General features: G+C 68.0%; 36 protein-coding genes and 2 pseudogenes. 24 read left to right on the forward strand and 14 right to left on the reverse strand.

Annotated elements, in window-relative coordinates; all coding sequences use genetic code 11:
• Positions 1–481 precede the first annotated feature (481 nt).
• The 3 genes from DM816_RS13305 to DM816_RS42490 all read right to left on the reverse strand — a co-directional run bounded on the left by DM816_RS13305 (position 482) and on the right by DM816_RS42490 (position 1,788).
• Entirely contained in the window at positions 482–772 is a 291-nt protein-coding gene (locus DM816_RS13305) for a type II toxin-antitoxin system RelE family toxin (RefSeq protein ID WP_211588678.1), read from the reverse strand.
• On the reverse strand, positions 765–1,055 hold the full coding sequence (locus DM816_RS13310; RefSeq protein WP_117210531.1) for a type II toxin-antitoxin system Phd/YefM family antitoxin: 291 nt from the start codon (positions 1,053–1,055) through the stop codon (positions 765–767). The genes DM816_RS13305 and DM816_RS13310 overlap by 8 nt, the downstream gene beginning before the upstream one ends.
• A gap of 475 nt (positions 1,056–1,530) precedes the next feature.
• Positions 1,531–1,788, reverse strand: coding sequence for an Imm32 family immunity protein (locus DM816_RS42490; protein WP_162907414.1), 258 nt, complete (start codon positions 1,786–1,788; stop codon positions 1,531–1,533).
• Positions 1,789–1,808: 20 nt separating this feature from the next.
• Between DM816_RS42490 and DM816_RS13315 the strand changes: the two genes are divergently transcribed.
• Positions 1,809–2,297: a hypothetical protein gene (locus DM816_RS13315; protein WP_117210532.1), complete on the forward strand. Its 489-nt coding sequence runs from the start codon at positions 1,809–1,811 to the stop codon at positions 2,295–2,297.
• A 54-nt stretch (positions 2,298–2,351) separates the two neighbouring features.
• Here the strand turns inward: DM816_RS13315 and DM816_RS13320 are convergent, their stop codons facing one another.
• From DM816_RS13320 to DM816_RS13340, 5 genes are all read right to left on the reverse strand, one after another.
• Positions 2,352–2,822, reverse strand: coding sequence for a hypothetical protein (locus tag DM816_RS13320; protein ID WP_162907415.1), 471 nt, complete (start codon positions 2,820–2,822; stop codon positions 2,352–2,354).
• A gap of 15 nt (positions 2,823–2,837) precedes the next feature.
• Complete coding sequence (locus DM816_RS13325) at positions 2,838–4,082, reverse strand: urease accessory protein UreH domain-containing protein (protein WP_117210534.1); 1,245 nt, start codon at positions 4,080–4,082, stop codon at positions 2,838–2,840.
• A gap of 80 nt (positions 4,083–4,162) precedes the next feature.
• Positions 4,163–5,524, reverse strand: a complete 1,362-nt coding sequence (locus DM816_RS13330) for a golvesin C-terminal-like domain-containing protein (protein WP_211588679.1) — start codon at positions 5,522–5,524, stop codon at positions 4,163–4,165.
• Between the two features lie 840 nt (positions 5,525–6,364).
• Complete coding sequence (locus DM816_RS13335; protein WP_117210536.1) at positions 6,365–6,976, reverse strand: CGNR zinc finger domain-containing protein; 612 nt, start codon at positions 6,974–6,976, stop codon at positions 6,365–6,367.
• Positions 6,976–8,181, reverse strand: a complete 1,206-nt coding sequence (locus DM816_RS13340) for an MFS transporter (protein WP_117210537.1) — start codon at positions 8,179–8,181, stop codon at positions 6,976–6,978. The genes DM816_RS13335 and DM816_RS13340 overlap by 1 nt, the downstream gene beginning before the upstream one ends.
• Before the next feature lie 198 nt (positions 8,182–8,379).
• On the opposite strand from DM816_RS13340, the gene DM816_RS13345 reads away from it, so the two are divergent.
• Entirely contained in the window at positions 8,380–9,180 is an 801-nt protein-coding gene (locus tag DM816_RS13345; RefSeq protein WP_117210538.1) for a hypothetical protein, read from the forward strand.
• Here the strand turns inward: DM816_RS13345 and DM816_RS13350 are convergent.
• Positions 9,131–10,237: a hypothetical protein gene (locus DM816_RS13350; protein ID WP_162907417.1), complete on the reverse strand. Its 1,107-nt coding sequence runs from the start codon at positions 10,235–10,237 to the stop codon at positions 9,131–9,133. The two genes, DM816_RS13345 and DM816_RS13350, sit on opposite strands and share 50 nt — an antisense overlap.
• Positions 10,238–10,665: 428 nt before the next feature.
• Between DM816_RS13350 and DM816_RS13355 the strand changes: the two genes are divergently transcribed.
• The 17 genes and pseudogenes from DM816_RS13355 to DM816_RS13435 all read left to right on the forward strand — a co-directional run bounded on the left by DM816_RS13355 (position 10,666) and on the right by DM816_RS13435 (position 28,830).
• Positions 10,666–12,093: a hypothetical protein gene (locus DM816_RS13355; RefSeq protein ID WP_117210540.1), complete on the forward strand. Its 1,428-nt coding sequence runs from the start codon at positions 10,666–10,668 to the stop codon at positions 12,091–12,093.
• Positions 12,090–13,271, forward strand: a pseudogene (locus DM816_RS45780) (ARPP-2 domain-containing protein). Before DM816_RS13355 ends, DM816_RS45780 begins: the two are co-directional and overlap by 4 nt.
• A 78-nt stretch (positions 13,272–13,349) precedes the next feature.
• A complete protein-coding gene (locus DM816_RS13365) occupies positions 13,350–15,137 on the forward strand; it encodes an AfsR/SARP family transcriptional regulator (RefSeq protein ID WP_117210541.1) in 1,788 nt (595 codons plus the stop codon).
• Positions 15,138–15,173: 36 nt separating this feature from the next.
• The gene (locus DM816_RS13370; RefSeq protein WP_117210542.1) at positions 15,174–15,374 is read left to right on the forward strand and encodes a hypothetical protein; all 201 of its coding nucleotides are present in this window, start codon (positions 15,174–15,176) and stop codon (positions 15,372–15,374) included.
• A gap of 59 nt (positions 15,375–15,433) precedes the next feature.
• Positions 15,434–15,964: a hypothetical protein gene (locus DM816_RS13375; protein ID WP_117210543.1), complete on the forward strand. Its 531-nt coding sequence runs from the start codon at positions 15,434–15,436 to the stop codon at positions 15,962–15,964.
• Positions 15,964–17,835, forward strand: coding sequence for an ABC transporter ATP-binding protein (locus DM816_RS13380; protein WP_117210544.1), 1,872 nt, complete (start codon positions 15,964–15,966; stop codon positions 17,833–17,835). Before DM816_RS13375 ends, DM816_RS13380 begins: the two co-directional genes overlap by 1 nt.
• Entirely contained in the window at positions 17,832–18,245 is a 414-nt protein-coding gene (locus tag DM816_RS13385) for a S26 family signal peptidase (protein ID WP_117210545.1), read from the forward strand. Before DM816_RS13380 ends, DM816_RS13385 begins: the two co-directional genes overlap by 4 nt.
• 277 nt (positions 18,246–18,522) lie before the next feature.
• A complete protein-coding gene (locus DM816_RS13390) occupies positions 18,523–20,013 on the forward strand; it encodes an AMP-binding protein (RefSeq protein ID WP_162907418.1) in 1,491 nt (496 codons plus the stop codon).
• An 81-nt stretch (positions 20,014–20,094) separates the two neighbouring features.
• Positions 20,095–21,288: a condensation domain-containing protein gene (locus tag DM816_RS13395; RefSeq protein WP_117210547.1), complete on the forward strand. Its 1,194-nt coding sequence runs from the start codon at positions 20,095–20,097 to the stop codon at positions 21,286–21,288.
• Positions 21,288–21,539 (forward strand): phosphopantetheine-binding protein, encoded by a 252-nt coding sequence (locus DM816_RS13400; protein ID WP_117210548.1) that lies wholly within the window; start codon positions 21,288–21,290, stop codon positions 21,537–21,539. Before DM816_RS13395 ends, DM816_RS13400 begins: the two co-directional genes overlap by 1 nt.
• Entirely contained in the window at positions 21,536–22,747 is a 1,212-nt protein-coding gene (locus DM816_RS13405; protein WP_117210549.1) for a cytochrome P450, read from the forward strand. The genes DM816_RS13400 and DM816_RS13405 overlap by 4 nt, the downstream gene beginning before the upstream one ends.
• Positions 22,744–23,721, forward strand: coding sequence for an NAD-dependent epimerase/dehydratase family protein (locus DM816_RS13410; protein WP_117210550.1), 978 nt, complete (start codon positions 22,744–22,746; stop codon positions 23,719–23,721). The genes DM816_RS13405 and DM816_RS13410 overlap by 4 nt, the downstream gene beginning before the upstream one ends.
• Positions 23,718–25,247, forward strand: a complete 1,530-nt coding sequence (locus DM816_RS13415; RefSeq protein WP_117210565.1) for an AMP-binding protein — start codon at positions 23,718–23,720, stop codon at positions 25,245–25,247. Before DM816_RS13410 ends, DM816_RS13415 begins: the two co-directional genes overlap by 4 nt.
• Positions 25,244–25,501 (forward strand): acyl carrier protein, encoded by a 258-nt coding sequence (locus DM816_RS13420; protein WP_117210551.1) that lies wholly within the window; start codon positions 25,244–25,246, stop codon positions 25,499–25,501. The genes DM816_RS13415 and DM816_RS13420 overlap by 4 nt, the downstream gene beginning before the upstream one ends.
• On the forward strand, positions 25,498–26,451 hold the full coding sequence (locus DM816_RS13425; RefSeq protein ID WP_117210552.1) for a ferritin-like domain-containing protein: 954 nt from the start codon (positions 25,498–25,500) through the stop codon (positions 26,449–26,451). Before DM816_RS13420 ends, DM816_RS13425 begins: the two co-directional genes overlap by 4 nt.
• Positions 26,451–27,701, forward strand: a complete 1,251-nt coding sequence (locus DM816_RS13430) for a condensation domain-containing protein (RefSeq protein ID WP_117210553.1) — start codon at positions 26,451–26,453, stop codon at positions 27,699–27,701. The genes DM816_RS13425 and DM816_RS13430 overlap by 1 nt, the downstream gene beginning before the upstream one ends.
• A 106-nt stretch (positions 27,702–27,807) precedes the next feature.
• On the forward strand, positions 27,808–28,830 hold the full coding sequence (locus DM816_RS13435; RefSeq protein ID WP_117210554.1) for a hypothetical protein: 1,023 nt from the start codon (positions 27,808–27,810) through the stop codon (positions 28,828–28,830).
• Positions 28,831–28,838: 8 nt separating this feature from the next.
• On the opposite strand, the gene DM816_RS13440 is transcribed toward DM816_RS13435, so the two are convergent.
• On the reverse strand, positions 28,839–30,473 hold the full coding sequence (locus tag DM816_RS13440) for a PhpK family radical SAM P-methyltransferase (protein ID WP_162907419.1): 1,635 nt from the start codon (positions 30,471–30,473) through the stop codon (positions 28,839–28,841).
• 220 nt (positions 30,474–30,693) lie between these two features.
• Here DM816_RS13440 and DM816_RS44405 point away from each other — a divergent pair.
• A pseudogene (locus DM816_RS44405) lies at positions 30,694–30,834 on the forward strand (methyltransferase type 11); the annotation flags it as partial.
• A 50-nt stretch (positions 30,835–30,884) separates the two neighbouring features.
• Here DM816_RS44405 and DM816_RS13450 read toward each other — a convergent pair.
• On the reverse strand, positions 30,885–32,075 hold the full coding sequence (locus DM816_RS13450) for an MFS transporter (protein WP_162907420.1): 1,191 nt from the start codon (positions 32,073–32,075) through the stop codon (positions 30,885–30,887).
• 140 nt (positions 32,076–32,215) lie between these two features.
• Here DM816_RS13450 and DM816_RS13455 point away from each other — a divergent pair, with 140 nt between their 5' ends.
• On the forward strand, positions 32,216–32,821 hold the full coding sequence (locus tag DM816_RS13455; RefSeq protein WP_117210558.1) for a helix-turn-helix domain-containing protein: 606 nt from the start codon (positions 32,216–32,218) through the stop codon (positions 32,819–32,821).
• Positions 32,822–32,878: 57 nt separating this feature from the next.
• Here DM816_RS13455 and DM816_RS13460 read toward each other — a convergent pair whose 3' ends face one another.
• The gene (locus tag DM816_RS13460; protein ID WP_117210559.1) at positions 32,879–33,760 is read right to left on the reverse strand and encodes a hypothetical protein; all 882 of its coding nucleotides are present in this window, start codon (positions 33,758–33,760) and stop codon (positions 32,879–32,881) included.
• A gap of 188 nt (positions 33,761–33,948) precedes the next feature.
• Between DM816_RS13460 and DM816_RS13465 the strand changes: the two genes are divergently transcribed.
• The gene (locus tag DM816_RS13465; RefSeq protein WP_162907421.1) at positions 33,949–35,070 is read left to right on the forward strand and encodes a family 43 glycosylhydrolase; all 1,122 of its coding nucleotides are present in this window, start codon (positions 33,949–33,951) and stop codon (positions 35,068–35,070) included.
• A gap of 302 nt (positions 35,071–35,372) precedes the next feature.
• Here the strand turns inward: DM816_RS13465 and DM816_RS43745 are convergent, their stop codons facing one another.
• Entirely contained in the window at positions 35,373–35,732 is a 360-nt protein-coding gene (locus DM816_RS43745) for a nuclear transport factor 2 family protein (protein ID WP_211588682.1), read from the reverse strand.
• A gap of 81 nt (positions 35,733–35,813) precedes the next feature.
• Between DM816_RS43745 and DM816_RS13475 the strand changes: the two genes are divergently transcribed.
• Both DM816_RS13475 and DM816_RS13480 read left to right on the forward strand, forming a co-directional pair.
• Positions 35,814–36,587, forward strand: coding sequence for an SHOCT domain-containing protein (locus DM816_RS13475; protein ID WP_117210561.1), 774 nt, complete (start codon positions 35,814–35,816; stop codon positions 36,585–36,587).
• 85 nt (positions 36,588–36,672) lie between these two features.
• A complete protein-coding gene (locus DM816_RS13480) occupies positions 36,673–36,972 on the forward strand; it encodes a hypothetical protein (protein WP_117210562.1) in 300 nt (99 codons plus the stop codon).
• A 181-nt stretch (positions 36,973–37,153) separates the two neighbouring features.
• On the opposite strand, the gene DM816_RS13485 is transcribed toward DM816_RS13480, so the two are convergent.
• Positions 37,154–42,880 carry an RHS repeat-associated core domain-containing protein gene (locus DM816_RS13485; protein ID WP_211588683.1) on the reverse strand — a complete coding sequence of 1,909 codons (5,727 nt, stop codon included), beginning with the start codon at positions 42,878–42,880 and terminating at the stop codon, positions 37,154–37,156.
• Between the last annotated feature and the right edge of the window lie 114 nt (positions 42,881–42,994).

Consider the following 42,994-nt stretch of genomic DNA (forward strand, 5'->3'; position numbering starts at 1 on the left):
ATGCAGCGACTACGCTGCATTCTGCGGCCGCCGCAGTTGATATTGAATTGTCCACAACTTTCGATGATCGAGCGGCGGCCGTCCATCATCTGGCTGGGCTTCATTCCGCCAGCTCACACGGCATGTCGTGACTGCCGTACTAGTCGGCGCTTTAGCCTTTCGGTTTCGGGTTCGGCATTCCGCGACCGCGAGGAAAATGCCATCCTTTCTTCCCTACCGGCTTTCCGTCCATGCCTATCGGTTGCCCGTGCTCGTTGTATACCACGACGTAACCAGTGGGATATTTAGCGTTTGGTTCCATAATCCGAATCGGATGGGCATTCGGGTAGTCTTCCCCCGATCGCGCTCGCCTGCTGCCACACGATGCCCCGTCCATTGTCGGCAAGGCGCGCCTTCCAGCCGGATGGGATCTTATCCGGCGAACAACGCCGGTGACGGCCGCCATAGTAGCTACGTTCGCCGATGTCGCCACTTGGTGCGGCTACGAGTGGTACACATCGGCGCGGTGGTCGATGCGTACGACGTGCACGGTGTGCGTCTTGTCGTCAATGCGGTACACGACGCGGTAGGCGCCACGCCGGGCCGAGTGGTACGCGGCCAGCTCGTTGGTCAACGGTTTGCCCACGACGTAGGGTCGCGCCAGCAGCGGTCCGGTGATGAACTCGCCCACAGCGGCGGCCACCGCCATGGGTAGGCCGATCGGCGGCCCTTCGGTCAGGGCTCGGCGGGCGGCCGGCGCGAGCGACAGTTTGTAGGGTTCCTCCTCAGCCACGCTGCTCCCGCTTTGCGCGGGCGGCGAGCTGGCGATGCAGCTCGGCGGCGTCGATCGCCTCACCGGCGGCGATGTCGGCCTCGGCCTGGCGGATCTGCTCCAGCGCGCCAGGCTTGGAGAGCAGGTCGAGGGTCTCCTCCAGTGCCTGCAGGTCTGACACGGCCATCAGCACCGCCTCTGGCCGCCCGTTGCGGGTGATCACCACCCGTTCGTGGGTGTCGCGGACCTCGTCGAGGACGGCGGACAGTCGCGCCTTCGCATCAGCCAACGGAATCGTCGTCATGACCAGGATTCTAGTCACATCGCTGCACTCCGGCAACCCCGTGCGACATCGACCGAGATCCGAAGTTGGCTCAAAACATCTATACAGAAGTATTCAAGAGTGCGCCCGGCTACGCCGGGCGCACGCGCGCGCTATACCTTCGGCTCGCGCGCACGCACCCACGCAACAAGATCGGCCTGGACCTGGCGAAGCAGCAGAAACCCGGGCATACCAGGCCGTGACGATCCCCTCCCCGGCCAGCGTCATCAGTGCTTCCGGGGATCGACGCCATGCGCTACGCGACGTGCCACCGGACGACCCTGCCGACCGTCGCGATCGGACATTCTACATCCACCAATTCGCATACGTACTCGCGCGTGACAGCAACGCTGACGGCAACCGGGGCGGACAACCACGACCACCAGCGCACAACGGAGTGGCACCAATGCGCACAGTAGTTGCCGCACCACCGCCACAGTTTCGACGGCTACCGATGTCAATTGCCCCTGTCGAGTTCGATACGAATCGCCGCAGAGCCCTCTTCAAGCCAGCCGCAATAGGTATCGAACTCTAGGTGTCGGCCATCCGGCACATCACCCTGAGCAAGCGTTAGCAAATGCCTTGCTAGAGAACTAAGACCAGCCGCATTCCCAGAAATTACAATGGTTTTCTCCGGTGACTCCCAGACCTCAGCCCTTAGCAGGGTGTCTTCATCCCACCACGTCCCAACCCCGAGCGCAGCGTCGTAGGTCATGACGTCGACAGTTACCTGAGATGTCGGACGATTTGGCTGCTCACCAGCATCTACGGCAGGTGCCATCCGGGCTCCTCGGGAAGATAGATATGAATGTTGCTGACCGGGCCACCGCTCCGAACACCTGGACCGATTGGCTGGCTATAGGTCTCAAAATTGATGTGCGGATTTTGCCGTGGGTGGGCAAGGTCCGCATCCGTCATTCGCACTTGCCGAAGACCGTCGCGACTAAGGAAGCGGCCACCGCCTATATCGCGATATCCCGGCCCAAGGAAGTCTACCGCTGTATCGAGCGCATCATTCGTCGTCATATGCGCGCCGTCGCGGAGATTCTTGACACCACCAGGCACCAAACAGCCGGGGCCTGTGTTGTGTACCAGCACAGGAGTTTTCCCGGCGGGGAGTGTCAGAGGATCTTCGTGTTCGCGTTTCACCCGAGCGCCGGAAGCTGCGGGAACGCTTGGCAGGGCGCGGCGCTTACACCAGTGCGCCGATGGGCCCCTCGATGACGGCAAAGGCACGTGCTGGACGATTGGGGCGGCGATAGCCTACTCCGGGACCGGTCAGGGGCAGGCGGCCATCACGGCGTGCTCCGCGCTGCGCAGTGAAGGTAGGTCGATGGCGGCCGCGAGCTTCGTCTTGTCGCCGTCGGCGCCCTCGACCACGACGATGGCCTCCTCTATGGACAGTTGATAGGCGGATAGCTTTTCCTTCAGCTGTGTGTCGCCGACGTGTTCGGCTGCGCCGGCCACGTCTGAGTGCATGGCAGTGAAAGCGGTCTTCAGGTCATCGGTGGCTTTGGCGATGTCGGCGGCGGAGGGCTTGTCTCGGGCGAGGGCAGACGACACCGGCGCGAGCGCGTCGAGGGCTGTCTTGCGAGCCTCCATCACGGTGTCGCACACGGCCTTTGGATCGCCCGCTGCAATGGACGCGGATGTGGTCGGGTTGGGTGCCGGCTCGCCGCATGCCGATGCTGTCGCGAGCATCAGGCAGGCGAGAGCGGTGACGGGCAAACGTCCTAACTCGAATCGCACACGAACTCCCGTGGCTCAGAGGGCGAGCGCCGCTCGGGCGGCCAGGCCGAATCCCAGCACGATGATGACAGACCCGGTGGCTTCCGCGGGCACGGCGAGGCGGCCGAGCCATGCCCAGCGGTCGCGCACGCGCAGCAGCAACAGTCCGGCGGCGGTCAGCGTCGCCGCCATGCCCAAGCCATACACGACGATCAGGACGACGCCGAGCCAGAGGCGGCCCAGTGCCGCCGCGCCGAGAAGGACGACAAGCGCGGTTGGGCTGGGTACCAGACCACCGGCGATGCCAAGGGCGGTAAGGCTTTTGCGGCCGTCATGGTGGTGGTCGTGATGATGATGATGGTGATGGCCGCCGTGATGGTGGTGATCATAATGGTGGTGGTGATGATGGGCGTGCCGGTGGCGTAGGCCGTTGATGAGGATGCCGGCGCCGACGAGCGTGATGAGTACGCCGCTGGCCAGGCCCAGCCATTTGAGCGCGGACTCGGTGGCCAGGCCCGCGAACGCGGTGGTGGCCAGGCCCAGGATCAGCACGCTGGCGGTGTGGGTGAGGGTGACGGTGCCTCCGACGATGACCGCGTCGCGTCGCCGCCCCTGCCGCCCGGCCATGTACAGAGCCATCACGGTCTTGCCGTGCCCGGGGAGTGCCGCGTGCGCCGCGCCCAGAAGCGCCGACAGGAGCACCGCGAGCAACAAAACCAGCGGAGTCGCGTCTCCGAGGGCACGGGCAAGCCAGTCCTCGCCGCGTTGAAGCCAACCGCGCTCCACGGTGTCGGCGGCGACGGTGCCGGTCGTGACGGCAGCAGCAGCACCCGGCTGTACGGAGAAGTCGGCGGACCGGAAGAACGCGGGCAGGTCGGCCGTTGGCGAAACCTCGTTGCCGTTCACCACGATCTGTTGCATGCCGGTGCGATCGGGCAGGTACTGGTTGGCCACCGCGATGGTCGCCGGCGCGCCCAGTGCGGCGGGCGCCGACAGTTTGCACGTGAGCCGGCTGGTCTCCAGGCCGGCGGGCCCTTGCCGTTCCAGCAGTTGTGATTGGACTGTCCATTGCAGAGCCGTGCCTCCGACGCGCGTGTCAAGCTGCGAGGCGAACGCGGCGCAGTCGGGCGTGAGCTGCTTTGTCGGTACCTCGGCGAGGTCGATCACGGCGGCGACCTCGGCTCGATCCTGGTGCAGCGTGAGCTCGACAAGCTGGTCGACGGAGAGCGGGTCAAGCGGGTGGGCGGCGATCGCCGCCGTGAGCAGGATCGTGGCGATCACGAGACACACTCCAAGGCGTGGCGATGGCTTTGGTGGTGGAGGCACGGCGGCCGACCGCACCTTCACCAGGTCTTGCGGTGTCAGCCTGTGCGGGTGATCCGTACCGCGTCGGCGATGACATAGCCGGTGCCGGAGGTCCAGCGGCTGATGCCGACCTTGTTGGCGTCACCCGCGGCCAAGGTGAATCTGCCGAGCGTCACCCATCGGCCACCGTTGGCGCGCTGGTTCACGCGCACGGTCTGGTTGCCGGTCGGCGTCGCAATCATGAACGGGGTCGAATCGTTGTAGCCGGGGTCGTCCGCGTACCAGACAGAGACTTGATAGTTTCCGGTCTCCGGGATGTTCACCTTGTACCAGGCGACATCGCTGGCGGTGGTGTTCGGTGGGGCGTAACGATAATCAGCGCCGTACCGCTGGCTCGAATACATGGATGTTCCCCAGTTCGCGCTCGCGGTGAACCGGCCCGCCGTCGCGTTGTCGACGATGGTGCTCCACGCCGGGCGGACGGGGTTGATGTTGCTGAGGACGAACTGGTTTTTCGCGTCGGTCATGTAGCGGTTCAGGTAAGGCGAATATGTCTTGATGTCCAACGCGTCGGTGGTGGGGTTGTACGTCATGACGCGCAGGTAGCTGTTGGGGTCGCGCTGGGAACTGTTCTGGTAGTCGGCCTGGATCTGGTGCACGGTGTTGCCGTTGACGCCCTGTTGGGTGATGACACCTGCGTTGACGTAGTGCCCGGAGAACGTGAACCGGAAGTTCGCGTGCTTGCTGACCAGATTGGTCCACAGCTTGTTCCCGTTGGTGTCCTTGGTGGTGCCGTTCTGGTAGGCGTGGGTGACCAGAATCGCGTTGTGGTACGGATGCGCGGTCACCACCTGGTTGGCCCAGGCGATCTCGGCGTCGCTTGGCGCGTACTTCATCGCCACCACCAACCAGTCGACGCCACCCGCGGTGAAGGTGTGGTAGGCGTTGTCGTTGGCACTGGCGGGGTAGGTGCCGCCGAACGAGGGCAGCCCGGTGAAGGTGGCTCGTGGATAATGCGTGTTGTACCGTGTCGCCGCCCGGGTGGTGGTCGAGTCCAGGTCGTGGTTGCCGGGGCCGATGATGTACGGGACATCATCGGTGGGCAGGCCCATCGCACTCTTGCTGTTGTTCCACTGGAACAGCTGGTCGGAGTTGTCGACCACGTCACCGACATGCAGCACGTACCGAATGTTTTGGGCGGCCTGCTGGTTGTCGACCCATTGCATCTGTGCCCGGAACACCTCGGGCCAATACTCCGAGGCGTATTGGGTGTCCGGCAGCATCACGAGGGTGAAGTTCTCTGCGGCCAGTGCCTGAGCCTGTGCCTGTGGCACTTGGCCGTAGGAGGCCGACGCCACCAGGGTTGCCGTGACTGTCACAGCGACGCAGAGGGTACGGGCAAACTTGGTGATCCTCATCCTTCCTTCCATCCTCTGTCAGTAGAGCCAAACCGCGACACGTCATCGCATCGGATGCGGCGGTTGTCTTATGAGCGCGCCCCATCGGGGCCCGGAGTGAGGAACGGCCGCCCGCTATACACAGCGCCCGTGTTGGAAAGTTTCACGCATACGAGCTGCTAGCGCAAGAGTTTTTCAGTCATTAATTGACATTCGTTATACTGGCGCAGCGCGACGGCGGTGGCTAACTATGCTCGGCGGTATGACGCTCACGCCGCTGGGAACCGTAACCACCGCGGCGGTGCTCGGCGGTCAGCCCTTGGGCGAGCCAGATAAGTCGTCAGTCCCGCCGTCCGGTGCCCTGCTGACCCGGTGGACCACCGGTGCGGCCTTGACCGAGCTGCTTAGCGGTCCCGTCCATCCGGAGCTGCCCGACTGCTATCAACCGATCACCGCGAGCTGGGTAGCGCTGTGGCACGTCCAGGCCAGAGCTGTCGGACCTGAGATTCGTGTAGGGGCTGGCCGAGCTCGGGCCGGTCGCCGGTGGCTGGGACAGCGGTGAAGGGTTGGCGGCACTGACACTCCAGACCCCGGAGACAGTCCTCACGCTCGGTGGCTCAGACGTGGACGAGCTGGCCGTCTTCGCTGAGCAGGGAATTGGGGTATCGCGCCGCTGGACCGGCGATCTACGGCTTTCCGAAGCGGGCGAGCATCCCGATGTCGGCGTGGTGCGTTCGGGGCAAGGTGAGCTGACGTGGCGGCTGCCCGGGATGCGGCCCGGTGAGACAGTAGAACCGCAACCGCGGTCGACGGGAAGGTGCGGTTCCAGCCCAGCGCCTGAGGCATGCGCCCGCGGTCCCGTCATCGGCCGGCGCGGCGGGCAACGAATCGGCGGATCTTTTCGCTCGTGCCGCAGTCTTCCATGCTGCACCACCGGCGGCTACGGTTCTTACTTTCGTCGATGAAGAGGAACCGGCAGCCGCCGCAACCCTTGACCCGGGCGAGCCGACCGGCCGTGAGCAGGTCGACCGCGGCGTGCACGACCAACCGGACGGGCCTGGAGAGGCTCCGGTCGCGACGCCAGCTCCACTCATACGGCCCGCTGCCCTCGAACTGGGCGTTGCTCAACGCCTCCACCTCGGCGTCGCGAAGCGAGGTCAGCCCTCGGCGGCTCGGGCTTTCGCCCGCGGCGATCGCCCGGAAGATCTCGTCCAGACATTCGCGCATCCGCAAGGCGTCGGCGAACGCTTCGTCGGCGGCACCGGGATCGTCGCGGGCAAGCCGGCGCAGGCTCGCCGCCTCCACCTCGGTCGCCAAGCCCACATAGCGGCTCCACGCAACCACATCCAGGTATCCGGTCAGCACGTCGTCGTCGGGCGGACCGTCGGGCGGGCCGCTGCGGCTGTTGACGAAGTCGAGGGCGACGTTGCCGCCCACGAGCCGCATTCGGGTGACGTCGCTCAGTGCTTCCATCAGCTATGCCCCCTCGCATCCCGCGCGGCTGGCAGGCGGGTCACGAGCACGGTGATGCCCAGCAGCGGGACGAGCAAAGCGAGCGTCCACTGTAGACCGATGCCCTGCGCGACCAGGCCGATGGCAGCCGGTCCGAGCAGGATCCCCGCGTAGGCGAACGTGGTGAACCGCGCCACGAACGCGGCGGCGCCCGGCCCGGAGCCTCCGGCATGGCCGGCCGCGCTGAACGCGATGGGGATCAGCAGGGCGGTCCCCACGCCGACGACGGCGAAGCCCGCGACCCCGCCCACCGGATGCGGACTGGCCACCACTAGAGCGAATCCGGCCGCGCCCACCAGACCGCCGAGACGGAAGAGCCGGGCGGGGCCGAACCGTTGCGTCAACCGGTCTCCGACGAGGCGGGCCAGGGTCTGGCAGCCGCTGAACGCGACCAGCGCCATCGACGCCAATGTCAGCGATGCGCCGCGCTCCTCGTGCAGCAACACCCCGCTCCACGTCAGGGCCGCGCCCTCACAGACCATGAGCACCGTGCCCGTGAGTCCCAACATGACCACGGCCCGGCTCCAGCGGGCACGCCACCCCGGGCGATGCGCCGCGGCGGCCGCAGTGGCCGACCTGTCGACCCGATCGGCTGACGCCGAGAGCAGCCCTGGCCAGAGGGCAAGCCCACCGACGACGACCACGGCGGCCACCGCCGCGAAGTGGCCGGCAACGCCGAGCCCCGAGCTGATTATGGTGGCCCCGCCGGCCGCGGCGGCCACGGCGCTGATGCTCCAGGCGGCGTGGCAGCGACTCATGACCGCACGACCGAGCTCCCGCTCGACTGCCACCGCATGAGCGTTCATCGAAACGTCGAGGCTGCCGTGCACCGCGCCGAAGAAGACCGAGGCCACGGCCAAGCCGGCGAAGCTGTCGGTGAAGCTGAAACCGGCCAGCACCAACGGCATCGCCAGCAATCCGAACCGGATGAGCCAGGCACTGCCGTAACGAGCCACCAGGCCGCCGACGAATTGCATGGCGACCACCGCACACGCGCCGAACAACGTCGACGCGAGGCCGACCTGGAAGCTGGACAGCTGCAGATCGGCCTTTAACGACGGCAGCCGCACGACATAGGAGGCGATCATGAGGCCGTTGAGGAAGAACACGGCCGTGACGGCCGCACGGGCACGCCGTGACACACGCGGCGAGTCGAGGATGGTCATGTCGCTGCCTTATCCGTGGGCTGTTACCACCATACAACATTTTGATGGTAACAGATGAGGGGCGTGCGGTTCAGCGCCGTCAACAATTTGTCGGCATTCCGGCGACACCGGTGGTCGAGACTTGGAGCCAAGTGTTCGAAGAAATGGACATCGATCACTACGAAGTTCGTCGGGATACGGCCACCGGACAGCTCCGGGGTGCCGCGAGAACTGGTCGGCCTGTTTGCGTTCGCCCGCTGCACGCCAGGGGCACACGCCACCGCCCGCCACGTCAGCTCCTCCACCACGGGCACGTGGCCGCGCGCCTGGCGGCAAACGGGTAGCGACATCTACAGCGAGGGTCGCTTCGGCGAGCACGGCGGCACCCACCTGAGCGTGTTGGGTGGAGCGCTGCGCCTGGGTGAGTTGCGGCCCGGCGGCGGGCGCATCCGGCACGCACTGAAAATCATTGTGCCGCACCGCATCCAGTGGCACGCGCCGCCGGGCGTGAACAACTGGGTCTGGCCCGCCTTCAACGGGGACAACAACGGCAACCGCGGATCAGACCCGCACGTGGTCCAGGGTGCGCTGTATGCACTGCCGCCCTGGATCGGCCTGAACGCGCTCGGCCTGGAGACCGAGCCCGCCCGGCAGATCGCCTGGACCCTGCAGAACTACGGCGCGTACAACGTCGACAGCACACCCGCGCAAACCTGCGCCATCGGTGTCGAGATCGGACCGGCCGGCGACTTCCGCAACCAGTTCCGTGCCGACTGGGGCTTTCCCATGGTGCGCGAGTCATATACAAACCCGAACATCGCCCGGCTGCGGCAGGACTACACCGGCTGGAGCGACGGCGCCAACACCGGACCGTGGATCCGGGACCTGGACCGCATCTTCGGCAACCTGCACGTGATCACCAACAACGGACCGGACTCCATCGGGGCGGTGGCACACCACGGCAGCCGCTCTAGCGCCAGACGATCGCGCTGTGGGCGATCGAGGTGGAGGTCGGTCTGACCGCGTGGCCAAGGACCCATCCCTGTGGTCCCACGGCGGCAGCCCCTGCGCTGTCGTGGCCGGCCGGGAGCGCCAACGTCTGCGGCTGCGCACCGGGACCGCTCCACAACAGTGCTCGGGTGGTGAGGGTGTCGACCGAGGCCGTGCCGACTATGGTTCCGGCATCGTTGATCGAAACCGCAACGTAGGACCGGACATTGGGTTGGTCGATGGGCAGTTGCCGTATCGTGCCGGCTTGCCAGACCCACCCGGCGTTGCGCCCGTCGGCGGTGCCCGCCTCGCCGACCACCTGCCCTAGGTTGTTGATGGCGTAGGGGAAGGTGTTCGGTCCGCCAAGGGTTCCCAGATCGCGAGCGGTGCCGTTGTGCCAGAGGAAGGGCCGGCTGGTGATGTCGTATGTCGGCGTGATGGTGTACCGGTAGACGCCCACAATCTGTTCGGCGTCGTTGATGGCGAACGGGATGACACCGGGTTCCAGGTTGATGGTGGAGATCGTGCTGCCCCGCCGGATGAAGCCGCGGCTGCCCTGGAACTGGGCCGGGAAGCCCTGACCGACCGTGTAGCGACCCACGATCGTGCCGGTGTTGTTGATGTCGCGGGCCTCCGCCCACGGCCCGTCACCGAGCGCCCCGAGGTCGGTAATCTTCCACGAGCTGGTCGGCGGCTTGCGGCCCTGCGGGTCGCGGGTAATCACCTCCTGCCACATGACGGCGTGGTAGCGATTGTCGGGGGCCAGGCTCTGCCCGACGATGCGGCCCTGGTCGTCGATGTCGTATGCCTCGCTTGACCCGCTGCCGAGCGTGCCCAGGTCTTCGGCCCGCCCATTACGCCAGACCACGGCATGAAACGCGCCGTCAGCGGTGGTGCTGGTTCCGACGATCACGCCGGCACTGTTGATCCCGTCGGCGAAGGCCGTGTCGCCGCCGAGCGTTGGCAACACGTACGGCCGCAAGGCGGCGACCGTGGCCGGGTTGGCCGTGGCCGGAGAGGCAGTTGTCCCTAGCACCGCCACCACAATCAGCGCCGCCAGCAGGCGCGGCGTGGACTTGCGTTCCATGACTGCACCCCTTTCTGTCATTCACCCCCGACGATATGAGAACCGCGACCCCATAATCCTTATCACTTCATTACGTTGACCTGGCATACGCCGTTGACCTTGCGTATTCAGAACCGCAGGGCGGAAACTCCAATGTGGACAAGCGATCGACTCAACGCGGGTGCAGGCGCACCTTTCCCGTGATTGTGCTCCGGCTGGCCCCGGACGCGGCGTCGCCATCCATGTCGGCCGACACCACCAGTGCCGCTCGCGGCTGCTGCGCTGATTTCTCGTCGCGCCGTGGTGTCGTGACGGGTATCGTGTCCGAGCCGGCCGCGGGACTTCGGTGCGACTTCCGAAAACCCGCCTCTGAAGCGATGCTTCGCAGTTCGTGCCCCTATTCCCCGGCCGGCGCCCAAGTCGTTCGATGGAGAGGTCGGGCCCTGGTCATGTCGCGTGCGGAGCGGGTCGCGTGCGAAGACGTGGTCATGTTCGTCAACGCCGCGATCGCGTCGACGGCTCAGCGGGAGTTCCATTCCGGAGCCGCCGCGCAGCGCATGTCGTTGGGGTTCCTGCATGAGTATGTTTTGGGCAATTATCGCGAGCTGTATGCGGCGACCCTGGCCCTGGACGTCAACCAGCTCAACGCCGCCATGGTCGTGACCAACCTGCTGCGCACCGCGCGGGAGGCAAGTCCCGAGCAGCGCGCGCTGGAAGGGCGGCTGATCGCGGTGCGGCTGCGATCGCTGCCGCCACAACGGGTCTACGGCGTGCTCCGCGAGCTGCGCCGGTTGGGGGTCAACAACAGGCGCACCCGAGCCATTGTGCGCGACTGGGTGGCGGCCCGGCCCGACGCGGCGTTCGACGCGGTCAAGTATCGCCGGTCGTTGGCGGTTGCCGCCCGCCACGCCCACCTGCCGCTGCCCGGCGAGGTGGGCATGGCGCTGTTCAATTGGCGCCGCCCCAAGCGATATCAGACGCCCATCCTGGAGGCGTGGCGGCGCGCCCACTACGAGCAGCAGGCCCTGTACGAGTTGCCGTACACGGTCGCCGAGGGACTGGCCGCCAAGCACGGCATCGACCGGTCTCGCTTCCTGTCTGGGATAGCGCCCAAGCTCACCGCCGGCGAACGGCTGCGCCTGCAGGCCACCGCCGCGCGGCACAATGTGGACGGTCTCACCCTTGACCTCGCCACCGCTCCCCTGACCCGCCTCGCGATCTATGCGCTGTCGCTGCCCCGCCCCGAGCGCGCCCAGCGCCGCGACGAGCTGACCACAGCGCTGCGCGCTGCCGCCGCCCGGGCCGCGGGGCGGCAGGCGGGCACCTGGGGCCAGGTGGTGGCCGTGCTCGACGACAGCTATTCCGCCGCCGGGTCCGGCGTGAAGCGTCACCGGCCGCTTGCCGTCGCCCTGGCCACGCACTACCTGCTGGAGACCCTCGCAGCCGACTACACCGGGCTGTGGCTGCACCACCGCGGCGACCCGTTGCTCGTGCATCCCATCGGCGCCACCGGGCTGGGCGAGCGCATCCTCGACGGTCTCGAACAGCGCCCCGACCGGCTGGTCATCGTCTCCGACGGCTGGGACAACGCCCCACCCGGGCAGGCCGGTGAGGTGTTGCGCATCTGGCGCACCCGGCTCGACCCCCGCCAGGCCACAACTGTCGTGCACCTCAATCCCGTTTACGACGCCGACACCTTTGACGTGCGGCGCCTCGCGCCGGGCGTGGCCACCGTCGGCATTCGCGATGCCGAGGATGCCGTCGCCCTCGTCGAGCTGGCCCGCTTCGCCACCGGCGGCGCCGACTTCGCCGAGCTGCGCCGCCACCTCGCCAACCAGGTCGAGCGATATCTCAACGCCCAGGAGACAGCGTCGTGACGACCACCGTTGACGGGATCGACCTGACCGGCCTTACCGTCGGCCCCGCACAGACGTGGGGCGCGATCCGGCTCGTCCCGCTGCTGCGGCCGACTCCCATTATCGGTCTGCGCCTGCACGACCGCCTCCACACCCCCGCCCACCTGTCGATCGTCCACACTGGAGGGCGCAGGTCGTACGTGTCCTATATCCCGCACGCGTTCGTCGCCACCTGGACCACCGACGCCACCCCTGCCGCCGCCTACGGAACACAGCTGTCCGATCCCACCGACATCGTCGACCTTGACTGCGTCCGGCTGGCGTTCCACCGCCGGATGGCCCGCCGCGAAGACAAACAGCGGCTGCGGTTCCTGCCGCTGCACCTGGCCATGGAGGGATACCTCGCGCTGCAGTTCGGCGGCCCCACCATCGCCTGGCAGGAATGGACCCGCCACGCCGTCAATCGCGGCCTGTCCCCCCGCGCCGAGGACAGTTACACCGGCGCCGCCATCGCCGGCCTCGACGACGCACTGCGCATCTTCGAAATTTAACCCGACCAATGCGGCATGATGCTGTACGTCGCCGACGCCCTCGCCGCCGCGTTCGTCGTCCCGCACCCCGACGACTACCGGGCCCTGCACCCCACCCTCCTGCTGGACCTCTATGGCGAGGTGCTCTACCACTACGCGTACCTCTACCCGGCCGTGCCCGACTTCACCGCCCGCCTCGACGACACCCGCATCGCCGGCGTCGCCGACCTGCGCGCCCAACTCGCTCAGGTCCGCACCGACTGGACGGCCTTCCACACCCTCATGGCCGGCGGACTGCTCACCGCCGGGCCCTTCACCGTCACGCCCGTGCAGCGCATGGGCCGCTTCACCCTGTCCCGTTTCCTGCCCGCGTTCCATCCCGACACCGAAAACCACATCGGTGAAACCATCACCGACCGGGATGGCCAGCTGGCCTACCTCAAGACGTTCCGGCTGTCGGCCGCCCAAACCCGCCGCGGACACCTGCTATCCCAACTCGCCGCGCACGACTGGAACCTCGACACCACCGCCACCGCCCTCCATACCGACCGGCAAGGACTCGTGCTGCGCCTCGACCGCGCCGGCTTCGGCCACCTGCTCCGTCCCGAAATCATCGACGCCTGCCGCAATCGCGCCAGACAGATGAGCAACCAATCGACGAAAGCCTGAGGCGAGAGCAGCGACAAGCCTGCCCTACTACGTCAACTGCGCACCCACCAATTCGAATATGTAGTTACGATCTGCGACGTGCCCGCCACCGAAGTCGCGCCAAAGGCCCTTTCCATCCGAGTGTTAGGCCCGGTCGAGCTGCTCACGGATGGCCGGCTGATCCAGTTGAACTCGCAGGAGCGCGGGGTGCTGGCCACACTGGCAGCGCAGTCGGGCCGGCTCATCGCGGCCGACGGGCTCATCGACGCGCTGTGGACGCAATCGCCACCGAAGTCCGTGCGCAACCGCATCCACGCTCTCATCTCGACCCTGCGGCGCCACATGGGCGCCTATGCCATCGCCAGCCGATCGGGCGGATATCTGTTGCGCCTCAATGAGGGCGACCACCTTGACGCGATCGCGTTCGAGCGGCTCGTCGCCGACGCCCGTAACCACCTTGCCGCCGCGGACAACACCGCTGCGGTCGGCCTCTACCGCCATGCGTTGGATCTGTGGCGGGGCAAGGCTTATGGCGATGTCGCCCTTTCTCATCTGGTACCGGAGGCGACGCGCCTGGACGAGCTGCACCGCAATGCGCGGGCCGAATACTTCGACGCACGCCTGCGCCTGGGCGCACACGCCGAGGTCATCGGCGAGCTGACGGCATTGGTGGCGCAGGAGCCGCTGGAGGAGCAACTGCGCGGTCAGCTGATGTTGGCGCTGTACCGCTGCGGGCGGCAGGTGGAGGCGCTGCAGATCTTCGAGAGCGGTGCCCGTGTCCTTGCCGAGGAGCTCGGCCTGGATCCGTGTCAGCGGCTGCGGACTCTACGCCACGCCATCCTGTGCGAGGATCCGTCGCTGGCGGCGCCGCGCCAGCGTGCCGTCACCGGTCGCGTGCCCAAGCAACTGCCGGCCGGCATCGCGGACTTCGTCGGGCGGGCACAGGAACTGACGGCGATCCGCACCCGGTTGGGCCAGGCCGACTCCGCGCACGCCGCTTCGATCGTGTCCATCGTCGGCATGCCCGGTGTGGGCAAGACGGCCATCGCGATCCGGGCGGCGCATGAGGCGCAGGCGTCCTATCCGGATGGGAGCCTGTTCGTGCGGCTGCGGGACAGGGGGCCGCTCGACGCGCTCGGGCAGTTCCTGCGGGCGCTGGGGCAGGACCCGGCACGGCTGCCCATCGACCTGGACGAGCGCGCGGCCATGTTCCGGTCCATGCTGTGCCATCGGCGGGTCCTGATCGTGCTCGACGATGTGCTCTCTGAGCACCAGGTCCGCCCGCTGCTGCCCAGTGCCGGCAGCGCGGTGATCATCACCAGCCGCAACGAGCTGGCCGGGCTGGAATCGGCGCGGCCGGTCAGGGTACCGCCAATGTCTTTATTGGACAGTATGACGATGCTGTCGCAGCTCACCGGCGGGGAACGCGTCGCCGCCTGTCCCGACGCGGCGGCCCGGGTGGCGGAACTGTGCGGGCGGCTGCCGCTGGCGCTGCGTGCCGTCGGTGCCCGCCTGGCCCGGCGACCGGAGCTGGCGATGAGCACCGTCGCCGGGCAGCTCGCGCCCGAGCACGACCGCCTCGACCTGTTGACGGCGGGCGATCTGGACGTGCGGAGCACGATGTGGTCCTGCCTCGACGGGCTGGACCCGGATCTGGCGCACCTCCTGCGGGAGCTGGCCGATCACCACACGATCGTGGCCTCGTCCTGCCGCCGGGCACAGCTGGAGCGGCTGGCGGCGGCGGGCCTGGTGGACACGGCCGACGGCAAGGTCTACCGGGCTCACGTGCTGATCCGGCTCGCCGCGCGGGAACGGCTGCCCACCGAGGAACAGAGGTTTCGAAGAATATTCAAAGATGTCGGCGGCACGCTCTGGCAACGGGCCTGAACCCAGGTCTGACCAGTCCGGAAAGGAGAGTGCGCGATGACCAAGATCATGCGCGGCGCAGGCGATCGCCTGCTCGGCATGTTCCTGCCGTCGGCGACCGCCGGTGCCTGCATCCCCGAGCACGGGCAACCGTGCTCGAGCTGCACCTGCATCAACGACGGCGGGATCATCCGCTGTTACCGCAACAAGTTCAACTGCTACGGCCGGTGCGTCCGGTCCACCAGCTGCTGCTGCTAAGCGACCCAAAATGGCGCCGCCCTCGGGTGGCGCCATTCCCCGGACAGATCGGAGGACAAGTGGTTCCCGCGCTCACCGCCGCGGTGGTCATCCTCGCCATCGCCGTCATCGTCAACATGCTTCTCACGTTTGCCATGATCCGCCGGCTCAGGGCCAGCGAGCTGGCCGCCAAGCAGGACGCCGAGGCGTTCCGGCCCAGCGTCGGCTCCCCGGTCGGCGAGTTTTCCGCCACCGCGACCGACGGGTCCGCATGGGACAGTCGCGCCCTCGGCATCGGGACCCACACCGTGGCGTTCCTCCTGCCGAACTGCGGCGGCTGCACCAGCCTGGTCAACCGGCTCACCCCCGCACACCAACCGGACCGCTCGATCGTCGTCGTGGTCAGCGGGAGCGCCGACGACCCCGCCACGGTCGCGGTCGTCCAGGCGATCCCGGGCGACCTCAAGGTGGTCATCGCCCAGCTCGGCGGCGACGTCGGCCAGGCGTTCAAGGTGGCCACGTTCCCGACCATCGTCCAGGTGGTCGAGGGCAGGATCGCCGCGGTCGGCGAGACCTTCGACGAGCTGCCGGTCGCCGTCGGGGTCGGCTGATGCGCAGCCATTCGCGCCTGGCGTGGGAGGCGCTGCGCCTCGGCCGCCAGGCCGCCGGTGGGACCGCTGCGGCAACCCTGTTGATCACGCTGCTGCTCAGCGTGGCGCCGGCGCTGGCCGCCTATCTCACCAAGCTGGTGATAGACGAACTCACCGGCGCGGCGGCCGACCCGGGGCGCGCGGTGCTGCTGACGGGAGCCGCGGCGGCGGCCACAGGTGCCGCCGCCGTCCTGGGCTACGCCAGCGGCTTCCTCAGCATGCGCATGCAGAACGAGATCGTCGTGCACGTCCAGAAGCGACTCTACGAGCGGGTCAACCGCTTTCTCGGGCTGCGCTACTTCGAGGACCCCAACTTCGCCGACCGGCTGCGCCTGGCCGAGGACGCCGCCAAGGACGCGCCGAGCGTGCTCGGCTCGTTCGCGATGACGCTCGTGCGCTCGGCGGTGACCGCCGGGGCGTTCATCGGTGTGCTTATCGCGATCTGGGCGCCGATGGCCGTGCTCCTGCTCCTGGTGACTGCGGCGGCGCTGTTCGCCCAGCTCGCGCTGGCCCGGCGGGAGGCGGCCGTGGCCCACGCCACCACCGCCGTGCAGCGTCGCCAGCTGCTGTACCAGCAACTGCTCACGGATTTGCGCTCCGCCAAGGAAATCCGGCTCTTCGGGCTGGGCGGGCTGTTCCAGCACCGCATGATCGACTCGTTGCGCCACGCCACCGACACCGAGCTCGGCGTGCAGCGCCGCTCCTCGATCATCCAAAGTGGACTGGCGTTGCTGGGCGCGCTGGTCGCCGCGCTCGGCGCGATGGTGGTGGTCCACCGGGCGGCGGCCGGCCCGCTCACCGCGGGCGACTTCACGCTCTTCGTGGCGGCCGTCGCGGCCCTGCAGGGCGCCGCGTTCGCCACGATCAGCCAGCTGCAGGTCGCCTCGCGCAGCACCCGCCTGTTCGCCAACTTCGTCGAGGTCATGAACGCGCCGCAGGATCTCGTCGACGGCGAGGGCGATCCCGGGCCGCTGCGCGACGCCATCGAGCTGCAGGACGTGTGGTTCCGCTACCACGAGTCCGGCCCGTGGGTGCTGCGCGGCGTGACCATGGCCATCCCCGCCGGGCATGCCGTCGGCCTCGTCGGCTACAACGGCGCGGGCAAGAGCACACTGGTCAAACTGCTGTGCCGGTTCTACGATCCCGAGCGCGGCCGGATCACGTGGGACGGCAAGGACATCCGCTCCTTCTCGGTCGCCGCGCTGCGCCGCCGCCTCGGCGCCACGTTCCAGGACTTCCAGGTCTACGATCTGCCCGCCGCCGAAAACATCGGCATCGGCGACCTGGACCGGTTCGACGATCGGGAGGCGATCCGCCGCGCCGCCCGCCTGTGCGACCTGGACGACACGCTGCAGAGCCTGCCCAAGGGCTACGACACCCTGCTGAGCCGGGTGTTCTTCGCCGACGAGGGCATGGAAAACGGGGTGGCGCTGTCGGGTGGGCAGAATCAGCGGCTCGCGCTGGCGCGGGCGCTGCTGCGCGACCGGGCCGACGTGCTGATCCTCGACGAGCCGAGCTCGGGACTGGACGCACACGCCGAGCATCAGCTCCACCAGGTGCTCTATGAGCACAGCGCCGAACGCACGTGCCTGCTCATCTCGCACCGGCTGGGCGCCATGCGGGCGGCCGACGCGATCGCGGTGCTCGCCGACGGGGTGATCGTCGAGCTGGGCAGCCACGACGAGCTGATGAGCCGCGACGGGGCCTACGCCGAGTTGTTCACTCTGCAGGCGGCGTCCTATCAGGACGATCGACTGGGCGGTGATCAGGAACCGGTCGAGTTCACCATCTCGGTACCGATCGGATCAAGCTTCCCGGGCGGACCCGCATGATGTGGGTCCTCGCCGGGAGCGCCGGCCTGGTGGTGGCCATGGTCGTGCTGCTGCTGCGGCAGCGCGCACTGATCATCACGGTGGAGGGACACAGCATGGCGCCGACCTACGCCAGCGGCGATCGGCTGCTCGTGCGGCGCGGCAAGACCTGCTGCACCGGCGATGTCGTGGTGTTCCGCGTGGAACAGCCCCTGCCCGACTCTCCGCCGATGCTCGTCAAGCGGGTCGCGGCGGTCGCGGGCGATCCCGTGCCGGAGGCCGTCCGGCCGGCCGTGGCCGCCGATGTGGTACCGGACGGGAACTTCGTGGTGCTGGGCGACAACAGCCGCAGCCTGGACTCGCGCAAGCTGGGCCTGATCCCGGTCGATGCCCTCGTCGGCACGGTCACGCGGCAGGTTCGCCGCCGCTGAGCGCGACCACCCCCTCCCGCCCCGATCTCGCCACCAGCGAACGCAACCGCCCCCTTCCGCCACCACTTCGCCGCCGCCAAACGCGACCACCCCTCCGCCTCGATCCCGCCGCCGCCGAACGCGGCGGCCCCCTTCCGCCTCGATCGTGAAGTTAGGGTCGCGACACGCCGTCGAACATGGACGTAAGTTCATGATCGACGCAAAAGGGGGAGGGGTCGTACAGGGTCGGACGGGGTGGGGCGTTGACTTGGGGTGGTGGGGAACGAGACTGGTGGCCATGATGGCCGGATCGGATTGGACGGCACAGCTTGTCGGGGTGCCGGTAGTGGCGCCGGGGAACGTCCTGGAGCTCATCGCGCCGCACTTCGAGGGCAGGCCGCAAGCTCCGGCGATCACCGATCCGGACGGTGAGTTGAGCTACGCTGAGCTGGACCAGCTGTCCGGCGGTGTCGCAGCGGCGTTGAGCGGGCGAGGTGTCGGTGAGGGCGAGCCGGTCGTGGTGTACAGCACGACCTCGCGCTGGGCGATCGTCGCGATGCTCGGCGCGCTGCGCGCGGGCGCGTGTTACGTACCAATAGATTTGGCTTTTCCTCCGGAGCGCCGGCAACGCATGGTCAAAGCAGCGGGCGCGCGTGTGGCGCTTGTCGAGCCGTCGGCACCGGCCGGTGAGCTCGGGTCCATGGAAGTCATCAGCTTGCCAGTGTCGGGTTTGGACACCGCACCGGTGCCCGAGACCGATCCGCGCACGGCCGCCTACCTTTACTTCACGTCGGGATCGACCGGGCATCCCAAGGGCGTGACCATCCCGACCGCGGCGCTGGCCTACTCGATCGCCGCGCGCCTGAGCTACTACGAGCGGCCGGTGGAGGGCTTCCTGCTCGCCTCGTCCATCTCGTTCGACAGCTCGGTCGCCGGGATCTACTGGACGCTCGCCTGTGGTGGTCGTGTGATCATATCCGGCCGGCACGTCAGTGATCTGGTCGCGCTCAGTCGCGCGGCCGGCCGGTATGCGCCCTCGCATCTGCTTCTGCTGCCCTCGCTTTATGGGCTGCTGCTGCGCGATCGCCTCGCCGAAAGCCTGCGCGGTCTGCACACCGTGATCGTTGCCGGCGAGCCGTGCCCGCCGGAGCTGGTGCGCCGGCACCTGGACCGGCTGGAGCACACCACGCTTTACAACGAGTGGGGCGTGACCGAGTGCGCCGTGTGGAGCACCGTGCACCGGTGCACGCGCGCCGACGCCGAAGCCGGGTCGGTGCCGATCGGTGGACCCATACCCGGCACGAGACTCTATGTTGACCAGCGGGGTGAGCTTTGGGTGGGCGGGCCCGGGGTCGGCGCACCGCACACGGGCGGCGACGGCGATGCTTTCCGCGTGCTGGCCGGGGATCGGGTCTATCGCACCGGTGACCTGGTCGGCCTGCGCGCCGATGGCGAGCTGGATTTCCTTGGCCGGGCCGACGATCAGCTCAAGCTCGGCGGGGTGCGGATCAGTCTCACGGAACTGGAGGACGCACTGCTCGCCGACGACTCGGTGGCCGGGGCCGCGATCGGGTTCGCCGGCGCCGAGCTTGTCGGCTATGTGGTGCCGGCCAACGCCACCGTCGACGTGCGGGCATTGCGGCGGCGCTTGCTGCAGCGACTGCCCGCGGTCGCCGTGCCGCCCACCGTCGAGGTCGTCGAGCGACTGCCGACGCACCCCAACGGCAAGGTCGATCGATCCCGCCTGAACCGGCTCGCCGAGGGCCGTTCGAACCCTGTACGGGGCTGAGGTCGAACAAGTTCGTACAGGTGAGAGTCTTGTCCGGGCAACAGGCGGCGGCCGAGTCTTGGTGCGACCGCTGGAGGCCTGATGTCTTTGCCCGCACCGGTGACGGCCGCGCCGCTGTCGTTCACCCAGGAACTGTTGCTGCGCACCGAGCGCAGCCACCACGGGACGGCGCTCGGGCCGCACGTGCTGGCCCGCTCCGCGTTCGCGCTTCCCGAGCGGATCGACGTCGGTCGCTTGCGCGCGGCGCTCGACGAGGTGGTGGCCGGGCACGAGGCGCTGCGCACCGTGCTCACCCCGGACGGCCCGATCGTCGCACCGCCGCGCCCGGTACCGTTGACGGTCTTCGACTCCGATGTGGACATCCCCGACTGCCTGGCGCAGCCGATCCCCATCGACGACCCGCCGCTGCTGCGCGCGTTCGCCGGGCCGGACCTGTTGCTGCTCACCGCCCATCACAGCGTCGCCGACCCGTGGTCGCTCGACCTCGTGGCACGCGGTCTGCAGCGGGCCGCCGCCCCGCGAAGCGGCCAGGCCGCCACCCCCCGAACCGATGCGGCACTGCCCTACTGGGAAAGGGTTTTGGCTGACCTGCCACCCGCGCCGCTGCCCATGGTCGACGAGCAGCCGGGCACCCCACCGATCGCGTGGCCGCTCGAACTCGGCTCGCTGAACCTCGGGCACCTGCGGCGGGCCGCACGGGCGGCGGGCACCACCCCGTTTCTTGCCGGCCTGACCGCGTACCAAATCGCCCTTAAAGAAATCACGGGAACAACGGAGTTCGCGGTCACGGTGCTCACCTCGGGCAGGAGCCGGGCGGACTGGGCGACCGTCGGGTTCTTCATGAACGCCGTCGTGATCCGCAGCAGTTTCGCGGGGCGGCCCACCGCAGCCGAGGCGAGCCGACGGGTGCGGGTGGCCTTCGCCGAGGCGTGCGCGCACGAACTGCCGGTGATGGAGTTGATAAACCGGTTGCCCGCGGCCGACCGCCTCTTCCGCCAGCCCGGCACGATATCGGTCCAATTCGAACTGATCGAGGTCCCTGGATCTCCGGCATGGCGTGGGTTGGCGTTGCGCCCGCCGATCCCACCGGTTCGTCCGCTGCTGCCGTTCACCGGGATGCAGTGGGCGCTGGAGGTGGATCCGGCCGACGAGAGCCTGTACGGATCGGCGTTCACCTGGGGCATCGCGCTTGAGCCCGGGTTCCTCGCCGAGCTGACCACACGCTATGTCGCCCTGCTCACCGGATTCGGCGAAACACTGGAGGAACGCCTCTGATGGAGCTGTCAACGCACATGGACCGCGACCGGCTGCAGGCCCTCCTGGTCGAGCTGTGGCAGGAGAAGCTTGGCCTGGACACCGTCGGGGTCAACGACGACTTCTTCGAGCTCGGCGGGCACTCCCTGCTCGCCGCCGATCTCATGCTCGACATCTACGAACGCGTTGGCGTGGAGGTCTCCGCGTGGACGCTCTTCCTGCGGCCCACGATCGCCGAGCTGGCCCAGGAGATCACCGGGGAGTCGGATTGAGCGCCACCATTGACGTCGACCTGAGCGATCCCGCGCGCTATCTGCGCGGCGAGCCGCATGACGTCTGGCGCGTGCTGCGCGAGCAGGCCCCGGTGCACTGGCAGGCGGGCGACGGCAGGCAACCCGGGTACTGGTCGGTCACGACATACCGTGCTGTGGAGCGGGTTTTGAAGGACCCCGCGGTGTTCAGCTCCGAGGGCGGCACAATCCTCGGCATGCGCGGCCGGCCCGAACCCGCTGCGGGCCATCAGTTCGTGACCACCGACCCGCCTCGGCACACCGAGCTGCGCCGGCCCGTGCAGCAGTTGCTGACCAACGCGATGATCGGCGGGAGAGGTGACGGGTACCGGCAGGAGATCGACCGTCTACTTCGGACAATGCCAGCGGGTGTGCCGTTCGACCTGACCACGGTCACCGCGCACCTGCCGCGGATCGCGCTCGGGCCGCTGCTCGGGATACCCGAAGCCGACTGGCCGCGGCTCGAACGGTTGATGTGCATGGTGAAGGCCGAGACCGAACCGGAATACATGCTGCCCGGCGGCCCACAGGCCACATTGGACCGTGCGCATCGGGAGTTGTTCGCGTACCTGCTCGATCTGGTTGCCCGGCAACGCCGCGACCCTCAGCCTGGCACCCTCGTCGCCGCCCTGCTCGGCCTGGCCGTCGGTGGGCGGCCGCTCGGCGCCGGTGCCGTGGTGGCCAACTGCTATGACCTGTTGAGCGGCGCGGTCGCGGTGCTGGGCGAGGTCCCCAACGTCACCATCGCGCATCTCGCGGGCAACGGTGGTTACGCCGCTTGGGCAGGCCGGCCCGAACTGTTGCGCAGCGGTGTGGAGGAGGCGCTGCGCTGGGCCTGCCCGGCCCGCCACCTGATGCGTCGCGCGACCGAGCCGGTCAGCCTTGAGGGCGTCCGCATCGACGCGGGCGATGCCGTCGTGGCGTGGCTCGGTTCGGCCAATCGCGACGAGAACCGGTTCGCCCGGCCCGACGTTTTCGACCCGGCGCGGTCACCCAACCGCCATCTCAGCTTCGGGGCAGGGCCACACACCTGCATCGGCGCGGCGCTGGCACGTGCGGTCCTGCAGGCGTTCTTCGCCGCGCTGTTCGATCGCTTCGCCGATGTTCAAATCTCTGATGAGGTACGCCGCGTGCGCTCCAACTGGCTGGCCGGGATCAGCAAACTCGTGGTGCGCGGGACGCCGCGATGACCGCATACGACTGGCTGCTCGTGGGGCCCACCGGTCAGGTGGGCCGGTGCGTCCTGCGCCGGCTCGCGGGCACGGGGCGATTGGCGGTGCTCATGCGGCGCACGTCCACCGCGCAGGCCTCCGCGGAACTCCGGGCCATGCTGGGTGAGCGGCAGCCGCTGCCCGACATCGTGCTCGGCGACGTGCACACGGCCGACTTGCCGGTCTGCGACAGCATCATCCACGCCGGTGGGCACAGCCTGCTTGTCGGCTCGCACGAGGCGTACTTCACCGGAAATGTGCTGACCACCGTGCGTCTGGCCGAGCGGGCGCGGGAGACAGGCGCGCACCTGCATCTGCTGAGCAGCGTCATGGTGGCGATGACCAGTGATCGCCCGGTCCGCGAGACCGACCCGGCGCTGCCACATCCCGGCCAAACCCGCTATGCACTGTCCAAATGCCTCAGTGAGCTGGCCGCCGAGCGGATCGTCCCGCCGGACGCGCTGAGCATCTACCGCACGGCCGACACCGTTCCGGATCCGCGCTACCTGGCCGCCGACACCCGCGCGAACCATTGGCTCACGCTGCTTCTGGGCGCGGGCGCGGCGGGCGAATGCCGATCGGGCCCGCAGCGGCGGATCTGGGCCGTGCCGGGTGACGAGTTGGGACAGGCGCTGCGCGGGCTCATCCGCTCCCGCAACCCCGGCCGCTTCCACCTGGTGGGCGCCTCGTATCCGATGCCGACAATCCGCGAGGCGGGCAATGGCGTGACCGGTGGCGGGCTCTCCCGCCTTGGGCGCAGGCTCGCCGCGCTCGCCGACGGTTTCCCGGTGCCGTGCCTCGACGACACCCACACCCGGCAGGTGCTTGCCTCGCTCGGGGTGACGTGGCGGACGCTGGATGACGATTATTGGCGTTGCTACGCCGAAGAAGCCGCACGCGCGGTGGCGGCCCGCCCCGCAGGCATTGGCGGCACTATGTGGTGGGGCTCATGACAGGGGTACTCGGTTGGATGGACCGTGCCTCGCAGCAGCGGGGCATTCGGTTCGCCGCTCCCGACGGGCAGTGGCGATTCTGGTCCTATGCGCGGCTGGCGGAGGAGACCGCGCGGGTGGCCGGTGGGCTGTGCGCGGCGGGTGTCCAACCCGGACAGACGGTAAGCATCGTGCAGCGCTCCGGGCCCGGATTCGTGGTCAGTCTGTTCGGTGCGATGCTTGCCGGTGCCGTGCCATCGCCCGTCGCGCCGTCCGGCGGGATCGGCGGTGCCGCCGCATTCAAGGAACACCTGTCCTGGGTGCTGAGCGTCGCCAAACCGGCTGCCGTGCTCGCCGATGAGGACTTTGCCGATTTGGTACCCGCTGCGGTGCACACCGTGGCGCAAATCCGCGCGAACCCCGTGGACGCCACGCCGACCGACACGGCCCTGCTGCAGTTCACCTCCGGATCCACCGGCCGGTGCCGCGGAGTGCGCATCTCACACCAAGCGTTAGCCGCCAACGTCGCCGCGATCCGCTCGTGGATAGGCCTTGACGGCAGCGGCACCACCGTTTCCTGGCTCCCGGTCCACCACGACATGGGTTTGACCGGCTGCCTCATCACGCCCATGGTGGACGGCAGCGACATCTGGCTGCTCTCACCGGAGGAGTTCATCCGGCGCCCGCTGCGCTACCTGCGGTGTTTCGGTGAGGAGGGCGCGCAGTACTCGGCCATGCCCCGCTTCGCGCTCGAACACGTCGTGCGGCGCGTGCCTCCGCAATCGCTTGCGGGCATGGACTTCTCCGCACTGCGAGCGCTCGTCGTCGGCGCGGAGCGGATCGACGCAAGCGTCCTGGAGCAGTTCACCGATCTGTTGTCCGGGCACGGGTTCACGGCCGGTGCGCTGCGACCCGCCTACGGCCTGGCCGAGGCCACCCTCGCGGTGACCGGGCTGCCGCGAGGCGAGACCTGGCGGGCCGTGGAGCGCGACGGCGTCCGGGTCGTGGGGTGTGGCCCGCCGCTGCCCGGTGTGAGTCTGTCCATTCAGGACGAGCAGGGTCGTCCGCTGCCCGACGGATGTGTCGGCGAGATCGTGGTGAGCGGTGCTTCGATCGCCGATGACTACACGGGCACGCTGCGCACGGGCGACGCAGGATGGCTTGAAGCGGGTGAGCTTTACGTGCTCGGACGGCTCGGTGACGGCATCAAGGTGCGGGGCCGCCATGTGTTCGCCGAAGACCTGGAGGCCACGCTCGTCGGTCTCGGTGCGTCATCGCGGCACCTCGCGGTACTGCTCGGAAACCACGGCGGGCGCGACACCGCGGTGGCCGTGGTGGAGGAAAAAGGCGAGCCCGGCTGGCTGCACGACGCGGCCAAGGCGCTGCGTGTCCGCGTCGACGGCGCGGCGGTGGTAGTGGTCGCGGCTCCCCCACGCACGATCCCACGCACGACAAGCGGCAAGCCCCGGCGCCGCGAGCTGTGGCAGCGATTCGCCGCGGGGCAGCTGCCGGGCCGGGTACTGGTCGAGGAGGAAGGTCGGTCATGACTATCGATACCGAAGTGGGCCAACGGGTGCGGCAGGTGGTCGAGGCGCTTGCACCGATGCAGGACCAGTCGGCCGACGACTCGGCCCGGCTTGTCGAGGATCTCGGCTACCACTCACTGCTCCTGCTTGAGCTGGCGTTCACCGTGGAGGAGGAGTTCGGGCTCGAACCACTGGACGAGTCGCGCGCCGGTTCCATCGTCGTGGTCGGCGATCTCGTCGCCTACGTCGAGGCCGCCGTCCGGGAGCGACAGTGACCGCGTGGCGGCTGCCCGTCCAGCTGGAGACCGTGCTCACGTGGGACTATGCGCCCAGCGCACCACGCCTGCGGGATCTGTACGAGCGGGCCAAGCAGGCTCAGTGGAACGCCAGCACGGACATCACGTGGTCGCTGCCGGTGCCGTTCGGTTCGCCCCTGCCCGATGACTCGTCGTTCGCCATGGCGTCGTTCGCGGTGTCGCCGTTGGCACGTCGCGGGCGGAGCGAGTGGGACCGGTTTCGCTGGGAGCTGCAGGCCTGGATGGTCAGCCAGGTGCTGCATGGCGAGCAGGGTGGTCTGGTGGTCGCCGCACGATTGGTCGAGGCCGTGCCGGACTTGGACAGCAAGTACTACGCCGCGAGCCAGACCGCTGACGAGGCCAGGCACGTCGAGGTGTTCCAGCGTTACCTGAACGAGCACGTTGCGGACCCCTACCCGGTCAACGAGTCGCTGCGGGCGCTGATCGGCGACGTCATCACCGAGTCTCGCTGGGACATGGCCGCGCTCGGCATGCAAATCATGGTGGAGGCGTTGGCGATGGCCGTCTTCCGGCTCGCTCAGCAGACTTTCCACGACGACCTCATCAAAGAAATCACCCGGTTGGTCGCCCGAGACGAAGCGCGCCATGTGACGTTCGGGGTGCTCTCCTTGAGTGGGGTGTACCCGCAGCTGACCGCCGGGGAGCTGGCCGAGCGCGAGGAGCTGGTGCTGGAGGCGGCCGCGCTGATGCGTCGCCGGTTCCTGCTGGAGGACGTGTGGGAGCGCCTCGACGTGCCGCGCGCCGAGGGCGTCGACTACGCGGCACACGACGCGCTGATGGTCAAGTATCGGCAGGCCATCTTCGCCAAGGTGATCGCGGCGCTGCGCCAGATCGGACTGCTCACTCCGCGAGTGCGGGACGGGTTGGCGGCGCTCGACCTGCTCGATTTCGGTCCGGGGCGCCTGTAGTGCGAGCCGTTCTGTCGTATGGCATGCGGCTGCTGCAAGTGATGGACGCGTTGGAGCCGGGCAGTGTGCTCGGACCGGCGTTCACCGCCGCGGCCGCATACCGGCTAGCTGGACCGATCTCACCGCCCATCCTGCAAGCGGCGCTCGATGATCTCGTGTGCCGGCACGCGGCCCTGCGCACCGAAATCGTCGCACGGCCGCCGCACCAACGGATCGCGCCCGTGCGTCCGGCCATGCTCACGGTCACGGAACTGGGCTCCGCTTCGGTCGCCGCGTTCGTCGCCGATCGGCCCGCGGGTGGGCCGCCGGAGCCACCGCTGCCTCCACTTTGGGCACACCTCGGGATCATCGACGCGCAGGACGCGATTCTGTTGTTGGGCGCGCATCACGCCACGGCCGACGCGTGGTCGCTTGAGTTGCTGATGCGGGACCTGCATGCGGCGTATCGGGCGCGCACCGGCGACGCGGTGTGGCCGGAGTCCGACGCGCCGACCTACGCCGAGCTCGCGGCGCAGGCACGGTCACCGCGGGCCGAGGCGCGCATCCGCGACGCGCTCGGCTATTGGCGGGAACGGCTTTCCGGGCTGCCGCCGGTCGTGAACGGTCAGTGGAGCGCGGCGCGCAGCGCAACGCGTGGGCGGTACAGCTGGATCACGGACATCGACGCGTTGACGACCGCCAGCCGCTCCGCGCGCACCACGCCGTTCGTCGTCCTGATGGCGGCGCTCGCGGTGGCGCTGCATCGCCGTTACGGCGTCGACGACCTGGTGATCCCGGTGCTGACCGCAGGCCGGGGGCCGCGCGAGTGGTCGACCGTCGGCTGGTTTTTGAACCTCGTCCCCATCCGGATCCACCCGCAACGGGGGTGCTCCGTCGGTGAGATCGTCGGTCAGGTGCACCGCGACTTCGCCGCCGCGTGCCGGCACGAGGTGCCGGCCACTCGCGTGATCGAGGCGGTGCCGGCGCTCGGCCGGCTGCTCACCGCCGCGTCGCCGACCACTCCGGTGTTCCAGGCGATCCAGCTGCCGCCCGTCGTGGCACCGGCTGCGGGCATGGGGTTCACCTATCGTCGCGTCGAAACCCCGCCGGAGGTACCGACGTCCGGCCCCGGCCCGTGGGATCAGGTCTGGACGATCCGGGTGGCGGACCGGGCGCGCGGATGGGTCACCCACGACACCGGCCTGCTCCCGGTGGACACGGTAGAAGCCTTGGTCACGACGGTGGGCGGGATGATCCAGCGCGAGCTGTGACTGTTCGAGATCGTCCGGAATCGTCCGGCGGCGTTGCCGAGCGCGGATCACGTGGGCAAGCATCGTACCGACAGGGCATCTTCCGAAACTGTTGGGGCGGAACAGGATGAACCAGTCGGTCGACCCATGCCAAGCGCAGAACGCCATCGAATACGTCGCGGCGTTGCGGGAAGTCAAGGACAGCTCCGGGTTGACCTATCGCCGCATTCAACGGCGTGCTGCGGCGGCCGGTGCCTGGCTGCCCGCCAGCACGCTGGGCACCGCACTCAACCGGGAGACGCTGCCACGCCCGGAGCTGGTCGACGCCTTCCTCACCGCCTGCGATCTGGATCGCGAGCAGATCAAGCATTGGCTGGACGCGCGCTCGCGGCTGGAATCACGGGCACGCCGACCGGAACCGGCAGTCGGCCCGCAATCGCCCGCCGCGCCGGACGAGTGGCACCGCCGACCGGAACCGGCAGTCGTCACGCCATCGTCGGCGCCTGTCCGCCTCGCACCGAACAACCGGCGCCGCCGGCTGCTCGCAGCGGTCCTCGGCGTGGTCACGTCGTTGTGCCTCGCCGCCGCGCAACCGCACGGGTCAAGCGCCGCACCCGTGCCGGGCGGCGCTGTGCCTCCGCCCGGTCCGTATCACATTCGGGTCGCCCTCTCCGGTATGTGCCTGTCCGCACTGCCGGGCGACGACAGCGGGTTCATCTTCCAGGCCGACTGTGGCCGGGCGTCTGCTCCCATGGCTCTGCTGGCGGGAGACCAAAGCGCGTATCGGATCCGTACGGAACGCGGATGCCTGGGCGTCGTCGCGTCCGGCAGCAGGGCGGGCGGGATACTGGCGGAAGGCCCGACGGCCTGGCGGACGCAAGTGCAACAGGAGGCCCCGCGGCCTGGCAGCCAGCCGCGGTGGGCGGAAGGCGCAGGCGAGACGTCCGCGGCCTTGTGGCACTGCGCGGAATTCCAGCTTGAGCCGGTAACCTCACCACTGCGCGGATATCGCATCCGCGTGCTACCTGACGATCTGTGCCTGGGAGTCCCGGCCGACGCGGCGGGCGACTGGCTCCCGGTGCTACGAAACCATTGCGACACAACATCCCTCGGCCAAATCTTCCGCTTCTCGCACTTCTCCCGGCACTAACTTCATGATCAACTCGCGAGGGAAATCGGTGCCTCGTCGAATTGGCAGCTGCTGATCAGGCGGTCGAGGAGCGCCGGATGGATCTCGGCGCGGTCGGGGTGGCGGATCTGCTCACGCACGACCGCGTTGAACGCGCGCAGGAAGTCCTTGATCCCCTCCATCGACATCCCGCGCCGCAGCAGGTAGAAGACGCTCCACTGCTCGAATCCGTACTGTGGCATCCAAATTGGACTGTCGATGGATCCGAAGATGCGCTCGATGTGCGCGCACGCCTCGGCGGCGTCCATGGTGTCGTGCCGCCAGGTGAAGCCGCGCCCGGCGATGCCGAACTCCTTGCGGCGCTGCCAGATCGGGGTCACCGGATCGCAGTACCACAGCTGGGCCCGGAAGAAGTCGGGCTGGCCCTGCACCAAGAGACTTTCCGTCTCGGCAACGGTCTCAGCCGTTTCGCCGGGAAACCCGACGATCAGCGAGGCGTAGGTGGAGATGCCGGCGCGGCGAAACTCGCGCAGGGCGGACAGGTAGTCGGCGCGGCGAGCCGTCTTGTTCATCCGGGACAGCTGCTCGTCGCTGCCCGACTCGATGCCGAGGAACACGCCTTCGCAGCCGGCCTGGCGCATCATGTCGATGGTGCGGGCGTCACCGTGGTCGCTGCGATAGTAGGAATTCCACCGGAAACGGTACCGCTTGTCGATCATCAACTGAAGGATCTCCCGGAAACGCACCTTGGGCACGTTGAACGTGTCGTCGATGAACGTGACCGCGCTGATGCCCGGCAGCGCCGCGATGTTGTCGAGCTCCCGTTCCACATCGGCGAGCTCCAGATAGGTGTACTTTCCGGCGCGTTGCGGGAAGCCGCAGAAGGAGCAGGAGAACGGGCACGACTTCGCGGTCCGGGTGGTGACGAACTCGGTGAAGGCGGAGGGTGGGAAAAGCTTGTAGTCCACCATGTTCTCCGACAGCGAGTTGGACTCGGGAGCCTGCCTGGTGTAGACCCAGCCGGATCCTTGCCGGAAGACCAGATTGTCCACGGCATGAAGTTCGCGCCCGTCGCGCAGCGCGGCCAGGGTCCGGCTCAGCGCGAGCTCGCCCTCCCTGCCCACCACATAGATGTCGGCACCGAGGTTGGACAGGGCCGCCTCAAGCCCCGGCCCGTGCGCGGCGGCCATGAGGTTGGCGATATAGGGCCCGCCCACGATGATCGTGACGTCGGGCGCACGGTCGCGGACGAAGCCGACGATTTCCTGGATCGGGTGCGGCGAGACATAAAGCGTCGTGGTGATGGCCACGGTCCGCACCCGGCCCGAGCGCAGCACATCGGCCAGGCGCTCCTTCTCCTCCTGGAAGAGGTTGACGTAGTCAAAGGTGAAGCCGTGGCGCGCGAGGAACGTCCCCAGGTAGGTGATGACCGGCCAGAGGAAGTCGGCATTGTGGAAGCGGCGGGTGGCAACGGGTTGGTGGTACCTGCTGAGCACATCGAGCGCCCGCAGCGGTTGACCGTCGATGTCGACATAGGACAGTCGGACGTCCTGGAACGCGCCCGCGTGACGGCCCGTGGCCGCCACGGATTGCACATACTCGGGGAAGTCGAAGTCGTTGAACCCGATGAGCACGCAGTCGACGGCACCCGCTCCCGCTCGCATGACTTCGATCCTGCACATCGATTGTCATGTACGGGAAGCGGATCGGACAGGCTCGTACAGGTTCGAACAGTCCGACGGCTCGTTAGATACGACACATCGCGCTTATTGAACATGACTATCATTTTCTTATGAGCCCATCACCGCCACCCCGCTTGACGCGCGCTTTGCGGCGTACCTGACCAGCAACCGCGACTTCGTCGACGCCGCCATAGCGCAGGCCGTGGCGGCGCTCCAAATCCCCGAGGGCGGCCAAGTACTCGACCTGGGCACGGGCGCCGGCGGCGCGCTGCCACATCTGGCACGCAGCGTCGGACCCTCGGGCCGGGTGCTCGCCGTCGACCTCAACCCCGCCGTCGCGGCCGTCGCCGCCGCCCACGCCATGGACACCGGCGATGAAGATGCGCATACCCATCACGTAGCACGCCTTGGCCGATCGAGAAAGATGAGCGGGATGGTAATCAGCGCCAGGATGGCGCCGATCCAGGATACCGAGGTGATCGGGGCGTCCAGTTCGAATGCCGCGGCAGCGAAGACCGGTGTGAGGCTGATGCCGAGTTGGAACGCCGAGACGGTGGTGGCACCGGCGATGGTGGGCGCATCTGCGGCGATGGTGAACACCCGTCCGTAGATGGCGGGGTTGAGCACGAAGGCCGCGATGCCGAGCAGGAACACGATCGGCACGACGGCCGTGGGATGTCCGGCGAATCCGGCCAGGAGAGCGGACAGAAGCGCGATGCCGACCGCTCCGATGAGGAGCGCGTAGTGGGGACGCCGGTCGGAAATCCGTCCGCCGATGGACAGCCCGACAAACGCGCCGATCCCGAAGAGGGCGAGGATGGCCGGGATCCACACCTGCGGGATGCGGGCGACATCGGAGAGGACCGCCGCCAGGTAGTTGAACGAGATCATGTATGCGGCGGTGCTCAGGATCGTGATGGCGAAGGCACCCCATAGGCGTGGCGACCGCATCGTGGCGAACTCCCGCGGGAGGCTCGGCTTGGTCGCGGATTTCGTTACCGGCAAGCCGAGCGCGCAGGCAATCGTGCCGGCGACGGTGAGGACGGCCACGCCCCAGAAACCACCCCGCCAATCCGTCAGGTGGCTCAGCAGCGTGCCTGCGGGTCCACCGGCCACCATCGCCACGCTGAGGCCGCTGACGACCACGCCCGAGGCGCGGGCGGTGCGGTCGGGTGTGACCAGGCTGATCGCCGTCACCGCGGCAACGGCGAAGAACCCGGCGTAGGCCAGACCGGAGACGAATCTGGTGATCAGCAGGACCCAGTGGTCGGTGAGCAGCCCGACCACGACGGCGGCGGCGAAGACGAGCTGGGTCGCCAGCAGCGCGGTGCGGCGCGGCCAGTGCAGGCTGAGCACGGCGAACGGTGGGCCCCCGAGCACCACGCCCAGCGCGAACGCGGTGATCAGCCAACCGGCCGAGGCAAGGGGAATATCCAGGTCGGTGGCGACCGCGGGCAGGACGCCCGCCATCAGGAACTCGGCACTGCCCATCGCGAACAGGCTGAAGGCGAGCAGATACACCCCGATCGGCAACCGGTTGGAACGCATGGTGTGTGGCTGGCCAGTGGTCGTGACGGTGCTCATCGGCCGGCACCTCCGGCCACAATGACCGCGTACGTTGAGAAATTCATTGGTCATCACCTCCGGCGGCAAGCATCCGGATCACCGGTTGGATCCAGCAAACTTCGTTGCCGAAACCGGGATGAGGTGATGGACTGGGCGTCGTGGAGGACCAGCCGGCCGTCGCCGCGGCGATCGATCAGATCGCGCCCCGGCTGCGCCGTGCCCGGGAGAAGAAGGGGGTGACGCTGGCCGAGCTCAGCCGCGCCACCGGCATCTCCACCAGCACCCTGTCCCGGCTGGAGTCCGGGCAGCGCCGGCCAAGCCTTGAGTTGCTGCTGCCGGTCACCGCCGCCCTCGGGCTGGGCCTCGACGACATCGTGTCGGCTCCCCGGGTGCTGGACCCTCGCGTGCCGCAAAGCTCGGCGCGAGTGGACGGCAGGGTCCTGATCCCGCTCACCCGTCAACAGAGCGAGCCTCGCGCCTATAAGATGACGATCCCGGCCCGGGACAGCGAGCCCTACCTACGGACGCACGCCGGATATGAGTGGCTCTATGTGCTGCGGGGCCGGCTTCGGGTCGTCCTCGGCGACCAAGACGTGGTGCTGGGTCCGGGCGAGGCCGCCGAGTTCGACTGCCAGACGCCGCACTGGTTCGGTTCCACCGGGCGCGGGAGCGTCGAGGTGCTCAGTCTCTTCGGCAAGCAGGGCGAACGGATCCACGTCCGGGCGCGCGCCGGGCGCCGTAGGCCTGGCGACCGTCCGAATTAGACCATCGCCGACCCCGCACATGGCCCCCAGGTTCGCCGGGCTCGCAGGTGCTTGCTACTACCGCTGCTGGAACTGCAACGTCACCCAGTGGGCCTCGTGGGAGTCGATGCCGATCCACCACTCCCCCTGCTTGAAACTGCCGTCCGCGTATCGGATCTTGTCGACCTGCCAACCCTGCCGCGGGATCGCGATGATGTGGTCGACTCCGCCGTCCTTCACCTGATGGGCATCCGGGTGGACCGAGGCGGGAGTCCATCCGCCGGCAACCTTCCGGCGATTGAAGTCGCCGGTGACAACCACGTTGTAGCCGGCGTTGTGCTCCCTGGCCACCTGGTCCTTCAGGCTCTCCCAGTGTGCCTTCCAACGGTCGAGCCGTTCGGCGCACCTGTTGTCGCAGTCGCCGAACGCACCGGCGATGAAGTGGGTATTGATGAACGAGATGTTCTGGTTGTCGAAGCGCGTGATGGTGATCCAGCGGGTCGGGCTGGCCGACTCCAGGCCGCTCGAACCGAACGCGACGCGGTGTTCGGTCTTCTGGGCGTCATGGGCGACGGCCGGCACCTTCAACGGCTGGGTCGTGCCGTCTGGAAGCGTGCGGTTGAGGGATCGTTCCCATCCCGTGTCGCTCGGATAGACGTCCTTGAGGATTTGCATCTCCTCGGCCGGGTCGTCCTCATCGATCTCCTGCCAGCCGATGAACCTCGGCCGCCCGTTGGACGCGTTGTTCACATTGCCCCTGATGCGCTCCAGGGTGCTGGAGATCTTGCTGGCGCCGCCGGTGTAATCCCTGCCAATGTTCGCCGTCACGAAGACCATGGGACTCGTGGGCGGGTATGGTGCCAGGGTTGCCGGGCCCGCCACTGCCGCCGGGGATGACACGATCACGGCGGGAGCCGCGATCGTCGTGACGAATGCGAGGACGATTGGCGACACTTTCATGAATGCTCCCTCTGCTGCGACATGCCGACGATGGTGAGATTGGAGCCACCGATGACTCGGCAACGGAGCATATTGGTGACATCTATAAATTCAGTACCATGGTTCTACAAGTCTGCGGAGCCGCCGAAAACACGTTTGTAGCACTGTGGTACCGAACTTGTAGACCTCATCAATACGCTGCCGCGACAGTGAGACTCGCACTGCGCAATCAAGGGGTGACGATGTACCCGAAGCTCAACATGTCGGCGGCGACGGCACGGCGCCTGGCGGCTGTCGCGGCCACGGTGATAACCACGGTGTCATTGGCCGCTCTCCCCACGCAAGCGGCGCTGAAGCACCCGTCCGCCGAAGACGTCACGGTGGCCGCCGACCCGCAGCCGGTGTTCAGCGACAACTTCGCCGATCCGGCGGTCGCGTGGACGGGTGAGCAGTTCGTCGCGGCGGCGACCGGCCCACTGGTCCCGATGTTGACGGCACCGTCGGCGCGGGGGCCGTGGACTCGTCGGGCCGGTGCGCTGACCCGACTGCCCACCTGGTCCAGCGGCGGTGGGGCGTGGGCGCCCGAGATCCAGCACGTTCGAGGCGATACCTGGGTGATGTTCTTTGCCACCAAAGTAAGCGGCCTGGTGGACAGCAACCAGCGATGCATTGGCGTTGCGGTTTCCACGACCGGCGTGACGGGCGACTACGTGCCGCAGGACGGCCGGCCCCTCGTGTGTCCCCCGGGGTCGAACCACCCCGGAAAGTCGGCCCCGGTGACCGGCGGCGTCGGGCTGATCGACCCGTCCACCTTCACCGCCAAGGACGGCCGCCGCATCCTGCTGTTCAAAAGCCAACGGCCCGATCCGGGAACGAAGCTGTGGAGCGTCGAGCTCGACGACAACTGGACCAACCCGGTGAGTTCCAGCGAGGTGCTGATCGAACGGGCCCAGGGCCAGATCGAAAACCCGCACATGGTGGTGCGCAGCGACGGATACTATCTGTTCGCGTCGTGGGACAACTGGGCGAACTGCACCTACAAGACCGTCTGGCTGAAGAACGACCTGCCGCGCGCCGGCTGGAACTATCCCAGCGGATTCCCGGGCACGACCACCGCCGGGGGCGGCACCCTGATCAGGTCTGGCAACGGACTATGCGGGCCCGGCGGCCTCGTGGTGGCCCGGTCCGACGACTTCTTCCTGCACGCCTATCGCGACGGCAACGGTGACGGCGTGCGAGACAGCGACGTGAGACGACTCTACGCCGGGCGGATCGCCTGGAACTCCAACGGCGTCCCGAGAATCGACGCTTTCTACACACCGGCCAACTGATCGGCGCAATCTGCCGGTCACGCACGGTCGGTCAGAGTCCGCAGCGCGGGCACGGCCGTCGAGCGCCTGATCGGCGTGCTGGAGGTCGACAACGAGAGCCTGCTTCGGGTGTCGTTGCCGCTCAAGGCCCGCCGGCCTTACGTGACTCAGGTGAAGCTGCCCGATCCGGTGAGGCTGGTGGTCTTCTGCCTCGGTGTCGTGCCCCAGCGGGAGGCGCCGCAGCCCAAACCCGCCGAAAACCCGGACCCGGGGCCGCTATCCACTCAACGGGCCGCAGCACCTGTTCTGCTCGGAGGCCTTCGTCATCCGGTGACGAGGTCGGTGGCGTGGCCCCGGACGACCAAACCGTTGTCGAACTCGAGCACCTCGCCGCGGAGGTCACCCTTCTGGTTGCGGAAGCCGATCACCACGGTGCTGACGCCGACGAACAGCGAAACCAGCTCCAGCCTCAGATCCGGCACCTGGCTGAAGGCCTGGGTCCAATAGGCGCGCAGCGCCTCCTTGCCGCGCACCACGCCACCGCTTTCCGGTATCACGCGGGCCGCCAGCGGCGACGTGAAGACCACGTCGTCGGCGAAGTGCGCGAGCACGGCCTTGATGTCATGCGAATTCCAATCGCGCACCCATTGGTCCGCGAACGACAGGGCCCAAGATTTATCCACACGTCCATTCTGGACTATCAGCGGGTCTGATTGGCGACAGTACGTAGTGCGAGCCAGGCCAGCCGCATATCGTATCCCGCTATGCCACGCAAAAAGATCATCGCGAGTCTGGCCGGCCTCGTCGCGTCGGTGACCATCGCGTGGAGCATCCACGGCGCCATGGGCATCGGCAGCTGCGGCGGCGAGGGCAAGCCGGAGTGCCCACCGGAGTTGGCGCCGTACATCATCGGTATTTTCGCGGCGGTAATCGTCGCGATCGCCTCGGCGTTCGCGGGTAGTCGCCACTCGGTCCTCGGGATTTTCCTCGGGGTCGGAGTGGGCGCGATCTGGGCCGGTGCGCCCGTGATGGGCGGCATTTTCCTCGCCGTCGCGCTGCTGCCGCTGGCCGCGATTCCCGTCGTGCTGGTGATGAAGCGCCGCGCGGAGCGGCTGGTGACCGAGGGCGCGCCTGCCATCGCGACGGTGGTCGAGATCGAGGATACCGGCACCACCATCAACAAAAACCCGCAGGTGAAGCTGAAGTTGCGGATCACACCGCAGGACGGTTCGGCACCCTTCGACGGCGAGAAGGCGGTCGTCGTGTCCCGGCTCGCGCTGCCCCAGCCGGGTCATCGCTACCCCGCCTGGTACGACCGCGCCGACCAGAGCAGGTTCGTCATCGCCACGGACGCCAACAAGAACGCGCCGCCGGAGGTGCGGCGGCTGTTCGCGATCGCGCAGGCCGAGTCGGTCACCGCGCAGTCGCAGGCGGACCCGCTGGACCGGCTCGCCAAGCTCAACGACCTGCGCACGGCCGGAGCGCTCACCCAGGCCGAGTTCGAGGATCAAAAACGCAAGATTCTCGACGAGGCCTAGCCACGCGCCATAGCTCAACTGCCCGCGAAGTGCCCCGAAGATGTGGCACGCTCACATGGGGAGCATGCAACGGGGGGAGATACCCATGTACGCACGCGTGAGCAGCTACACCGCACCGGTCAGCCGGCTTGACGAGATGGCGGCCGACTTCGAAAAGGTGCAGGACGCGGTGAGCAGCATGGACGGCTTTCAGGGTGCCTACCTGCTCATCGACCGGGCTTCCGGCAAGGCCAAGACGGTGACCCTGTGGTCCAGCGCGGAGACGCTGCGCGCCAGCGTCGAGCGCGCCAACCAGCTTCGCCAGCAGGTCACCAGCACCACCAGCACGACCATCGACAGCGTCGAAAACTACGAGGTCGCCTCACAGTTCGGGCTCGGGGGCTGACACGGTCACGCGGCAGCCCCGGCGTCGGAACGGCGGCAGGCGCCGCGCCCCTCGGTCTGGAGGGAGCCGGCGACGGCCGAGACCGCCCGCATCATCGGGCAGCCCCCGGCGGCTGGGCGGCAGGTGACGCCGACCGCAGCCGCCGGGGCAATCGCACGCAGCTGGTGCAGCTAGTGGACTGTCACCATTCGAAGTACCAGGCCTCCCAGTTTCGCGAGACACCGGCTTCCCCGAAGGAGATGCCTGGGCCGACACTCGCGTCGACACCGGCTGTCCACACATTGGCGGTTGCCGACTTGCTGAGGCTCCCGACGGCACCTATCGGTTGCTCGACGCCTCCTTGCGCGTACGTCGAATCGCCTGTCTGATCACGGACGCCTCCGTTCGACACGTAAGCTCCCAGGCTCATGCCGGCCCCGATCCCCGGACCCATCCCGACCTTCGTTCCGTGGTAGGCACCGATGCCGTTCGAGTCGATGCCGATGCAGACACCCCAGGAGCCCGCCCCGCCCAACTGGGCGTTGAAGCCACCGCAGATTGCCAGCATGCCCCCTCCGCCGTTGTCCTTCTTGGGTGGCGGGCAGCCGGGGATTTCCAGCAGGCGGCAGTTTTCCGGCGTGGGCTCCAGCGGCGTAAGCGACGGCGGCGCCTTGCACGGCGGGCGCCACGGGGCACACGGGCCCAGATCGTGGAAGGGCGTGAACCGTGGCTTGGGCTTGGACCGGTTGCACCACCGCGGGTCCCGATCGCACACGCCGGGCGCCGGAGGGCCGATGAACGTGTCCGGATCCCGCACGTTGCATGAGGTCGGCCAGCACGGGTTCTTCTTCTTGTTCTCCTCGTTGCACTTCGGGCACCCGACAACGTAGTCGTCGCAATCGATGTCGGGCCGCGCGCAGTCATCCGGGATCATGCCCGTGGGGTCGCTGAGCGTGACGGGCGTGCTGTTGGCATACGAGTACCCGTGCCACTGCTGCGGGTCGCCCAGCGCCATGACCGGGTCCACCGAGATGAACCGGCCCAGTGCGCTGTCGTATTCGCGGGCGCCGAGGTGGACCAGGCCGGTGTTGTCGTTGGTCCCGCCCACGAACCCACGGTCGCCTACCCAGGCCGATGTGCTGCCTCGGGCCGTGCCGAAGGGGGTGTGCCGGCGCAGCGTCACCGCCTGGCCGACCGCCGCGACGGAGGCGACCGCCGTGCCCTGGTGGTCGTTGATCAGCCAGGTCAGGCCCGACGCCGTGCGCACGCCGATCCGTTGCCCCGCATGGGAATAGTATCGGGTGCCCGTCCGGCCGGCGCCGTTGCCGGTGGAGCGCAGCTCCTGATCGCCGAGGTAGAGGGTGCGGCCGCCGGGATCGACGCGGATCAGCCGGTTGCCGTCGGCGTCGTAGATGTACGAAGTCGTGCCGGCACTGTCCACACTGGATGCCAAGCGCCCTTCCGCGTCCCACGTCAGCGTCTGCGTCCCGGCGCCGGCTGTCGGCCGTGTCTTGGTGTTGCCGGCCTCGTCGTACGTATAAGTCGCCGTGCTCGAACCCGTCTGGGCGGAGGTCACCGTGTGCGGCCTGTCGCCGCCGGCTGCCGGGTGTTGGTAGTTGGTGGTCTGGCCGTTCACATGGTCGGTGTAGGTGAGCCGGTTGCCGATGGCGTCATAACTGAACGACTGCCAGTATTTCGCCGGCCCGCCCAGCGCGGCCGTGCTGCGCGCCGCGTTGCAGTCGCCGTTGGCCGGAGTCCACGCGTGCGTGAGCCGGCGCAGATAGTCATGGCTGAAGCACTGATTGTCCGAAGTGGACGCCTCCGCGACCCGGGTGATGTTGCCGACCTTGTCGTAGCCGTAGTTCAGGTCGGCCACGACGGCCGGGTTGACGTCGCGCACGCTCAGGCCCCGGGCGAGCCGGCGCGTGCCTTCCTCGTAATAGTAGGCGGTTTCGACCGACTGGCCGCCGTCGTAACGCCGGCCAAGCAGGGCCAGCTCGCCCTGCCGCGTGTGGGTGGTCCCGTTGATGAGGAACACGTCTTCGCCCGTGCTGGAGAGGCTGGTGCTCAACGTGGTCGGCGCCCCGTTCGCCCCGTATCCGTGGATGAGCGTCTCCGCGGGCAGGTTGCCCAGTGTGGGCAGCTGGGTCGTGGCCACCGAACCGTCCGCTTTGAACGTGTGCGAGACGGTGTGACTCCCGTTGAGTCCCGGTTGTGAAGCCGGGATGGTGACGCGTGTGCCCTTGCTCTGGTAGGTGTCGGTGTAGCCGGTGACTTCAGTGACGTATGCATCCGTGCCGACATAACGGGTGGACTTGGTGAGCTTGCCCTTGGCGAGCGTGTCATAGGTCCATTCGGCCCGCTTGAAGCCGCCGGCGTTGTCGTCGCGCGTCGCGACCTTGCGGCCGAGCGAGTCGTATTCGCGGAACAGCACCTCACCACGAGCGTCCGTTGTGGACACCACATCACCCGCGTTGTTGTAAACCGTCGTGATCAGACCCTTGTCCGGGTCATCGGTGGACGTTTGGCGGCCGCGCAGGTCGTACCCGTAGGTCCAGACGTTGCCGGCCGGGTCGGTGACGGTGCGCAGCTGGCCCTTGCGGTCGTAGCCGTACTTGGTCTCGTCGTATGCCCCGATGGGTGTGGCGCCGTGGTGCTGCCGCAGCGCCACATTGCGGCCCTGTGCGTCAAGGATTCTTGTGGTGGCGGTGCCTCCCGCCGGTGGCGTGTGATACGTCCGGTCACCGCCGTGTCCGACCGTCGCGCGGGTGAACTCCGTCCCCTTGAGCAGGACGATCTCGGCGCTGAGCCGGCCCAGGCCGTCATAGGTGAACCGTTTCTGCGCGGGGATCTGCGCGTCCGGCAGCGGCAGGAACAGGTTTGCCGAAGGGACGCCGTCGGCCACAAAGCGTTCGTTCGTCTTCGCTTTGCGCCCGGCGGTGTCGTAGAACGTGTCGGTCATGATCCGGCCCTGTGCCGCTCCTTCGGCGGGCACGTCCGGCGCCTGCGTCTGCCGCACACGCAGATGGGCGTCGTAAAGCGTGTGGCTGACCGTGTATCCGCCGGACGCATTGAGCACCGACGTGGTGACACTCGACGCGGCATCGCGGCGTAACGCGTACTGGTAAAGGAAATTGGCGGTTTCGGTCCTCGCCCGGCCGGGCAGCCACACCGACGTCAACCGGCCCAGGCCGTCATAAGCCTGTTCCGTGCGCTTGCCGTTGGGGTCCACCTCCAGGGTTTCGTGGCCCCACGCGGGTTCGACCGTCGTGGCGGTGACCCAACTGAGGTGGTTGGTGGTCGTGATCCCGGTGACCGCACCGCCGCCGGGCTGCGTGAACGCGGTGGAGATCCGGTTGCCGCGAACGTCCGTTGTGGACACTTCCCGGCCGTTGGCGTCGTGCGTCGCCTGGAACGTGGTCACGTAGGTGTTCGGCAGCGCGCTGAGCTCCTCGACCCGGCTCTTCGAGCCCTTGGCCGGGGCAACGCCGGCGGCCTGCTGGTCGTAGCTCACGCGCTGGTATTTGATGATTTCGTCGGCGGTCAGCCCGCCGGCTCCGGCCGTCGCGCAGTCGACGGCGGTCTCCTGCACCGACTGGGGATACGACATCAGCCAGGCGCCGGTGTTGCGCGGCTCATAGGTGGTCAGAGTGCACTTCTCGTCACCGGTGACGGCGTCGTCGCCCAGATTCTCCTCGGCCGTCTTCATGCCGTAGGGATCGAAGGTGGTCCTGGTCGTGGTGCGCCGCCATCCACGACCCCCGTCAAGGGCCACCCGGTCGTATTGTGCCGTCACCTTCGCAAATCGTGATTGGACAGTCGAGCCGTCGATGGTGCGGGAGGCGGTAACGCCGCCCTGCCAAGGGTCATACAGCGTGGCTTGCGCGACATTGGCGCCGTTATAGGTGACGGTCTCGCGCGGCAACCCCACATACGCCTCTTCGTCAGCGATTGCGGGCCCTTCCAAACCCTGAATGGATATTGATCTGGTACCCGACGGGAGCTTGTCACCATGCATGCCACGGAAATAACGCGTCTCGGACACGGTCTGCTCGGCCGGGTCGCCCGAGATCACGCGCACCCGTTCGTAGCCGCGCCACACCGACCAGGTCTTGTCGCGCTTGTCGATGAGTCCGTCGTCATCGGTGTAGTGCCACGCGGGCGCCTCGGGGTATTCGTATTTGGTGACGGTCCGGGGCGAGCGGCCCGCCACGGGCAGCGCCATGTCCGTCTCCGTCACGGCCGTCACGATGTACTTGTGGAAGTAGTCGATGACCGGGTCGGTGTAGCCCTCGGGCGTCCAGCGCACCGGATAGCACCGCAGCATGTTGCTGTGCGGGGCGGAGGGCATGCGCGTGCCGCGCACGCAGTCCTGCCCGGAGTAGGTGATGGAGATCGAGTTGCCGGACTCGGTGACGATGTGCGCCAGGCGCCACCAGTTCATCGCGGGCGAGTGGTCGGCGGCGTCCACCCGGTTGGGCTTCTGCGTGCCGGTGAAGGTGATGTCCGGCACCGAGGTGTTGGTGCCGACGTGGCCGGTGTGGCCGATTTTGTCGAGGAACAGGCCGGCGCGGGTGCCGTCGCCCGGCGAAGGGAAGCTGTGGGTGAGGGTCCACGATTCCACATCGCGATAGGAGGTGCCCGTGCCGGCCCACAATTTGGTGACCACTTTGGACAGTCGCTTCCCGCTCCAGAACGTTGGCGAGCCGACCAGGCACGAGCTGCTCGTGCACTCCAGGTCCCACGGCGTGTCCGGCCAGGTGGTGGCGTTCTTGTTGGTGCAGTTGGTCAGGCACCGGTTGTCCTCGATCAAGTGGACCTGCATCGGAGCCGTGCCATACGCGGTCGAACTCCTTGTCCCGTAGTCGATCCGCTCCAGGTAGCCGCCGCGCACATAGGAGGTCAGCGATGAGCCGGACATGTTGCGGGAGTAGCTGTTGGTCTCCTTGGCATACCAGTACGAGATCGTGTTGCCCTGCGGGTCGACCACGTAATCCAGGTTCCACCGCCACGCCTGCTGGCACCAGTGCTCCGGCTCGCTGTTGCACGGCTCGGATGAGCCGTTGCCGTAGACGGGCACCGTCCACGTCGAGTTGGTCTCCGCCTTGCCCGCCGCCCACCCGGGCAGCCGGTTGTGCCCGAACCAGTACTGCACACCGTCGGGCGTGGTGACGACCCAGTGTTCACCGTCCTTGTCGCCGTTGACGCCGCCGGTGCGCCGCTCGATGCGCGAACCGTCCTCGCTGCGCGGGTGCCACCGGCCGTCCGAGCCGCGCAACAGCTCCGCGCCTTTGCCATTGAGCGACAGCACGGCGTTGTCCGTCGCCCAGCACAGGTCGCCGCTGCGGGTGCCCGCACTGGCCCCGTTGCCGCCGTCGAACTTGCACGCGCGATAACGGCGCTCGATGAAGCCGGGCCAATACTCGAACCCCTCCCCCACCCACGAAGGCTGGTTGTTGGAGGCGGCCATCCGGCCGTCCACACTGGACGATGAGTACGACAGCCCGACCGCGGGCTTCGGCCCGCCAAGCGACGGCGGCACACGCATCGGGTAGCTCCAGCTGAAGTCGCCCGAACTGCCCCCGACCTCCCATGTGGACGATGGTTGCAACGAAGAGGCCGCATAGCTGCCGGCCGGGCCTTCAGGCGCCGCGGCGAGTGCTACGAGCCCGGTGTCGGCGACATCGGCCGACACGGTCTTGGCGGCCACGTCGTTGCGCGACCCCAATGGCACGCCATCGGGCACGGTCACCAGGCGCAGCCTCGTCCCCCAGTCGGCGCCGTAGGCGTGCTCGAACCCGGAATAGTCGACCTTGAGCCGCGCCTTGCCGCTGACCTTCAGCAGCAGACCGTCCACTCCCGACTTCTGCGCGCTCGCCCGGTCGAGCACCTCGACCTTTGCGGTGTCGTCGGCCGCGTCCAACCACACCGGCGCACCGGACGCGCGACCCGTCGCCGCGACGGTGGTGGCCGCGGGCCAGACCGGCGGGCGGTGCACCTGTGCTGGCGGCGCGGGCGTGGACCCGGCCGGCTCCGGCGCGGG

The organism is Allorhizocola rhizosphaerae (genome assembly GCF_003426775.1).
Classification (GTDB): domain Bacteria; phylum Actinomycetota; class Actinomycetes; order Mycobacteriales; family Micromonosporaceae; genus Allorhizocola; species Allorhizocola rhizosphaerae.

Bases quoted from the DNA above. Each gene is read 5' to 3' on its own strand.
- DM816_RS13370 (WP_117210542.1), top strand. From the start codon at position 15,174: ATGACCAAGATCATGCGCGGCGCAGGCGATCGCCTGCTCGGCATGTTC.
- DM816_RS42490 (WP_162907414.1), bottom strand. From the start codon at position 1,788: ATGACCTACGACGCTGCGCTCGGGGTTGGGACGTGGTGGGATGAAGAC.
- DM816_RS13440 (WP_162907419.1), bottom strand. From the start codon at position 30,473: ATGCGAGCGGGAGCGGGTGCCGTCGACTGCGTGCTCATCGGGTTCAAC.
- DM816_RS13350 (WP_162907417.1), bottom strand. From the start codon at position 10,237: ATGGAACGCAAGTCCACGCCGCGCCTGCTGGCGGCGCTGATTGTGGTG.
- DM816_RS13450 (WP_162907420.1), bottom strand. From the start codon at position 32,075: ATGAGCACCGTCACGACCACTGGCCAGCCACACACCATGCGTTCCAAC.
- DM816_RS13395 (WP_117210547.1), top strand. From the start codon at position 20,095: ATGTCTTTGCCCGCACCGGTGACGGCCGCGCCGCTGTCGTTCACCCAG.
- DM816_RS13435 (WP_117210554.1), top strand. From the start codon at position 27,808: ATGAACCAGTCGGTCGACCCATGCCAAGCGCAGAACGCCATCGAATAC.
- DM816_RS13385 (WP_117210545.1), top strand. From the start codon at position 17,832: ATGATGTGGGTCCTCGCCGGGAGCGCCGGCCTGGTGGTGGCCATGGTC.
- DM816_RS13315 (WP_117210532.1), top strand. From the start codon at position 1,809: ATGTCGGACGATTTGGCTGCTCACCAGCATCTACGGCAGGTGCCATCC.
- DM816_RS13380 (WP_117210544.1), top strand. From the start codon at position 15,964: ATGCGCAGCCATTCGCGCCTGGCGTGGGAGGCGCTGCGCCTCGGCCGC.
- DM816_RS13415 (WP_117210565.1), top strand. From the start codon at position 23,718: ATGACAGGGGTACTCGGTTGGATGGACCGTGCCTCGCAGCAGCGGGGC.
- DM816_RS13335 (WP_117210536.1), bottom strand. From the start codon at position 6,976: ATGGAAGCACTGAGCGACGTCACCCGAATGCGGCTCGTGGGCGGCAAC.
- DM816_RS13310 (WP_117210531.1), bottom strand. From the start codon at position 1,055: ATGACGACGATTCCGTTGGCTGATGCGAAGGCGCGACTGTCCGCCGTC.
- DM816_RS13390 (WP_162907418.1), top strand. From the start codon at position 18,523: ATGATGGCCGGATCGGATTGGACGGCACAGCTTGTCGGGGTGCCGGTA.
- DM816_RS13330 (WP_211588679.1), bottom strand. From the start codon at position 5,524: ATGAGGATCACCAAGTTTGCCCGTACCCTCTGCGTCGCTGTGACAGTC.
- DM816_RS13420 (WP_117210551.1), top strand. From the start codon at position 25,244: ATGACTATCGATACCGAAGTGGGCCAACGGGTGCGGCAGGTGGTCGAG.
- DM816_RS13410 (WP_117210550.1), top strand. From the start codon at position 22,744: ATGACCGCATACGACTGGCTGCTCGTGGGGCCCACCGGTCAGGTGGGC.
- DM816_RS13400 (WP_117210548.1), top strand. From the start codon at position 21,288: ATGGAGCTGTCAACGCACATGGACCGCGACCGGCTGCAGGCCCTCCTG.
- DM816_RS13460 (WP_117210559.1), bottom strand. From the start codon at position 33,760: ATGAAAGTGTCGCCAATCGTCCTCGCATTCGTCACGACGATCGCGGCT.
- DM816_RS13475 (WP_117210561.1), top strand. From the start codon at position 35,814: ATGCCACGCAAAAAGATCATCGCGAGTCTGGCCGGCCTCGTCGCGTCG.
- DM816_RS13480 (WP_117210562.1), top strand. From the start codon at position 36,673: ATGTACGCACGCGTGAGCAGCTACACCGCACCGGTCAGCCGGCTTGAC.
- DM816_RS13340 (WP_117210537.1), bottom strand. From the start codon at position 8,181: ATGACCATCCTCGACTCGCCGCGTGTGTCACGGCGTGCCCGTGCGGCC.
- DM816_RS13355 (WP_117210540.1), top strand. From the start codon at position 10,666: ATGTCGCGTGCGGAGCGGGTCGCGTGCGAAGACGTGGTCATGTTCGTC.